38 protein-coding genes and 3 pseudogenes (1 of these 41 cut by a window edge) are annotated in these 53,701 nt (G+C 72.8%); 20 read left to right on the forward strand and 21 right to left on the reverse strand.

Features of this window, described 5'->3' with window-relative positions; all coding sequences use genetic code 11:
• Positions 1–270, forward strand: partial view of a hypothetical protein gene (locus ACWD4A_RS04780; protein ID WP_451189543.1) — the 3' portion only. It extends 120 nt beyond the left edge of the window; only the last 270 of its 390 coding nucleotides appear in the window; the start codon falls outside the window, past its left edge; it ends in the stop codon at positions 268–270.
• A gap of 9 nt (positions 271–279) precedes the next feature.
• Here the strand turns inward: ACWD4A_RS04780 and ACWD4A_RS04785 are convergent.
• Positions 280–798, reverse strand: a pseudogene (locus ACWD4A_RS04785) (class I SAM-dependent methyltransferase); the annotation flags it as partial.
• 59 nt (positions 799–857) lie between these two features.
• Positions 858–1,415, reverse strand: a complete 558-nt coding sequence (locus ACWD4A_RS04790) for a hypothetical protein (RefSeq protein WP_451189545.1) — start codon at positions 1,413–1,415, stop codon at positions 858–860.
• Positions 1,416–1,842: 427 nt separating this feature from the next.
• Here ACWD4A_RS04790 and rox point away from each other — a divergent pair, with 427 nt between their 5' ends.
• Entirely contained in the window at positions 1,843–3,318 is a 1,476-nt protein-coding gene (gene rox, locus ACWD4A_RS04795) for a rifampin monooxygenase (RefSeq protein WP_451189548.1), read from the forward strand.
• A gap of 125 nt (positions 3,319–3,443) precedes the next feature.
• Here the strand turns inward: rox and ACWD4A_RS04800 are convergent, their stop codons facing one another.
• Positions 3,444–4,544, reverse strand: a complete 1,101-nt coding sequence (locus ACWD4A_RS04800; RefSeq protein ID WP_451189549.1) for a calcium:proton antiporter — start codon at positions 4,542–4,544, stop codon at positions 3,444–3,446.
• A 158-nt stretch (positions 4,545–4,702) separates the two neighbouring features.
• Here ACWD4A_RS04800 and ACWD4A_RS04805 point away from each other — a divergent pair, with 158 nt between their 5' ends.
• Positions 4,703–5,611 carry an ATP-grasp domain-containing protein gene (locus ACWD4A_RS04805; protein WP_451189552.1) on the forward strand — a complete coding sequence of 303 codons (909 nt, stop codon included), beginning with the start codon at positions 4,703–4,705 and terminating at the stop codon, positions 5,609–5,611.
• Between the two features lie 8 nt (positions 5,612–5,619).
• Here the strand turns inward: ACWD4A_RS04805 and ACWD4A_RS04810 are convergent, their stop codons facing one another.
• Positions 5,620–6,051, reverse strand: coding sequence for a MerR family transcriptional regulator (locus ACWD4A_RS04810; RefSeq protein WP_451189554.1), 432 nt, complete (start codon positions 6,049–6,051; stop codon positions 5,620–5,622).
• Between the two features lie 52 nt (positions 6,052–6,103).
• Here ACWD4A_RS04810 and ACWD4A_RS04815 point away from each other — a divergent pair, with 52 nt between their 5' ends.
• Complete coding sequence (locus tag ACWD4A_RS04815) at positions 6,104–7,054, forward strand: SDR family NAD(P)-dependent oxidoreductase (RefSeq protein ID WP_451189557.1); 951 nt, start codon at positions 6,104–6,106, stop codon at positions 7,052–7,054.
• 22 nt (positions 7,055–7,076) lie between these two features.
• On the opposite strand, the gene ACWD4A_RS04820 is transcribed toward ACWD4A_RS04815, so the two are convergent.
• From ACWD4A_RS04820 to ACWD4A_RS04860, 9 genes and pseudogenes are all read right to left on the reverse strand, one after another.
• Complete coding sequence (locus tag ACWD4A_RS04820) at positions 7,077–7,754, reverse strand: GntR family transcriptional regulator (RefSeq protein WP_451189559.1); 678 nt, start codon at positions 7,752–7,754, stop codon at positions 7,077–7,079.
• A 73-nt stretch (positions 7,755–7,827) separates the two neighbouring features.
• On the reverse strand, positions 7,828–9,195 hold the full coding sequence (locus ACWD4A_RS04825; RefSeq protein WP_451189561.1) for an aldehyde dehydrogenase family protein: 1,368 nt from the start codon (positions 9,193–9,195) through the stop codon (positions 7,828–7,830).
• The gene (locus ACWD4A_RS04830; protein WP_451189562.1) at positions 9,192–10,196 is read right to left on the reverse strand and encodes a proline racemase family protein; all 1,005 of its coding nucleotides are present in this window, start codon (positions 10,194–10,196) and stop codon (positions 9,192–9,194) included. Before ACWD4A_RS04830 ends, ACWD4A_RS04825 begins: the two co-directional genes overlap by 4 nt.
• A 46-nt stretch (positions 10,197–10,242) precedes the next feature.
• Positions 10,243–11,151 carry a dihydrodipicolinate synthase family protein gene (locus tag ACWD4A_RS04835; protein ID WP_451189564.1) on the reverse strand — a complete coding sequence of 303 codons (909 nt, stop codon included), beginning with the start codon at positions 11,149–11,151 and terminating at the stop codon, positions 10,243–10,245.
• A gap of 30 nt (positions 11,152–11,181) precedes the next feature.
• Positions 11,182–12,633, reverse strand: a complete 1,452-nt coding sequence (locus ACWD4A_RS04840) for an FAD-dependent oxidoreductase (RefSeq protein ID WP_451189566.1) — start codon at positions 12,631–12,633, stop codon at positions 11,182–11,184.
• The gene (locus ACWD4A_RS04845) at positions 12,614–12,928 is read right to left on the reverse strand and encodes a (2Fe-2S)-binding protein (protein WP_451189568.1); all 315 of its coding nucleotides are present in this window, start codon (positions 12,926–12,928) and stop codon (positions 12,614–12,616) included. Before ACWD4A_RS04845 ends, ACWD4A_RS04840 begins: the two co-directional genes overlap by 20 nt.
• Positions 12,929–12,967: 39 nt before the next feature.
• Positions 12,968–14,107 carry an NAD(P)/FAD-dependent oxidoreductase gene (locus tag ACWD4A_RS04850; protein WP_451189571.1) on the reverse strand — a complete coding sequence of 380 codons (1,140 nt, stop codon included), beginning with the start codon at positions 14,105–14,107 and terminating at the stop codon, positions 12,968–12,970.
• Between the two features lie 18 nt (positions 14,108–14,125).
• Positions 14,126–15,554: pseudogene (locus ACWD4A_RS04855) on the reverse strand (aminopeptidase P family protein).
• Between the two features lie 123 nt (positions 15,555–15,677).
• On the reverse strand, positions 15,678–16,133 hold the full coding sequence (locus ACWD4A_RS04860; RefSeq protein WP_451189574.1) for an Lrp/AsnC family transcriptional regulator: 456 nt from the start codon (positions 16,131–16,133) through the stop codon (positions 15,678–15,680).
• Positions 16,134–16,347: 214 nt separating this feature from the next.
• On the opposite strand from ACWD4A_RS04860, the gene ACWD4A_RS04865 reads away from it, so the two are divergent.
• From ACWD4A_RS04865 to ACWD4A_RS04900, 8 genes are all read left to right on the forward strand, one after another.
• Positions 16,348–17,349 carry an asparaginase gene (locus ACWD4A_RS04865; RefSeq protein WP_451189576.1) on the forward strand — a complete coding sequence of 334 codons (1,002 nt, stop codon included), beginning with the start codon at positions 16,348–16,350 and terminating at the stop codon, positions 17,347–17,349.
• Positions 17,350–17,393: 44 nt separating this feature from the next.
• Positions 17,394–18,848: an aspartate ammonia-lyase gene (locus tag ACWD4A_RS04870; protein ID WP_451189578.1), complete on the forward strand. Its 1,455-nt coding sequence runs from the start codon at positions 17,394–17,396 to the stop codon at positions 18,846–18,848.
• Positions 18,849–18,947: 99 nt separating this feature from the next.
• A complete protein-coding gene (locus tag ACWD4A_RS04875; protein WP_451189580.1) occupies positions 18,948–20,633 on the forward strand; it encodes an MFS transporter in 1,686 nt (561 codons plus the stop codon).
• A gap of 270 nt (positions 20,634–20,903) precedes the next feature.
• Positions 20,904–21,374: a pyridoxamine 5'-phosphate oxidase family protein gene (locus tag ACWD4A_RS04880; protein ID WP_451189583.1), complete on the forward strand. Its 471-nt coding sequence runs from the start codon at positions 20,904–20,906 to the stop codon at positions 21,372–21,374.
• 178 nt (positions 21,375–21,552) lie between these two features.
• Positions 21,553–24,606, forward strand: coding sequence for an amino acid adenylation domain-containing protein (locus ACWD4A_RS04885; RefSeq protein WP_451189585.1), 3,054 nt, complete (start codon positions 21,553–21,555; stop codon positions 24,604–24,606).
• Complete coding sequence (locus tag ACWD4A_RS04890) at positions 24,603–25,811, forward strand: cytochrome P450 family protein (protein WP_451189587.1); 1,209 nt, start codon at positions 24,603–24,605, stop codon at positions 25,809–25,811. Before ACWD4A_RS04885 ends, ACWD4A_RS04890 begins: the two co-directional genes overlap by 4 nt.
• Before the next feature lie 44 nt (positions 25,812–25,855).
• Positions 25,856–27,082, forward strand: a complete 1,227-nt coding sequence (locus tag ACWD4A_RS04895; RefSeq protein WP_451189590.1) for a cytochrome P450 — start codon at positions 25,856–25,858, stop codon at positions 27,080–27,082.
• Between the two features lie 134 nt (positions 27,083–27,216).
• On the forward strand, positions 27,217–27,750 hold the full coding sequence (locus tag ACWD4A_RS04900; protein WP_451189592.1) for a GNAT family N-acetyltransferase: 534 nt from the start codon (positions 27,217–27,219) through the stop codon (positions 27,748–27,750).
• Positions 27,751–27,843: 93 nt separating this feature from the next.
• On the opposite strand, the gene ACWD4A_RS04905 is transcribed toward ACWD4A_RS04900, so the two are convergent.
• Positions 27,844–28,872 (reverse strand): 3-oxoacyl-ACP synthase III family protein, encoded by a 1,029-nt coding sequence (locus ACWD4A_RS04905; protein ID WP_451189594.1) that lies wholly within the window; start codon positions 28,870–28,872, stop codon positions 27,844–27,846.
• A 149-nt stretch (positions 28,873–29,021) separates the two neighbouring features.
• On the opposite strand from ACWD4A_RS04905, the gene ACWD4A_RS04910 reads away from it, so the two are divergent.
• The gene (locus ACWD4A_RS04910) at positions 29,022–36,374 is read left to right on the forward strand and encodes an SDR family NAD(P)-dependent oxidoreductase (protein ID WP_451189596.1); all 7,353 of its coding nucleotides are present in this window, start codon (positions 29,022–29,024) and stop codon (positions 36,372–36,374) included.
• Between the two features lie 39 nt (positions 36,375–36,413).
• Here ACWD4A_RS04910 and ACWD4A_RS04915 read toward each other — a convergent pair whose 3' ends face one another.
• The 3 genes from ACWD4A_RS04915 to ACWD4A_RS04925 form a co-directional block, all read right to left on the reverse strand.
• Positions 36,414–38,819, reverse strand: coding sequence for an ATP-binding cassette domain-containing protein (locus ACWD4A_RS04915; protein ID WP_451189598.1), 2,406 nt, complete (start codon positions 38,817–38,819; stop codon positions 36,414–36,416).
• Positions 38,820–39,021: 202 nt separating this feature from the next.
• Positions 39,022–39,438 (reverse strand): VOC family protein, encoded by a 417-nt coding sequence (locus tag ACWD4A_RS04920; RefSeq protein WP_451189599.1) that lies wholly within the window; start codon positions 39,436–39,438, stop codon positions 39,022–39,024.
• A 10-nt stretch (positions 39,439–39,448) separates the two neighbouring features.
• Positions 39,449–39,886: a helix-turn-helix domain-containing protein gene (locus ACWD4A_RS04925; RefSeq protein WP_451189601.1), complete on the reverse strand. Its 438-nt coding sequence runs from the start codon at positions 39,884–39,886 to the stop codon at positions 39,449–39,451.
• 412 nt (positions 39,887–40,298) lie between these two features.
• On the opposite strand from ACWD4A_RS04925, the gene ACWD4A_RS04930 reads away from it, so the two are divergent.
• The 6 genes from ACWD4A_RS04930 to ACWD4A_RS04955 all read left to right on the forward strand — a co-directional run bounded on the left by ACWD4A_RS04930 (position 40,299) and on the right by ACWD4A_RS04955 (position 46,323).
• Positions 40,299–41,090 carry an SDR family NAD(P)-dependent oxidoreductase gene (locus tag ACWD4A_RS04930; RefSeq protein ID WP_451189604.1) on the forward strand — a complete coding sequence of 264 codons (792 nt, stop codon included), beginning with the start codon at positions 40,299–40,301 and terminating at the stop codon, positions 41,088–41,090.
• Between the two features lie 217 nt (positions 41,091–41,307).
• A complete protein-coding gene (locus ACWD4A_RS04935) occupies positions 41,308–42,072 on the forward strand; it encodes an oxygenase MpaB family protein (RefSeq protein ID WP_451189607.1) in 765 nt (254 codons plus the stop codon).
• The gene (locus ACWD4A_RS04940) at positions 42,069–43,103 is read left to right on the forward strand and encodes a polyprenyl synthetase family protein (protein WP_451189609.1); all 1,035 of its coding nucleotides are present in this window, start codon (positions 42,069–42,071) and stop codon (positions 43,101–43,103) included. The genes ACWD4A_RS04935 and ACWD4A_RS04940 overlap by 4 nt, the downstream gene beginning before the upstream one ends.
• Before the next feature lie 126 nt (positions 43,104–43,229).
• Complete coding sequence (locus ACWD4A_RS04945; RefSeq protein ID WP_451189612.1) at positions 43,230–44,831, forward strand: M48 family metalloprotease; 1,602 nt, start codon at positions 43,230–43,232, stop codon at positions 44,829–44,831.
• A 99-nt stretch (positions 44,832–44,930) separates the two neighbouring features.
• Positions 44,931–45,992: a hypothetical protein gene (locus tag ACWD4A_RS04950; protein WP_451189615.1), complete on the forward strand. Its 1,062-nt coding sequence runs from the start codon at positions 44,931–44,933 to the stop codon at positions 45,990–45,992.
• Positions 45,985–46,323, forward strand: coding sequence for a hypothetical protein (locus tag ACWD4A_RS04955; RefSeq protein WP_451189619.1), 339 nt, complete (start codon positions 45,985–45,987; stop codon positions 46,321–46,323). Before ACWD4A_RS04950 ends, ACWD4A_RS04955 begins: the two co-directional genes overlap by 8 nt.
• 12 nt (positions 46,324–46,335) lie before the next feature.
• Here the strand turns inward: ACWD4A_RS04955 and ACWD4A_RS04960 are convergent, their stop codons facing one another.
• From ACWD4A_RS04960 to ACWD4A_RS04970, 3 genes are all read right to left on the reverse strand, one after another.
• Positions 46,336–47,331 carry a terpene synthase family protein gene (locus tag ACWD4A_RS04960; RefSeq protein WP_451189621.1) on the reverse strand — a complete coding sequence of 332 codons (996 nt, stop codon included), beginning with the start codon at positions 47,329–47,331 and terminating at the stop codon, positions 46,336–46,338.
• Entirely contained in the window at positions 47,328–48,887 is a 1,560-nt protein-coding gene (locus tag ACWD4A_RS04965) for a prenyltransferase (RefSeq protein ID WP_451189623.1), read from the reverse strand. The genes ACWD4A_RS04960 and ACWD4A_RS04965 overlap by 4 nt, the downstream gene beginning before the upstream one ends.
• A 208-nt stretch (positions 48,888–49,095) precedes the next feature.
• Positions 49,096–51,846, reverse strand: a complete 2,751-nt coding sequence (locus tag ACWD4A_RS04970) for a BTAD domain-containing putative transcriptional regulator (RefSeq protein ID WP_451189625.1) — start codon at positions 51,844–51,846, stop codon at positions 49,096–49,098.
• Positions 51,847–52,001: 155 nt separating this feature from the next.
• Between ACWD4A_RS04970 and ACWD4A_RS04975 the strand changes: the two genes are divergently transcribed.
• The gene (locus ACWD4A_RS04975) at positions 52,002–52,784 is read left to right on the forward strand and encodes a LuxR C-terminal-related transcriptional regulator (protein ID WP_451189627.1); all 783 of its coding nucleotides are present in this window, start codon (positions 52,002–52,004) and stop codon (positions 52,782–52,784) included.
• Positions 52,785–52,869: 85 nt separating this feature from the next.
• Here the strand turns inward: ACWD4A_RS04975 and ACWD4A_RS04980 are convergent.
• A pseudogene (locus tag ACWD4A_RS04980) lies at positions 52,870–53,610 on the reverse strand (FecCD family ABC transporter permease); the annotation flags it as partial.
• Between the last annotated feature and the right edge of the window lie 91 nt (positions 53,611–53,701).

Genomic DNA, 53,701 nt, shown 5'->3' on the forward strand with positions numbered 1-53,701 from the left:
CTGCGCGATGTGGACGACGCCGTCGTGTCGGGGGCGCTGAGCATCCCACGGACCGTGCTGCCCGCCGTCACCCCGGGCGAGCTCGCCGACTGGGCCCGCGGTGTCACCGCCGCTCTGCCGCGGACCGTCGCCGCCCCACTCGTGGACGACATGGCCGCGATCGCCGCCCGGGTCGCCGGCCCGGACGCCCGGCGGCGGGTCATGGTGCGCGCGCTGCGAGACGACTTCCAGACCTTCCTTGTAGCAGTAATGCCCGAAGAGCTCGCGTGACATAAAACCGCGGCCTGCGGGATTCCTTCGCCAGTCGTGTCCACCCGTGTAGTTGGAATGATGGAAGAAGCCATGTCCTCCGGGCACGAGCACGCGTGACGTGTCTCTCAAGTACGAGCGGATCACATCGCTGTCGAAGTGCACCATCGCGTCGAAGCAGTGGACCAGCGTCACGGAATCCGCGGGAACGGGCCGGATGTCATAGCCGCTGTTCACGAAGAAACTGCACCGATCGCTCCCGGCGAACCGCCGCCTGCACATCTCCACGTTTTCGGGCCGAATGTCGATCATGGTGATGTGCTGTGCGTAGGCCTTCAGTTTCTCGGAGTTGCGGCCGTACCCGGCGGCGAGGTCCACGACGGACGAGAGGTCGAGATCTTTGAGCGCGGGGTATATCAGGCTTTTCCACTGCTGGTCCATATAGGACTCCGCTTCCGCGAAGTACTCACGGAAGCGCGGGTTCCGTGACCCCCAGGGATCACCCGAATATTTCGCGAGCGCCTGCAACCGCGCCTCGTCGGGCAACATCCGTCACCCCGTCCTCCCCGCGCCGGATCCGACACCGGGCACGGCCGGCTCGCGCCGCGTCAGTGCTTGACGAACAGTTCGAGGTCGTTGTGGCCGTCGCAGAAGACATAGTCGAACTGCTCGTTGACCAGCTCGTGCCAGTAGTTGTTCGTGTCCAGTGCCCAGATACCGAATTTATTGACGCTCACGCACTTCTGGCGCCCCGGCGGGGTGTTCGGTGTGATCACGGTCAGCGTCAGGCTCGTGAGATCTTTCCAGTACAGGTGCTGCCCCGGCTTCGGCCCGCCCAGCAGGTTGACCTTGCTCCAGGTGTTCTGGAAGTCGCCGTACTTCTGAAGACGCTCCGGGTCGGTCTCGCAGCCGTTGTTGTTGGTCCGGACGAGCTTGGTCCAGGTGTCGCTGCCGGACGCCGGGTCCCGGTAGCGCGCCGTGACCCATGAGGGAATGCATTCATTGGTGTTGGACAGGCCGGTGACGTCGAACCACATGTTGAAAGCTTTGAATTCCTCGCCGCCGACAGCCGACGCGGGCGCCGCGTCGACCAGGAGAGCGCTCAATGTCATTCCCAGCAGCATCGCGAACGCTCTTCGGTAGGCCCGAGTGGTGCGTCTGCCCATGACGAGATCTTCCTTTCTCAAGGCGATCCTGGGGTTGATCGTTTCGGGGAGGATCTGCTCGTGGGATCCGGCAGGGGTGATCGCGCCCCACTCTCCTGCTCTCCCGGAGTGCCGACAAGCATGCGATCTGGACACCCTGAGGACACGACGGCGCCCCCGGCACCACACGCCGGAACGGCTGCGGACGGCTGCACGGCTGCGGACGTCCGCGAACGGCAAAAGACGATGGCAAGGAGGTCGACCCACTCCTTGCCACTCTCAACATATAGCGCATGGGGGGCCTTGCGGCAAGGCCCAGGTCATGCCGCAGAATGGCCGGCCAAGGCCAGGACCTGCGGAAACGACAGGCACGGAGGTGCGGGTGCGCGCGCCGCCGGACCGCGTGGAGCGGCTGGCCGAAGATCCATATCGTTCCATGGGGGATTTCATGATTGACGTGATCGTGGTCGGCGGCGGACCGACCGGCTTGATGCTGGCCGGCGAGTTGCGGCTGCACGGCGTGCACGTGGTCGTGCTGGAGAAGCTGACCGAGCCGACCGCGCAGTCCCGCGGGCAGGGCCTGCACGCGCGCAGCGTCGAGGTGATGGACCAGCGCGGCCTGCTGGACCGGTTCCTCGCGGTCAGCGAGAAGTTTCAGGTCGGCGGTCTCTTCGGCGGCGTCATGAAGGCATGGCCGGACCGGCTGGACACGGCGCACCCGTACGGCGTCGCCACCCCGCAGCCGGTCACCGAGCGGCTGCTCAACGAGCGTGCGCTCGAACTCGGTACCGAGATCCGGCGCGGCTGTGAAGTGGTCGGGCTGAGCCAGGACGAGGACGGGGTGACGGTCGAGCTGGCGGGTGGGGGCACCCCCGCCGATGAGGGCGTGGCCGCCGGGGGAGAGGGACGCACGTACCTGCGCTCGCGCTATCTCGTCGGGTGCGACGGCGGCCGCAGTGCGGTGCGCAAGCTGCTCGGTGTCGGTTTCCCCGGCGAGCCCGCCAAGGTCGAGACGCTGCTGGGCCAGATGGAGGTGACCGAGGATCCGGCGACGATTGCCACCGCCGTCAAGGAAGTCAACAAGACCCAGCTGCGATTCGGTGTCACCGCCCCCGATGGGGAAGGGGTGTGCCGCGTCATCGTGCCCGCCGACGGGGTGGCCGAGGACCGTGCGACCGAGCCGACCCTCGACGAGTTCAAAAAGCAGCTGCGGGCCTACGCGGGCACCGACTTCGGCGTGCACTCGCCGCGTTGGCTGTCCCGGTTCGGTGATGCCACCCGGCAGGCCGAGCGTTACCGGGTCGGCCGGGTGCTGCTGGCCGGCGACGCGGCGCACATCCACCCGCCGACCGGCGGGCAGGGGCTCAACCTCGGTGTGCAGGACGCGTTCAACCTCGGCTGGAAACTGGCCGCCGCGGTCGACGGCTGGGCACCGGAGGGACTGCTGGACAGCTACCACACCGAACGGCACCCGGTGGCCGCCGCCGTGCTGGACAACACCCGCGCGCAGATCACGCTGTTGGGGGCCGATCCGGGTGCGACCGCGCTGCGGGAGCTGTTCTCGAAGCTGATGGACTTCGAGGAGGTGAACCGGTACGTGACCGGGATGATCACCGCGGTCGACGTCCGCTACGACTTCGGCGAGGGCCACGAACTGCTCGGCAAGCGGCTGCGGGACGTGAAGCTGAAGCAGGGCCGTCTCTACGAGCTGATGCACGGCGGCCGCGGCCTGCTGCTCGACCAGACCGGCCGGCTCTCGGTGGCGGGCTGGGCGGACCGGATCGACCACATCGTCGATGTCAGCGAGGAACTGGACGTGCCCGCGGTGCTGCTGCGGCCGGACGGCCACGTGGCGTGGGCCGGTGAGGACCAGCAGGATCTGCTCGGCCGACTGCCCAAGTGGTTCGGCACCGCCGCCGACTGAGCGCGCAGCGACGGCCCGCAGGGGCGGGCCGTCGCGACGGGGTACGCGACATCGTGGCGACGATCCGGGCCGAGCAGGACGGGGTCGTCCGGCTCCATCACCCCGAGGTGCCACTGATCGAGGACTCAGGGGCTGACGGCGAGGACGACGTAGGCCGCCAGGAGGGAGAGGTGCACGCCGCCCTGGAGCGGGGTGGCCCGGCCCGGGATCACGGTCAGGGTGCCGACGACAAGGGTGAGGGCGAGCAGCACCATATGGGTGGCGCCGAGGCCGAGTACGAGCGGGCCCTCCAGCCAGATCGTGGCCAGCGCGACCGCGGGAATGGTCAGGCCGATGCTGGCCATGGCCGAGCCGAGGCCGAGGTTGAGGCTGGTCTGGACACGGTCCCGGCGGGCGGCGCGTACGGCCGCGATCGTCTCGGGGAGGAGTACCAGCAGCGCGATGACGACGCCGACGACCGAGGCGGGCAGGCCGGCCGCGGCCACCGCGGACTCGATGGCCGGGGAGACTCCCTTGGCCAGGCCGACCACCGAGAGCAGCGCGACGGCGAGCAGCCCGAGGCTGGTCAGGGCGGTCCGGGCGGAGGGCGGGTCGGCGTGGCCGTCGGTGTCGATGACCTCACCGGCGGCGGTGACCGGGAGGAAGTAGTCGCGGTGGCGTACGGTCTGGGTCGCGACGAACAGGCCGTACAGGACGAGCGCGGCGAGGGCGGCGAAGACGAGCTGGGCCGTGGAGAACCGAGGTCCCGGGGTGCTGGTGGTGAACGTGGGCAGGACCAGGCTGAGTCCGGCCAGCGTCGCCACCGTCGCGAAGGCGGCGCCGGTGCCTTCGGCGTTGAACACCGCCACCCGGCGCCTGAGCGCGCACACCAGCAGGGACAGGCCGACGATGCCGTTACAGGTGATCATGACGGCGGCGAAGACGGTGTCGCGGGCCAGTGTGCTGCTCTTGTCACCGCCGTCGGCCATGAGCGTCACGATGAGGGCCACTTCGATGATGGTCACCGCGATGGCCAGGACCAGCGATCCGAACGGCTCGCCGACCCGGTGCGCGATGACCTCCGCGTGGTGCACGGCGGAGAGCACCGCACCGGCCAGGCAGCAGCTCACCAGGGCCACCGCCCCGCCGGACAGCGACCGCCCCCAGGTCAGGGCCAGGACGACGGCGGCCAGAGGTGGCACGAAGACGGGCCAGTGCACGACAGGCAAGCGGAGGCGAGCGTTCACGCCACAAGCTTCGCATATCACCCACATGTGCTGATGGATTCGTCAAGTCGAGGTTGACGGAATGCCTACTTCGCCCTGATGCGATGCCGTCATAGGCTCCCCGGTGGGTTGGGCTGGGAGGGGGCGGCACCGGCATGGGTACACCCGAAGTTGTCCTGATGACCGATCACAGCTCGATGGAGGGCAGTCGCGCCGCTCTGGCCACTGCCGTCGAGCTGCTCACCGGACGGCCGCCGGTACTGATCGACGCACGGCACTTCCTGGCAGGTGGAACCGGCCGGGCGCACAGGACCGGTACGACGGTCCGGCTCGAGGTTCCGGAGGAAGACCTGACGGTCACGCCGTCGGCCGTTCTCATCTACGAGATCCAGCCCGCGGAACGCCGGCGTTTCGCACCGTTCCAGCGACTGTTGCACCGGTTCGGGGCGGTCTCGCTCGGGACGAACGCCGACGCGTGGCGGGCCGCCACCGAGAAGAACATCACCGTGGAACGGTTCGCCCTCCACGGTATCCCGCACATGGAGACCGTCTGTCTGTCCCGGCCGAGCCGCCGGACGGCCGCCATGGCTTTCGAGAGACTCGGCCGGAACGTCTGGGCCCGGCCGACGCTCGGCACCAGCGGCAGGGACGTCTTCCACATCACCACCCTCGAGCAGTTGGACGACGCCGGTGACTACTACGCCGCCCATGCCGGGCAGGACTGGCTGATCTCCCGGGACGCCGCCAATTTCAACTCCCAAGGGCAGCGCCACCAGTACCGCGTATCCGTTCTGAACGGGCGCGCCGTCCAGGCGTGCGAGCACATCCAGGGGGAACCGGACTCGCCGTGCAACGAGGCCCAGGGCGCGGGCTGCACCCCCATGTCCGTCGACGAACTGCCGTCGGAGTTGTGCGAGCTCGCCGTTTCCGCCACGAAGTCCGTGGGGCTGCCCTTCGGCGGCGTCGACCTCGCCGTCGAGAACGGCGGCGTGGTCTTCGAGGTCAACGTGCACCCGATGCTCGGCTCGCAGCATCCCGCGATGTCGGCGGCGGTCCCGTACGTGGAAGCACACCTGGCCATGCTGTGATCCGCCGATCACTCACCGGCCCGCTTCGCCCGCGTCGGGGACCAGAGCCCGGCGGCGGTTCCGTCGTGGAGGTGCTGCTCGTATGTGACGACTTTGCCGTGGATGACGTCGAGGCAGGTGGTGAGGTCGTCGATCTTGGCTCGTACGTTCCGCTCGTGCTCGCGGAGCAGTTCGAGGCGGTCGGCCTCGTTGCCCGCACCGGCACGGACGAGCTCGGCGAACCTCCTGATCGTGGCGATCGGCATGCCCGAAGCGCGGAGCCGGTCGCACAGCAGGAGCCAGTCCACATCGGTCCGCGCATAGATCCGTTGCCCGCCGGCGGAGCGAGGGATCTCCCGCAGGAACAGCCCCTCGCGTTCGAAGAACCGCAGCGCGTGCACGCTCATCCCGGTCGTCTCGGAGACCTTCCCGATGGACAGACCGTTCACGTTCTCGCTCATGCCCGAACCGTATCTTGACCTAGCGTGCACTCCAGGTTCTAGCGTCGTCCGCATGATCACGAAACAGCACGGTCCCGGCTCCGGATCCGGCGCGCACAGCACCGCGGACGACGTTCTCGCCGGGAGCGACCTCACCGGGGTCACGGCCCTGGTCACCGGCGGGTATTCCGGGCTCGGCCTGGAGACCACCCGCGCGCTGGCCCGCGCCGGAGCGCGGGTCGTCGTCCCGGCACGGCGGCCCGCCACCGCCGGGGAAGCCCTGCGGGACACCCCCGGGACGGAGGTCCACCCGCTCGATCTGGCCGACTTGGAGAGCGTGCGGGCCTTCTCCGACCGCTTCCTGGAGACCGGGCGCGCCCTCGACATCGTCATCAACAACGCGGGTGTCATGGCCTGCCCGGAGACCCGCGTCGGGCCGGGCTGGGAAGCGCACTTCGCCATCAACCACCTCGGGCACTTCGCGCTCGTCAACCGCCTCCGTCCGGCCCTCTCCCCCGGCGCCCGGGTGGTGGCCGTGACCTCGGCCGGTCATTTCCTGAGCGGCATCCGCTGGGACGACCTCCACTTCCGCACGGGCTACGACCGCTGGCTCGCCTATGCCCAGTCCAAGACCGCCAACGCCCTGTTCGCCCGGCACCTCGACAGCCTCGGCGCCGAACAGGGTCTGCGCGCCTTCGCCGTGCACCCCGGCAGCATCCTCACCCCGCTGCAGCGCCATGTCCCGCGGGAGCAATGGCTCGCACTGGGGTGGGTGACACCGGACGGCGAGCCGGCCGAAGGCTTCAAGACACCGCGGCAAGGCGCGGCGACAGCCGTCTGGGCCGCGACCTCTCCCCTGCTCGACGCCCATGGCGGTGCCTACTGCCAGGACTGCGGCATCGCCGGGCCGGCCGACACCGATGACATGCTCACGGGCGGGGTCAAGCCCTGGGCCGCCGACCCCCACGCGGCCTCACGCCTCTGGGAGCTCTCCGGCGAACTCACCGGGGTGAGCACGTTCTGAACGCAGTACAGGCGTCACGGGGTCATGACTCCCTTTCGCCGCCCTTCGCCCACAGGGAGCGCACGTGGCCGAGGTGGCGTGCCATGCACTTCTCGGCGCCCTTGGCGTCGCCCGCGAGCATCAGGCCGAGGAGTTCGAGGTGTTCCTCGGCGGAGGGGATGAGCTCGCCGCGCTGGTCGAGGGCGGTCAGCCCGTACAGGCGTGAGCGCTTGCGCAGGTCGCCGACGGTCTCGACGAGGCGCTCGTTGCCGGAGAGTGCCAGCAGGGTGAGGTGGAACCGCCGGTCGGCCTCGAGGTAGCCGATGACGTCGTGGTCACGTGCGGCGCGCACGATCTCCTCGGCGACCGGGCGGAGCGCCTCGAGGTCCTCCCGGGCGGCGGTGCGCGTGACCCGGCCGGTGGTGGGGACCTCGATCAGCGTGCGGATCTCGGTGTACTGGTCCAGGTCGCGCTCGTTGACCTCGGTCACCCTGAATCCCTTGTTGCGGACCGGCTCGACCAGACCCTCGCGGGCGAGGTCGAGCATGGCCTCGCGCACCGGGGTCGCGGAGACGCCGAAGTCCTCCGCGAGCTGGGGCGCGGAGTAGACCTGGCCGGGGCGGAGTTCGCCGGAGATGAGCGCGGCCCGCAGGGCGTGGGCGACCTGGTCGCGCAGCCGCTCGGTGGCGGTGATGAGGTTGCGCTGCCTGAGGTGGCCCATGGTGTCCCGTCCCCTTCGTCCTCGGCCGGCCCGTACCCGCACGGATCAACGAGCGTACAATGTCACACCGTTCTCAGGGGGACAGGGTGTAGGTACGGCTGGAGGTGTAGAAGTCCAGCGCCGCGCGGCCCTGTTCGCGTGGCCCGTGGCCGGACGCCTTGGTGCCGCCGAACGGCAGGTGGAAGTCGACGCCGGTGGAAGGGGCGTTGACGCGGATCATGCCGGTGTCGAGGTGGTCGAGGCCGTGCAGCGCCGCGTCCAGGCCGGTGGTGTGGACCGACGTGACCAGCCCGTAAGGGGTCGAGTTGCTGATCCGTACGGCGTGCGGCAGGTCGTCCGCGGGCAGCAGGGCGGCGACGGGGGCGAAGACCTCCTCGGTGAGGAGCCGGTGGCCGGCCGGCAGCTTTTCGACCACGGTGGGGGCCGCGTACCAGCCGGGGCCCTCCGGGGCGGTGCCGACGGCGAGAACGGAGGTCCCGGACAGGGCCTGGTCGTAACGGTCGCGTGCCCGGCGTGAGATGAGAGGCCCGCACACGGTGGCCGGGTCGGCGGGGTCGCCCACGGGCAGGGCGCGCAGCGCCTCGGCGAGGGCTTCGCGCAGGGGGCCGAGGGCCGCGCCGACGGCGATCACACGGCTGGTGGCGGTGCACTTCTGCCCGGCGTATCCGGCGATGGCCGCGGCGAGGTGGGCGGCGGCCCTCTCGATGTCGGCGTCGGGCAGGACGATCGCCGCGTTCAGCCCGCCGGTCTCGGCCTGGACCGGAATGCCCCGGGCGGTGGCGGTACGGGCGACCGCGGCGCCGACGGCGGTGGAGCCGGTGAAGGAGACGACGTCGGCGGCCGAGACAACGGCGTCGCCCTCGGTCGCGCCGCCGGGCACGACCGTGAACACCGCGTCCGGCACGGCCTGTTGGACGAGTTCGGCGAGGCGCAGAGCGCACGCGGTGGCTTCGGGTGCGGGTTTGAGGACGACTGTGTTGCCGACCGCGAGCGCGGGTGCGGCTTTCCAGGAGGGGATGGCGAAGGGGAAGTTCCAGGGAGTGATCAGGCCGACGGCACCGTGCGGGCGGCGCCGGGTCAGCAGCAGTCCGGGGCCGCCCGCCGTCTCGTGGACGGCGCCGGACCGCTCGTAGGGGGCCTGGGCGTAGTACCGCCAGATCGCGACGGTGCGGGCCACCTCGGCGCGGGCCTCGGTGAGCGGCTTGCCGACCTCGCGTACGGCGAGGGCGGCGAGTTCCTCGGCCGCGGCCTCGACGGCCGTGGCCACGGCGGAGAGCGCCGAGGACCGTGCGGCGGCGCCGGCCTCCAGCCAGCCGGGCCGGGCGGCGCGGGCCCGCTCGACGGACCCGACGGCGGCACGGGCACCGGGCGCGGGCATCTCGACGACGGTGTCGGACGGGTCGGTCGGGCTGGAGGAGACGAGGGTCTGCTCGGCGGTCATAGGAGGAAGCCTCCGGGGAAGGGGTCGTCCGGGTCGAGGAAGTACTGGGCGGTGCCGGTGATCCAGGCGCGTCCGGTGATGGCGGGCACGACCGCCGGCACCCCGCCGACCCGTGTCTCCTCCACCAGGCGGCCGGTGAACCGGGTGCCGATGAAGGACTCGTTGACGAAGTCGCGGTGGAGCGGGAGCACGCCGCGGGCGTGCAGCTGGGCCATGCGGGCGGAGGTTCCGGTGCCGCAGGGGGAACGGTCGAACCAGCCGGGGTGGATGGCCATGGCGTGCCGCGAGTGGTGCGCGTCGGAGCCGGGGGCGGTGAGGTAGACGTGTTTGAGTCCGTTGATCTCGGGGTGTTCGGGGTGGACGGGCCGGTCGGGCGAGGCGTCGACCGCTTCCATGATCGCGAGCCCGGCGGCGAGCAGGTCGTCCTTGCGGGCCCGGTCGAAGGGCAGCCCCAGGGCGTCGAGTTCGACGAAGGCGTAGAAGTTGCCGCCGAAGGCGAGGTCGTACGTCACCGCCCCGAGGCCCGGTACGTGCGCCTTCCGGTCGAGGCCGGCGCAGAAGGCGGGCACGTTGGTGAGAGTGACGGCCTTGGCCGCGCCGCCCTCGACCCGTACGTCGACGGTGACCAGGCCGGCCGGGGTGTCGAGGCGCACGGTGGTGACCGGCTCGGTGACCGGCACCATGCCGGTCTCCACGAGGACGGTCGCGACTCCGATGGTGCCGTGCCCGCACATCGGCAGCAGCCCGGAGACCTCGATGTAGAGGACGCCGTAGTCGGCGTCGGGGCGGGTGGGCGGCTGGAGGATCGCGCCGCTCATGGAGGCGTGGCCGCGCGGCTCGTACATCAGGAGTGTGCGGAGGTGGTCCAGGTGCTCGATGAAGTGGAGCCGGCGCTCGGCCATGGTGGCGCCGGGGATCACACCGACGCCACCGGTGATGACGCGCGTGGGCATGCCCTCGGTGTGCGAGTCGACGGCATGGAAGACATGGCGGGTACGCACGGGAATCCTTTCGGCGGATGTGGTCTCGGCGGATGCCGTCGGGCCGTCAGTGGTGCCCGTGGGCGACGGCCTTCCCGGTGGCGGCGCGCACCGCGGCCTCGGTCCCGCCAGTGAGCGGGAGGCGCGGCGGGCGGGTGGGGCCGCCGTGGTGGCCGGCGATGTCCATGGAGAGCTTGATGGCCTGCACGAACTCGGTCCTGGAGTCCCAGCGCAGCAGGGGGTGCAGCGACCGGTAGAGGGGCAGTGCCGTGGACAGGTCCCCGGCGACGGCGGCCCGGTACAGCTCGGCGCAGGTGGCGGGGAAGGCGTTGGGGTAGCCCGCGACCCAGCCGACGGCGCCGGCGGTGGCGAGCTCCAGGAGGACGTCGTCCGCGCCGGCCAGCAGGTCGAGTCCGGGGGCGAGTTCGGCGGTCTCGTAGGCGCGCCGGACGTCGCCGCTGAACTCCTTGACGGCCACGATGCCGCCGTCGGCGTGCAGCCGGGCCAGCAGGGCGGGGGTCAGGTCGACCTTGGTGTCGAATGGGTTGTTGTAGGCGACGACGGGTATCCCGGCCCGCGCGACCTCCGCGTAGTGGGCGCGGACCGACCGCTCGTCGGCGCGGTAGGTGTTGGGGGGCAGCAGCAGGACGGAGCCGCAGCCGGCCTCGGCGGCCTGCTCGGCCCAGCGGCGGGCCTCGGCACTGCCGTAGGCGGAAACGCCGGGCATCACCCGCGCTCCGTCGCCGGCCGCTTCGACAGCAGTGCGCACCAGCCGGGCGCGTTCCTCCGCCGTGAGGGTCTGGTACTCGCCGAGGGAGCCGTTGGGGACGACTCCGTCGCAGCCGTTGCCGATGAGCCGGCGGACGTGTTCGGCGTAGGCGTCGTAGTCGACGGTGAGGTCCTCGCGCAGCGGGAGCGTCGTGGCGACCATGATGCCGCGCCAGGGCCGGTCGGTGGTCCAGGAGTTGGCGGTCATGCCGGTGGTCCTTTCTGCAGTGAGGGAGAGTCAGGAGGTGCAGTCGTCCTCTTCGGCGGGCTGGTCCGCCAGGGCCCCGAGCGGTACGGGCACGGCGAGCGGCCGGCGTTCGGCGGCGGGCGGTACGGACCCCTGTGCCGTACCGCCCGCCGCGAGGCAGGCCACGGCCGCGCCGCACATCCGGCCCTGGCACCAGCCCATGCCGGCCCGTGTGAGGAGCTTGACGGTCCGGGCATCCCGGGCGCCGAGGTCCGCGACCGCCTCGCGGATGCCGCCCGCGGTCACCTCCTCGCAGCGGCACACGTCGGTGTCGTCGGTGAGCCAGCCGGTCCAGCCGGGGCCGGGCGCGTGGGCGGCGGCCATGGCGTCGGCGAAGGCGCGCAGCCGGTCGCGGCGCCGGGCCAGGTCCCGTACGCGCCGGCTGCCGGTCAGGGCGGGCAGTCCGCGCAGCCGGGCAGCCACCGCGATGCCCGCCAACTCTCCTTCGAGGCACGCCAGTTGCCATCCTCCGATGCCGCCGGTCTCGCCCGCGGCCCACAGGCCGGGCACCGAGGTCTCCTGGAGGTCGTCCAGGGCGAGGGCGTGCGTTCCGTCGGGCGTGTGCCGTGTCGCGCAGCCGAGGCCGGTGGCCAGCTCCGTCTGGGGTACGAGCCCGTGCCCGACGGCGAGGGCGTCGCAGGCGATGCGGCGGCCCGTACCGGGCACCGGCCGCCAGCCGCGGTCGAGCCGGGAGACGGTGACGGCCTCGACGCGGTCGGTGCCGTGCGCTTCGGTGACCGCGCTGCGGGTGCGCACCGGTATGCGGTGGCGCAGCAGCGCGGAGCCGTGGACGGCGGCTTCGAGGAGCTTGTCCGGGTTGGCGGCGAGCGTGCGCGGTCTGCGCGCGTAGCCGAGGTATCCCGACGCCTCGGCCACCGCGGGGACCCGGGCGCCCGCGGCGGCGAGCGAGGAGGCCACGGCGAGCAGGAGCGGCCCGCTGCCCGCGACGACGATCCGCTGTCCGGGCAGGACGAGCCCGGACTTGAGCATGGCCTGGGCGCCGCCCGCTCCGACGACGCCGGGCAGGGTCCAGCCGGGGAAGGGGAGTTGCCGCTCGTACGCGCCGGTGGCGAGGAGGACGGTGCGGGCCCGTATGCGGACCGGGGCGCCCCCGTCGGTGCCGGTGAGGGCGTGCACGGTCCACGGCCCGTCGTCCTGCCGCTGGACGGTCCACACGTGGTGGTGGGCGAGGTGTGTGACGCCGCTCGCCCCAAGGCGGTGGCGCAGTGCGGCGAAGGCGGCCCAGTCGTGGTGCAGGGCCTGTGGCCGGGTGGCGCCCAGGCCGGGGGCGGGGTGGCGGAAGTACTGGCCGCCGGGCTGCCCGGCGGCGTCCAGGAGGGCGACGGACAGGCCGAGTTCGCGGGCGGTGACGGCTCCGGCGAGTCCGGCGGGTCCGGCGCCGATCACCGCGAGGTCGTACGGGTCAGACGGCGAGGTCGGCATGGCCGTGCCCCTCCTGGGTGGTGATCACGTCGCCGGGCCGGGCGGGCACGAGGCAGGCCCGGCAGTTGGGCTCTCCGTTGACGGTGGCGAGGCAGTCGTAGCACTGGCCGATGCCGCAGAACGCGCCGCGCGGGCGGCCGCCGTCGCGGGTGGTGCGCCAGGCGAGGACGCCCGCTCCCCACAGCGCGGCGGCGACGGACTGGCCGGGCAGGGCGCCGACCGTACGGCCGTCGAAGGTGATCTCGAAGGGCGGGCCGGGCTCCGCCCTGACCAGGTCGGCGGGGGTACGGGCCACTGCGGGCCTCCTCTCGGGGAAGGCGTCGGTGAGGGGGTCTCAGGCCGCCGGGGCGAATCGGCCGGGGCTGAACGGGCCGATGTCGAGCGGTGGTTGACTGTTCGTCAGGAGTCGGGCGATGACGAGGCCGGTGGCCGGGGCGAGTCCGATGCCCGCGCCCTCGTGCCCGCAGGCGTGCAGCAGGCCGGGCACGCGGGGGTCGAAGCCGATGGCGGGCAGGTGGTCGGGCAGGTAGGGGCGGAATCCCGTGTACGTCCGCATGGCCCGCACCCCGGCCAGCACCGGGAACAGGGCCGTGGCCCGGGCGGCGAGGCGGCGCAGCGCCTCCACCGACAGGGTGCGGTCGAAGCCGACCCGTTCGCGGCTGGCGCCGATCAGCACCGGGCCCGCCGGGGTGCCCTCGACCACCGCGGAGGTCTGCAGCGCCGCCGAGCCGCTGGCGACGTCGGAGACGTAGTCCGCGGCATAGACCTTGTGCCGCACGAGGCGCGGCAGCGGTTCGGTGACGAGCACGAAGCCGCGGCGGGGCCTGACGGGCAGGTGGGTGCCGGCGAGCCGGGCCACCTCGCCGCCCCAGGGGCCGGACGCGTTGACCACGTACGGGGCGTGCAGGTCCCCGGCCGTGGTGCGGACGCCCCGCACCTGTCCGTGCGGGCCGGTGAGGACGGCGGTGGCCTCCTCGCCGGTGTGCACCCGGGCGCCCGAGGCGCGCAGCAGGTGGGCGGCGGCGAGGGCGGGCTGGACCTGGGCGTCCTGCGGGTAGCGCATGCCGCCGCCGAGGCCGGGCGCGAGGTGCGGTTCGAGGTCGTGCAGTTGGTCGGCCGGTATCTCCTCGGCCGTGACGCCCGCCTCGGCCTGGGCGGCCGCGAACTTCCGCAGCGCGGCCGTTCCGGTGGCGTCGGCGGCCACGACGAGGCCGCCTTTGGCCTCGTACTCGATCCGCGGCGGGAGCTCCTGGGCCAGATCCCGCCACAAGCTCGCGGAGAGCAGGGCGAGTTCGAGCTCGGGGCCGGGCTCCTTGTCGGAGACCAGGAGGTTTCCTTCTCCGGCGCCGGTGGTCCCGCCGGCGACGGGGCCACGGTCGATCACGGTGACGGAGAGGCCGGAGCGGGCGGCGTAGTGGGCACAGGCGGCGCCGACCACGCCCGCCCCGACGACGATGACGTCCGGTGGGCTCATGGGCACATCAGTAATATTTCACATTGCACTGTGCCTGCCAAGGGCTGGTACGGACTTGGACTCCCCCATCTCCCCCTGTCCGCCGATGAGTTCGCCCATCCACGCCTCGATCGCGTCGGGCGTGCGCGGCAGCGCCCCCGACAACAGGCGTGCCCCGTCGGCGGTGACGACCAGGTCGTCCTCGATCCGCACGCCGATGCCGCGGAGCCCGGCCGGCAGCGTCTCGTCGTCGGACTGGAGGTAGAGGCCGGGCTCGACCGTGAGCACCTGCCCCTCCTCCAGCACCCCGTCGAGGTAGACGTCCGCCCGTGCCTGCGCGCAGTCGTGGACGTCGAGACCGAGCATGTGGCCGCTGCTGCACAGGGTGTACCTGCGGTGGAAGTCGCCCTCGGTGCTGCCCAGGATGCCCCATTCGGCGAGCCCCTCGGCGATGACCCGCATGGCGGCCCGGTGGAAATCGCGGAAGCTCGCCCCCCGGTTCGAGCGCGGCCATGCCCGCGTCCTGGGCGGCGAGGACGAGTTCGTAGACCTGCCGCTGGACGGGCGAGAAGCGGCCCGACAGCGGGAGGGTGCGGGTGATGTCGGCGGTGTAGAGGGTGTCCGTCTCCACCCCGGCGTCCAGCAGGAGGAGTTCACGGGGGTCCAGGCGGCCGTCGTTGCGTATCCAGTGCAGGACGCACGCGTGCGCCCCGGAGGCGGCGATGGTCTCGTAGCCGGTTCCGTTGCCCTCCGCGCGGGCGCGCAGGCCGAAGACGCCCTCGATCCACCGCTCGCCGCGCGGGTGGGCCAGGGCGCGCGGCAGTGCCCGTACGACGTCCTCGAAACCCGCGGTGGTGTGATCCACGGCCAGTTGCAGCTGCCCGACCTCCCAGGCGTCCTTGACCAGCCGCAACTCGCTCAGGACAGTGGCCAGTCCGGCGTCGCGGGAAGCGTCGCGGCCGGGCGGCAGCCGGCCGTGGACATCGAGGTGCGCGCAGCGGATGCCGGTCATGCGCTCGGCCTCGGCGAGGTCGGGGCGTCGGCCGACCCAGAACTCGCCGTAGCGGCGGTCCCGGTAGAACTCCCCGCCGGCGCGCGGTGAGCGTGGCCGGACGTACAGCACCGCCTCGTGCCGGTGCGGCCCGTCGGGCTCCAGGACCAGCAGGTGACCGGCCTGCTCCTCGCCGGTCAGCCCGGTGAGCCAGGCGTACGCGCTGTGCGGGCGGAAGCGGTGGTCGCAGTCGTTGGAGCGGACCTTGAGCTCGCCCGCGGGCACGATCAGCCGTTCACCGGGGAAGCGCGCCGAAAGCCTCGCCCGGCGCGCGGCGGCGAGGCCGGCCACCGGCAGTCCGATGTCGCCGGGCAGTGGCGTCGTGGCCCAGCCGTCCGCCATGAACGTCTCGAACTCCGCCGAAACCGGCAGGTCGTGACTTACCGTTCGGATCGCCGCAACTGCGTTTTCCTGCACGGGATTCCTCCTCGGGCACGGGTGGGGCAGCGCAACAACTGACGTCTTGTCAGTGCAATTTCACATTACTATGCCGTGGGTCACACCGACGCGGCCGGCCGGTTCTTCCCGGGCTCCGCACCCTCAGCGGTCGACCGGCAGGCCCCGCGGCTCCTTGATCCGTTTCATGATGATCTGCGAGTTGACCTCGGTGACACCGGACAGCGTGGTGAGGCGCTCGATCCACAGCCGCTCGTAGGCGGTGATGTCGGCAACCGCGATCCGCAGCAGACAGCCGGGACTGCCGAAGAGGCGGTACGCCTCGACGACGTCGGGGATGTCCTGGAGCGCCGCCTCGAACGCCTCGACCGCGGCCCGGTCGCGTCTGACCTCGACGGAGACGAGGACCTCGAAGCTCCTCCCGACGGCTTCGGGGTCGATGACCGCCCGGTAGCCCTGGATGACGCCGTCCTGTTCGAGCTGACGGACGCGGCGCATGCACGGGGAGGACGTGAGGCCGACCCGCTGGGCCAGCTCCTGGATGGTCAGCCGGCCGTCTTCCTGGAGCTCACGCAAGATACTCCTGTCAATCTGGTCCACGGCGCAATTATCCACCACACCTTCCGCTCGAGCACGCCTGATGTGGCCATCCGATTGCGTGCGATTCGTCCTATGGTTGCTCCCGCCCCGGGCGCCGCACAGCAACCGGCGTACAGGGGCATGCCCCAGGCCGCTGCGGACAGCGGACCCACGGCACCCGCATGCGGCACGTCGCCGCACGCGGCAACGATCATCGGCGGAGGAGCGGGCGGACATGGGACAGATCGTCGTCATCAGCACGGGCGGGACGATCGCCAGCCGCTGGCAGGGCTCCGGGTTCGCCGCCGAGGCCCGGGGCGGTGACGTGCTGGCCACGGCCGTCGTGCCCGAGGGCGTGTCCGTGCGGGTCGTCGACCTGATGAGCGTGAACAGTGCCCGGCTCACCACCGCGCACCAGCTGGCGCTCCTGCGCACCGTGCACGAGGTACTGGCCGATCCCGGCGTGGACGGCATCGTCGTCACGCACGGCACGGACACCCTGGAGGAGTCCGCCTTCCTGCTCGACCTCCATCACGACGATCCCCGGCCGGTGGTCCTCACCGGCGCCCAGCGTCCGCTCGAAGCACCGGACGGCGACGGGCCGCGCAACCTCCACGACGCGCTGCTGACGGCGGCGTCGGTTCGCGGGCTCGGCGTCCTGGTGGTCTTCGACGGGCAGGTGCACGCCGCCCGCGGCACGGTGAAGGTGCGGACGCTCGCCGCCGACGCGTTCGCCGACCCCTCCGGCGGCCGGGTCGCGGACGTGGGAGCCGACGGGGTCGTCGTCCACCGCCGCCCCGGGCGCCCGGCGCCGCTCCCCCTGCCGTCGGCCGCCGGGCCGCTGCCCCGGGTCGACATCGTCATGCATCACTGCGACGCGGACCCGCTGTTCCTCGACGCCGCCGTCGAGGCGGGCGCCCAGGGCATCGTCCTGGTGGCGACGGGGGCGGGCAACGCCACCCCCGAGATCAGCGCCGCCGTCGGGACAGCGGTCTCCCGCGGTGTGCTCGTCGCCCTCACCACACGCGTGCCCACCGGACCGGTCGCGGAGATCTACACCCACGGCGGTGCCGTGGACCTCGCCGCCGCCGGAGCGGTACTGACCGGCACCCTGCGCGCCGGGCAGGCGCGGATCGCCGTGCTCGCCGCGGTCCTCTCCGCCACGGACCCGGCCGGACGCACCCGCACACTGCGCCACGCACTCGACATCCCCGCAGCGGCTGCCGCGGCCGCCTGACGTCCCCTCCCCCACGTTCTCCCGCACCTGATCGGATCCCCCCCATGCCGGTACCCGCTCCCACCTCGCCCCACGACCACCCGCAGGTCCGCACCGAGCACGACCTGCTCGGCGACAGGGACGTCCCCGCGGCCGCGTACTACGGTGTCCACACCCTGCGGGCCGTGGAGAACTTCCCCGTCACCGGCATCCCGATCGCCGCCCACCCCGACCTCGTCATCGCCCTGGCCTCCGTCAAACAGGCCGCCGCCCAGGCCAATCGCGACCTGGGGCTGCTGGACGGCCGCAAGGCGGACGCCATCGTGCGGGCCTGCGAGGAGATCCGTGCCGGGCGGCTCCACGAGCAGTTCGTCGTCGACGTCATCCAGGGCGGCGCCGGCACCTCCACCAACATGAACGCCAATGAGGTCGTCGCCAACCGGGCGCTGGAACTCCTCGGCCACGACAAGGGCGAGTACCGGCACCTCCACCCGCTGGAGGACGTCAACGCCGGGCAGAGCACCAACGACGTCTACCCCACCGCCGTCGGTCTCTCCCTGCAACTCGCCGCCGGACGCCTGCTGGAGGCCATGGAGACACTGCGCCAGGCGTTCGCGGCCAAGGCGGAGGAATTCGCGGACGTCCTCAAGATGGGGCGCACGCAGCTCCAGGACGCGGTACCCATGACGCTCGGCCAGGAGTTCGCCGCGTACGCCGTCATGCTGGCCGAGGACCGGGCGCGCCTGACGGAGACCTGTGTACTGCTGCGCGAGATCAACCTCGGCGGCACCGCCATCGGCACCGGACTCAACGCCCACCCGAGGTATGCCGAGGTGGCCTGCGCCCACCTGAGCGGTATCACCGGCATACCGCTCACCGTCGCCGGTGACCTCGTCGAGGCCACTCAGGACGTGGGTGCGTTCGTCCAGCTCTCCGGCGTGCTCAAGCGGATCGCCGTCAAGCTCTCCAAGACCTGCAACGACCTGCGCCTGCTCTCGTGCGGCCCCCGCGCCGGCCTCGCCGAGATCAACCTGCCGCCCGTGCAGGCGGGTTCGAGCATCATGCCCGGCAAGGTGAACCCGGTGATCCCCGAGGTGGTCAACCAGATCGCCTTCGAGGTCATCGGCAACGACGTGACCGTCACCTTCGCCGCCGAGTCCGGCCAGCTCCAGCTCAACGCCTTCGAACCGGTCATCGCGCACAGCCTGCTCAAGAGCCTCACCCACCTGCGGGCCGGCTGCCTGACCCTCGCCGAGCGGTGCGTCGGCGGCATCACCGCCAACCGTGAACACCTGGCCCGCCTCGTCGGACAGTCCATCGGCCTCGCCACCGCGCTCAACCCGCACATCGGCTACGAACAGGCCACCGCCGTCGCCCAGGAGGCACTGACCACCGGTGCGTCGGTGCAGGACCTCGTCCTGGCCAAGGGCCTGCTCACCCCGGAGCGGCTCCGGCAGATCCTCCACCCGGACAGCCTCGCCCGCCCCCACACCCGGACGACCGCGACCACCGGCTCCTGACCCCCTCCCCTCGCTCACCTCCCACACTGTTGGCGCGCTTTCCCGCCAACAGTGTGGGAGTTCGCCTCTTCGCCGGTGCTCTCGGGAAAGATCTTTCCCATGTCCGACTCCTGTGCCGACGATGTCGCCGTCTCCGCCCCCGGGAAACCCTCCGAGCGGCCCGGACCGCCGCCGTACGCATGGCGCTGGGTGGCGCTGTGGGTGATCCTCGCCGGTGAGGCGATGGACATGCTCGACGCGCTGGTGGCCAATGTCGCGGCGCCGTCGATCCGCGCGGAGCTGGGCAGCGGGGCGAGCGTGACGCAGTGGCTCGGTGCCGCGTATGCGCTGGCGATGGCGGTCGGGCTGATCACGGGCGGGCGGCTGGGGGACGTCGTGGGGCGCCGGCGGATGTTCCTGACCGGAACGTTCGGGTTCACCGTCGCCTCGCTGCTGTGCGCGGCGGCCCCGTCGCCGGAGGTGCTGATCGGCTCGCGCGGGGTGCAGGGGCTGTTCGGCGCGGTGATGATCCCGCAGGGGCTCGGCCTCATCAAGGAGATGTTCCACGGCAAGGAGGCGGGCAAGGCGTTCGGGATGTACGGGCCGGTGATGGGGCTGTCGTACGTGGGCGGCCCGGTGCTGGCCGGATGGCTGGTGAGTGCCGACTTCTTCGGGGCCGGCTGGCGCATGGTCTTCCTGATCAACCTGCCGTTCGGGCTGCTCGCGCTGCTCGGCGGATGGCGGTTCCTGCCCGAGCCGGGCCGTACGGCCACGGCGCGACTCGACCTCGTCGGGGTCGTGCTCGCCTCGGCCGCCGCGCTGCCGGTCGTCTTCCCGCTCGTGCAGGGACGTGAGCTGGGCTGGCCGGTATGGGCGTTCGTCTCCATGGCGGCCGGGGTGGCCCTGTTCGGGCTCTTCGGCTGGTACGAGGCGCGCACGGCGCGGGCCGGCGGCGACCCGCTGGTGGTGCCGGGGCTGTTCCGCAAGAGGGCCTTCTCGGCCGGATTGGTGACGGGGGCGGTGCTGTTCGCCGCGGTGGCGGGCTTCTCGCTGGTGCTCAGCCTCTATCTGCAGTCGGGGCTGGGGGCCTCGCCTCTCGAGGCGGGTCTGGCCGTACTGCCCTGGTCGGCGGGGACCGTCGTCGGCTTCGCCGTCGTACAGGTACTGGACGGCTCGGGGGCGCTCGACCGGCTCGGCCGCGGGCTCGTCCGGACCGGCGTGGTGGTGATGGCCCTGGGCACCGGCGCGTTCGCGCTCACGCTCCAGCTCGCCGGCGCGCGGGTCACGGTGTGGCAGGGCGCGCCGGCGCTGGCCGTCGTCGGGCTGGGCATGGGGCTGGTGATGGGCCCGTTCTTCCATACGGTGCTGGCCGCGGTGGAGCCGCACGAAATGGGCTCGGCGGCCGGGACGCTGACCGCGGTGCAGCAGTTCGGCAGCGCGCTGGGGGTCGCGGTGCTGGGCACGGTGTTCTTCTCCGCGCTCGGCGGCCAGGTCGCCGGTGCCACGGACACGGTCGCCCCCGGGGTGCTCGGTTCGGCCGGGGTGACCGGCGCGGACCGGTCCGCTCTCGTGGTGGCCCTGCGCGAGTGCGGGCGGGAGGCCGCCGGGTCCAGGGACCCCGGGGCGCCGCCCGACTCCTGCCGCCGGCTGACGGGCCGCCCCGCCGCCGAGGCGGGCCGGGCGGCCGTCAGGCTCGGCTACGCCCGGACCATGAAGATCACCCTGGGCGCGGAGGCCGGCCTGCTCGCGGTCACGCTCGTGGCCTCCTTCCTGCTCCCCCGGCCCGGCCGGACGCCGGGCCACTGACCCCGACGAGGGCATCGGCTCGTTCCCAGGTCACCGCCTCCAGGTCACCACCTCCAGGACGTCGGCTGGCCGGGTCGTGATGTCGCTGGTTGACAGACGGAGCACAAACGTCCACTCTCATCAGCTGAACTAGCCGTCATAGCCTGACTGTTAGCGATAAGTCCCTCAAAAACGTTGGTTTACAGGCCATTTGACCCGGGCAATCGATCAGATCATGGTCATGCCACACAGGCCGGGCCCCGGGTACCGCCAAGACAGGGAGACCGACTCATGCTGCCCGCGATGCCGCACGACGAACGTGAACACTTCCTCGCCGACCTGCATGTCGGCGTTCTGGGCGTCACCGACCCCCGGGGCAGCCGCGCACCGCTGCTCGTACCGGTCTGGTACCACTACGAGCCCGGAGGGGAGGTCGTCGTGCAGACCGGCCGGGAGACGATCAAGGCCCGGCTCCTGCGCGAGGCCGGCCGGTTCAGCCTGTGCGCGCAGGACGAGAACCGGCCGTACCGGTACGTCAGTGTGGAAGGTCCCGTCACCTCGGTCTCCGACCCGGTGGACCCGGCCCTGCGCGAGGCCATGGCCTGCCGCTATCTGGACCCCGAGGAAGCACGGTCGTACCTGACGGCGACATCGGACCAGCTCAGGGACGACATCACCTTCCACATGCGCCCACAGCACTGGCGCACCGCGAACTTCGCCGCTTTCGCCGCCGAATTCGCCGAGGACGGCAAGGACGGCTGACGCCCCGCATAACCGCACGACCCGCACAACGCACGTCAGGCAATGGAGACATGACACCCCCCGCACCTCGAACGAGCAGGAATTCATGGCAGATATCGACGTTTTCGCCCGATCGGTTACCGTTGCCTCACCCGCCCCGACCGCTCCGCACAGCCCGGCCGGCGCGTACGGCCCCCATATGCGCGACTACCCACGGGACCACCGCATACCGGAGCTTTTCGAGGCGCAGGCCACGGCCCGGCCGCAGGCCCTCGCGGCTCGGCACGGGGGCCGCACCCTGACCTACGGGCAGCTCGACGCCCACTCCGACGCCCTCGCGGCGCGCCTGCTGGCGCAGGGCGTCGAGCCGGGTTCGCCGGTGGGCGTGTGCGGCAGCCGTTCGCTGGAGGCGCTGGTCGCCCTGCTGGGCATCCTCAAGGCCGGCTGCGCGTACGTACCGCTCGACGAGGACCTTCCGCCCGGCCGGCTGCGGGCCATGGCCGAGGACACCGGGCTGCGCGCGGCCGTCGTACTGCCGGGCAGCGCGGGCCGTGTGCGCGGGCTGCGCGTCCGCGTCGAGCTCGACGCCGTCGACGGCACCGCTCCCGCGGGCCCGGCCCCCACCAGGGTCACGACCGCCTCGTCTGCCTCGTCCGCCGCCGACTGCGCCTATGTGGTGTTCACTTCCGGCTCGTCCGGCCGCCCCAAACCGGTGGCGATCCCCCACCGCGGCGTGGCCCGCCTGGTGCTTTCCGACCGCGAGCTGCCCCCGCCCGGCCCCGGCGACGGCGTGCTGCACGCCTACGGCCTGTCCTCCGACGCCTCCACGATCGAGATCTGGGGCGCGCTGCTCACCGGCGCCTGCCTGGTCCTCGCGGACCGCGAGGAACTGCTCTCGCCCCTCGCGCTGGAGGAGCTGTTCCGGACCCGGGGGGTGACCGTCGCCTACCTCACGACCAGCGTCTTCCACCTCGTGGCGCGGACCCGCCCCGAGGCCCTGTCCCGGCTGCGCTTCGTCTCGGCCGGCGGGGAGGCGATGGACCCCCGCCTCACGAACGCCGTCCTGGCGGCCTGCCCCGGCACCACGGTGGTCAACTTCTACGGTCCGACGGAGAATTCGGTGGTCTCCACCGCGCATGTGGTGCGCGCGCTGCCCGCCGACGCCGCACACGTCCCCATAGGCCGCCCCTTCGGCGCCTCCACCTGCCATGTCCTGCGCTCCGACGGATCGGCCGCGGCACCGGGCGAGGAAGGGGAGCTGTACGTCGGCGGGGACGGCCTGGCCCTGGGCTACCTCGGCGACCCGCGGCTGACCGCCGAACGGTTCGTCAGCCTGCCCGCGATCGAGCCGCACGGTCCGCTGTACCGGACCGGCGACCGGGTCGTACGGGACGCCGACGGCCTGCTGGAGTACCGGGGGCGGCTGGACCACCAGGTGAAGCTGCGCGGCGCGCGCATCGAACTCGAAGAGGTCGAGGCCCGGCTGCGGGCCCATCCCGAGGTCGGCGAGGCCGTCGTCCAGGTCGAGTCGGGGGCACTGACCGCCTACGTCACCGCCGCCGTCCCCGGCAGCACCCTGCCGCTGCCCGACCTGCGCCGGTACTGCGCGGACTGGCTGCCGCCCCAGGCCGTCCCGGCGCTCGTGGCGATGGAGCACTTCCCGGTGACCAGCGGCGGCAAGGTCGACCGCGCCCGGCTGAGAACCGCCGCCCCGCTCCCCGGAGAAACGGACGAGGCGAAGGTCGAGGGCCTGCTCGACGTGCTCACCGAGGTGTGGCAGAGGGTGCTGCGCGTACGCCCCGCCCCGCAGGACGACTTCTTCCTCCTCGGCGGCGACTCCCTGCTCGCCTCCGAGGCCGTCACCCGCACCCTCGCGGTGCTGGACCTCGACGCCGCGCTGGGCTCCACCCTGATCAGGACCCTGCTGGCCGCACCCACCCTGGAAGGTTTCACCGCGGCCGTACGGGAGCTGCGCGGCGGATCCGGCGGTACGGCGCGGCCGGAGCCGGCCGTCGACTTCGAGCGCGAGAGCGCACTCGGTTTCGAGCTCCAGCCCGCCGAGGGCCCGGCCCCGCGTCCGCACGATCCGGCGGACGTGCTGCTCACGGGCGCCTCGGGCTTCGTCGGCGCGTTCCTCCTGGACCGCCTCCTGCGCTCGACGGGCGCGCGCGTCCACTGCCCCGTACGGGCGTCGAGCCGCGCGCATGCCGGGCAGCGGGTGCGCAACGCGCTCGCCCGCTACGGCCTGAGCCCGGACGAGGCCGCGTGGCGGCGGGTGGAGTGCTTCCCCGCGGACCTGGCGGAGCCCGGACTCGGGCTGTCCGCCGAGCACGCCGCCGAGCTGTCCGGCCGTCTGGACCTGGTGGTGCACAACGCCGCCCGCGTCAACTTCCTCTACCCCTACGAGGAGTTGCGGTCGGCGAACGTCGACGGCACCCGGGAGGTCGTCCGGCTCGCGGCGCCCCGGCGGGTGCCCGTGCACTTCATCTCCACCGTCGCCGTCGTCGCCGGCTTCGGCACGGCCGGTGTGCGCGAGGTCGACGAGGACACTCCGCTGGCCCACGCGGACGGGCTCACCATGGGCTACGCGGAGAGCAAGTGGGTCGCCGAAGGGGTGCTGCGCCAGGCCGCGGAACAGGGGCTGCCGGTCGCCGTGTACCGGCCGTACGAGGTGACGGGCGACCGGGTGCGCGGTGCGTGCAACACCGAGACGGCGATCTGCTCGCTGTTCAAGACGATCGCCGAGACGGGCCTCGCCCCCGACATAGAGCTGCCGATGGACTTCGTGCCCGTCGACCACCTCGCCGAGTCCGTGGTCCACATCGCCACGCACCGCCCGGCCACCGGGCAGGTCTACCACCTCACCAACCCGCGCCCGGCGATGCTGACGGACGTCCTCGACCGGATGCGCGCGGTGGGCTTCGAACTGCGGACGCTGCCCTACGCGCAGTGGGTGGGCGAACTGGTGCGCCACGTCAGCCGGAATCCGACCAGCCCGACGGCACCGTTCGTGTCCCTGTGCGTGGACCGCAGCCGCAAGGCCGACATGTCGGTCAAGGAGATGTACATGAAGGGCACGTTCCCGGTGCTGGGACGGCGCAATGCCGAGAAGGCGCTGGCCGACAGCGGGCTGCACTGCCCGCCGGTCGATTCCGCCCTGCTGGACCGGTACCTGGAGTACTTCTTCTCCTCCGGCTACATCGGCCGGCCGGTGCGAGAACACCCCTCGTCCGGAACGGAGCACGGCGCATGAGCGGCACCGAAGCACTCGTCCCGGTTCCGGCCGTCGAACCGGGCACCGCCGGACCGCCGTGCGCGTACGCCCGGCTGCGCGAGGAACAGCCGGTCGTCAAGGCACAGCTGCCCAACGGCGAGACGGGCTGGCTGATCAGCCGCTACGAGGACGCGCGGGCCGCCTTCGCCGACCCCCGGCTCATCCGGCCGCTGCTCTCGGCCTGGCCGCCCCGCGAGGGGGAGGACGCCCCGCCGCCGTGCCTGCCGACGTTCCTGGAGATGACCGGCGCACACCACGAGCGCGTGCGCCGTACCGTCCTGCCGCTCTTCGGCCGGCGTCGGCTGGAGTTCATGGAGCCGCGGATCCGGACGATGGCGGAGGAGCTGATCGACGAGATGACGGCCTCGGCCGGCGGCGGCACGGCGGACCTGATCGCCTCGTACGTCGAGCCGCTGCCGCTGCGGGTGCTGTGCGAGACGGTCGGGCTGCCGCACGAGGACCGGGGCACGTATCTGCCGCACACCCTCACCCTCCTCGGCGCCGCCGGACTGTCGATGGACGAGGTCCTCGCCGCCCTGTACGCGCTCCAGGACTACGCGTCCGAGCTGATCGGCCGCAAGGAGGGCGAGGAGGGCGACGACTACATCCACCTCCTGCTGGCCGAGAGCCGCCGCGCGGGCAGCGAGCTGACCCGTGACGACGTCGTCAGCTTCGTCGTCACCATGCTCATGGCCGGTTACAAGACCAATATGCAGCACACCGGCAACGCGCTGCTCGCGCTGCTCACCCACCCCGAGCAGCTGCGGAAGCTGCGCGACGATCCCGAGGGGATCGGCACGGCGGTGGAGGAGCTGCTGCGGTACGTCCCGCTGATGAACGCCATCAACATCCTCGTCGCGAAGGAGGACTTCACCCTGCACGGGCAGCGGATCCGCGCCGGTGACGCGGTCGTGCCGGTCCCCGCCTCCGCCAACCGCGACCCGGCGGCCTTCGCCGACCCCGACCGTCTCGACCTGACCCGGACGCCCAACGCGCACATCGCGTTCGGGCACGGGCCGCACGCCTGCACCGGGGGCCATCTGACCCGGCTGCAACTCGGCACGGCCGTACAGGTGTTGCTGGAGCGGCTGCCCGGCATCGAGCTCGCCGTCCCCGCGGAGTCGATCCCCTGGGACGAGTCCACCCCGTTGCGCGCGCCGGCGCGGCTTCCGGTGCGCTGGTGACCCGCCCCGCCGACCCACGACCCCATCGAGAGAGGCCCGAAACCGTGACCGCACCGGAAGTACGCGCACCCGAGGAAGCCGCGCCCGAAGAGGTCCTGCCGCACTACCCCTTCAGCTCCCGGGGCGACCGGCTCGCCCCCGAGCTCGGTGATCTCCAGGGCCGCTGCCCCGTGGCCAGGGTCAGCACCAACTCCGGCGGCGAGGCATGGCTGGTCACCGGCTACGAGCTGGCCCAGCACGTGCTGCGGGAGCGGAAGTTCGCCCGGTCCGTGCTCGCCGACCCCGACAGCCCGGGGCAGGACGCCCCGATCCTGGCGCCCGAGCTGCTGGACGCCATGAACCACCTCCAGCAGGCCGGGCTGCGCGACGAGGTGCTGAAGGCGCTCGGCCGCAACCAGCCGGACCTGCCCGCCCACTGGGTCGCCGAGGTCACCCGCGAGGGCCTGGACGCGATGGTCCGGGAGGGCGGCCCGGGTGATCTGCAGCGCCACTTCGCGGAGTGGGTCGCCGCCCAGTGCATGTGCCGGCTGCTCGGCCTGCCCTTCGAGGACCACGAGTGGCTCGCCGTACGGGCCGACCTCGACCTGACCATGGTGACACCCACGCACGAGGAGCTCGCCCGCAACTGGGAGGAGATCCGTGTGTACATGCACGAGCACATGTCCGCCCGCCGCCCCGGGGAGCCGCGCGGCCTGCTGGACCGCCTCGCGGACCTCAACGACCAGCGGCGCGGCCTCGACGACAAGCAGTTGTCGAACATCGCGTCGGTCCTCTTCGTCAGCGGCTACGAGGACTTCGCCAGCTTCCTGGGGGTCGCCGCGTTCAATCTCCTCCAGCACCCCGAGGTGATGAGCGCGGTGCGCGCCCGGCCGGAGACGATGCCGGCCTGCGTGGAGGAGCTGCTGCGGTGCGGTGTCGTCCTGGGCAACGCGATTCCGCGCTTCGTCACCCAGGACGAGAAGCTCGGCACCACGGCCGTCAAGGAGGGCGACCTGATCCTGCTCGCCCTGGACGCGGCCAACTACGACCCCGCCGCGTTCACCGACCCCGACACCTTCGACCCCACCCGCTCCCCCAACCCCCATCTGCGCTTCGGCTACGGCCGCCACCACTGCCCCGGCGCCCACCTGGTGCGCGGCCACTCCGACACCGCCTTCCGCGTCCTGCTCGACCACCTGCCGGACATCCGCCTCGCGGTACCGGCGGACGAGGTGCCCTGGCACCCCAACCGCATGGCGATCATGGCGGCCGGAATTCCGGTGACCTGGTAGGAGCCTGCCGGCACACGGGCCCGTTCCTCACCGGCCGGAAGACCGGAAGAGGGGCGGGCCCACCTGACCCGGGGGTGGCAGCGCGGCGAGTGCCGATTACCGGTAAAGCCCCAGGTTTCGGCAGGATGGGTGCCATGACCGAGATTCGCACCCCCCGCCTCATCCTTCGTCGCTGGCATGACGACGACCTCGCACCCATGGCGGACATCAACGCGGACCCGCAGGTCATGCGCTGGGTGGACGACGGCTCGGTGTGTGACCTGGAGCACACGGCGGAGGCCATCGAGCAGTGGGAGGAGGAATGGGACGAGGAAGGCTTCGGTCTCTTCGCCGTCGAGCTGCTGGCCTCGGGCGAACTGGCCGGCTTCACGGGTCTGTACGTTCCCGAGTTCCTGCCGGAGGTGCTGCCCGCTGTGGCGATCGGCTGGCGGCTCGGCTCGCAGTTCTGGGGCCAGGGATACGCTTCCGAAGCCGCTCACGCCACACTGGAGTTCGCGCTTCAGGACCGTGGCCTCGACCGCGTCATCAGCATCAACCGGGCCGGTGACGAAGCCTCCGAGAACGTGATCCGCAAGCTCGGCATGGTGCCGGAGCGCGAGACGGTACACCCGGTGTACGACCTTCCGCTGAACGTCCACAGCATCGACCTGACCGAATTCCAGGCGTGAGCCGGGGCGCGGCTCCAGGGCCGGGGTAGCCGGGCAGCAGCCGGGGCGGTGCGAAGGGCGCGGGCCGTACGGCGGCGGCGCCGGTCGTCCGTGTCACAGTCGCACCTGGACGACGCCGAAGCAGGCCCCGCTGGCCAGGCCGATCAGTCCCACCAGGTCCCCGCGCTCCACCCGGTCGGATTCCTGGGCCGCGGCCAGTTGCAGGGGCAGGGAGGCGGCGCCGCAGTTGCCGTGCTCGGCCACGGTGGCCAGGCATCGGTCGACGGGCAGGCCGAGTTTGGCCGACGTGTCGAGGAACTGGGGCATGGAGATCTGGTGGAAGGCGATGAACGCGCTCCGGCGGACCGCCTCCATCTCGCGGCGCGCAAAGACCTCCAGTGCGAGAGGCAGGACGTCGAACGCATCGTGCAGCAGGCTGCCGTTGAGGCGGACGGTGGTGTGCTCGTCGTCGATGGAGCGGCCGTGCAGCGAGCCGCCCCCGGCCACGGTGCAGGCCTCCCAGGCCGTGGAGTCACCGCCGAAGACCAGGGAGAGCACGCCGGGGTCGTGTTCTCCGGCGGGCCCGGCGGTCAGGACGAGGGCGGCGCCGGCGTCGGAGACGGTGTAGCCGGGCATGGCCCGCAGGAGCGCCTCATGGTCGGGCAGGCGCCAGCGGGTGGTTTCCGTGAGCGTCTCACCGCAGGCGATCAGCACGGTGCGGTACCGGCCCACGGCGATGAGGGCGCATGCCGTCTCCACCGCGTTGAGCACGCTGTTGCAGGCGTTCTTGATGTCGAACACCGGGCAGGTGGCGCCGAGTTTCGCGGCCACGATGTGCGCGGTCGCCGGTTCGAGGAGGTCGTGGCTGGTGGCGGCGAACAGCAGCAGGTCGACCTCGCCGATGTCGGCACCCGCCGCTCGCAGCGCCTTGGTGGCGGCCGCGACCGCGAGGTCGGACGCCTGGACGCCCTCGTCGCGCACGTGGACCCCGCGCACCCCGGTGAGGTCTTCCAGGAGGCCGGCCGGGGGGACGTAGACCCCGCCCGAGGCCGCGATCCGCTCCCGGATGCCGCCCATGGTCCGATAGCGGGACGGCAGGTGAACCGCCGTCGCCGCCAGACGGGCACGCCGGGCATCGGGCACGGCATCACCATAACCCCCTCAAAGGTCAATTCGAGCAATACTCATGTCAGTTCACCTGATGGAGTCACATTTCGCTTGATCAGCAAGCTTGTTGGGTATCCCTCCCCATACCACATAGGACCGGTTCCTGCTGGGGAACGGAGCATGTCATGGGGCAGCGTGACCGCGCGGTGGCGGTGGCCGTGGTGGGTGCCGGCCTGCGGCTGCCCGGCGGGATCACCGACCTGGCCGGGCTGTGGACGGCCCTGGCCGAGGGCCGTGACCTGGTGGGCGAGATCCCGGCGGACCGCTTCGACAAGGCCCGCTTCGTGGACCCCGGGGCCGTGCGCGCCGGGCGGAGCCGCACCGCGGCCGGTGGGTTCCTCGACGACGTGGCCCGCTTCGACGCGGGCTACTTCGGCATCGCCCCCAAAGAGGCCCCCTTCGTCGACCCGCAGCAGCGGCTGCTGCTGGAGATGACGGCCGAGGCGCTGGACGACGCCGGGATCCCCGCCGAGTCGCTCGCCGGCTCGGACACCTGCGTGTACATCGGCGTCTCCGACCCGGCCTACGGCCAGTTCGTCATGATGCAGGAGAACCACACCAGCCCCTACGCCATGAGCGGCAGCACCCTGTCGATCGCCGCGAACCGCCTGTCGTACTGCTTCGACCTGCGCGGGCCGAGCATGGCGGTCGACACCGCCTGTTCCTCGGCCCTGGTGGCCCTCGACCGTGCCTGCCGGACGCTGCTGGACGGCACCAGCCGCATCGCCCTGGCCGGCGGTGTCAACGTGCTGATCGGGCCCTTCGCCTTCGCCGGTTTCTCCCATGCGGGCATGCTGTCGCGGCGCGGCCGGTGCGCCGCCTTCTCCGCCGACGCCGACGGCTTCGTGCGGTCCGAGGGCGGGGGCGTCGTCGTCCTCAAGCCGCTCGCCGACGCGCTGTCCGACGGAGACCGGATCCACGCGGTGATCGCCGGCACGGGCGCCAACTGCGACGGCCGCACCCCGGGCATGGCCCTGCCCAGTTCCCACGCCCAGGAAGCGCTGCTGCGCACGGTGTACGAGCGGTCGGGGGTGGCGCCGGACGACCTGGTGTACTTCGAGGCGCACGGCACCGGCACCCCGGCCGGCGACCCGGCGGAGGCGGCCGCCGTCGGGCGGGCCCTGGGGCGGCGCCGGACGCGGGGGCCGCTGCCGATCGGCTCGGTCAAGTCCAACGTGGGCCACCTGGAACCGGCCGCCGGGATGCCGGGCCTGTTCAAGGCGCTGCTGGTGCTGCGGCACGGCACGGCCCCGGCCACGCTGCACGCCCACCCGCTCAACCCTGCCATCGACTTCGCGGGCCTGGGCCTCGCCCCCACCGTCGAACCCGTCGGGCTGCGCCTGGGCGAGCGGGCCGCGGTGGGAGTCAACTCCTTCGGCTTCGGCGGGGCCAACGCCCACGCCGTCCTCACCCCGCCACCCGCCCCGCCGGACCGCCGACCGCGCACCGGGGGCACCCTGCCGGTCGTGGTCTCGGCCCGTTCGGCCGCGGCGCTGCGGGAGCTGGCCGCGCGGGTCTCGGCCCGGCTGCGCGAGGCCGCGCCCGAGGAGTTCTACGATCTGGCCCGCACCACCACCCTGCGGCGCAGCGCGCACTCGCACCGCGCGGCCGTCCTCGCCGACGGGCCGGAGCGGGCGGCGGAGGAGTTCGACCGGCTTCTCGCCGGGACGCCCGCCACCGGAGCGCTGGCCCGTACGGCCGACCGGCGCACGGTGGCGTACGTCTTCTCCGGCAACGCCTCGCAATGGCCGGGCATGGCCGCGGACCTGCTGGCCGCCGACGTTGTCTTCCGGGCCGCCGTCGAGGAGGCGGATGCCGCCCTGGCCCCGTATCTGGGCTGGTCGGTGGCGCGGGAGCTGGCCGGGCCCGACGCGGCGGCCTGGCGGCGTACCGAGGTCGCCCAGCCCGTCCTGTTCGCCGTGCAGATCGGTTCGGCCGCGCTGTTCGCCTCGCGCGGGCTGCGCCCCTCGGCGGTGATCGGGCACAGCGTCGGCGAGGTGGCCGCCGCCCACGTGGCCGGGGCGCTGACTCTGGACGACGCGGCCCGGGTGATCGCCGAACGCAGCCGCGCCCAGGGGGCGACGGCGGGGTCCGGCCGGATGGCGGCCGTCGGGCTGTCCGAGGCGGAGGCTCTCGGTGCGCTGGCCCGCTACGAGGGTGCCCTGGAGCTGGCCGGGATCAACAGCGACCGGGACGTCACCGTGGCGGGCGACCCGCAGGCCCTGGCGGACCTGGGCGCCGAACTGGGCGCCCAGGGTGTCTTCTTCCGTGAGCTGGACCTCGACTACGCCTTCCACAGCCGGGCCATGGACCCGATCGCGGATCCGCTGCGGGCCGCGCTGGCCGGACTGGCCCCGGTGGCGGCCCGGGTCCCGTTCGTCTCCGCCGTCACCGGCGCCCCGCTGCCGGGGGAGGCGCTGACGGCCGACTACTGGTGGCGCAACGTGCGCGAACCGGTCCGCTTCGCCGCGGCCGTCGCCCACGTCGTCGCGGAACACGCGGGCATCCTCGTGGAGATCGGCCCGCACCCGGTGCTCCGCCCCTATCTGCGTCGCACTGACGCCGTCTACGTTCCCACCCTGCGCCGTGCCGGCGACGGGCCGCGGGAGGCGGCCGCGGCCGTCGCCGAGGTGATCGCGGCGGGTGCGGCCATGGACTGGCCGGTGTACTTTCCCGCCCCCGGCCGGGTGGCCGACCTGCCGGCCTACCCGTGGCAGCGCGAGCGGTTCTGGCACGGAGCCCCGCAGGACATGGTCATGCGCACCAGTGGCACCGGTCTGCTCGACCATCCGCTGCTGGGCGAGCGGCTCCCGGCGCCCCACGCGCTGTGGGAGGGCACCGTCGAACCGCAGTCGGTGCCCTGGCTGGGGGACCACCGGATCGCGCGGACGGTGCTGATGCCGGCCGCCGGATATCTGGAGATGGCCCTGTCGGCCGGGCGGCTGGCGCTGGGGCGGCCCGTGGAGGTGCGGCATCTGCAGATCGTCCGGCCACTGGCCCTGGGCTGGCCCGACCCGGAGGGCGTACGCCTCCAGACCTCCGTGACCCCGGACGACGGCGCGCTGACCATCAGCAGCAGCCAGGGCCGCGGCGGCGCGTGCGAGGCGGTGGTGCGTGCCGAGGTCCGCACCCTGCTCGGGGCGGCCCCCGCCCCGCTGGACCCGGTGGCGCTGCTCGCGCGGTGTCCCCGTACGGTCGCCGCCCCGGACTTCTACCGCACCTGCCACCGCGTCGGCCTGGGCGTCGGACCGGCCTTCCAGTTGCTGGGCGAGGTGCACGTGGGCGAGGGCGAGCTGCTGGCCTCCTACCGGCACGAGGAGCCCGGCGCCCCGTACACGGTCCACCCCGTGGTGCTGGACGGCCCGCTCCAGGCCACCGTCGCGCTGGTCGAGGAGTGGATGGACAGCGGCCGGGCCTACCTGCCGTCGGTGTTCGGCGCGGTACGGGTCTGGCGCACCCCCGCGCCGGCGGGCTTCGTGCACCTGCGCCAACGTGCCCGCACCGAGAACGAGTTCTGCTGGGACATCGTCTACGCCGACGAGGACGGCACCGTCACGGCACAGATCGAGGGCTGCCGCACCCGCCGGATGGACAACACCGACCACACGCCGGTGACCGTCCAGCGCACCGTCCTGCGCGCCGCACCGCTCCCCCTGTCCCCGGCCGCCCCTTCCCCGCTGCCGCCGCCCGCCGCCCTGCTGGCGGCCGTCGAGGACCGCGTCGCCGCGGCGCGTGCGGCGCTGCGCGAGAGCGGCCACGACCGCTGCGCCACCGCGGCCGAGGAGGCCGGGGCCCACTGCTGGGCGGCCGCCCTCGCCGGGCTGCTCACCGACCCGGCCGCCGCCTTCTCCCCGGGCGACCTCATGGCCGGTGGCCTGCGACCCCAGCACCGGCGCCTGGTCCGGCTGATGCTCCCGCTCGTGGTGCGCCACGGGCTGGCCGAGCCCGTGGACGACGACCGGTGGCGGCTCGTCCGCACCGCGCCGCGCACTGGTGAGCTGCTGCGGAACCTGGTGCAGGACCACCCGGCCTGCGCCGCCGAAACCGTCCTGGTCAACCGGCAGTTGCGCCACCTGCCCGATGTGCTGCGCGGCACCACCGAGGCGGCGGAGCTCCTGCCACCCGGGGACCCCACGCTCGAGCAGTTCCACGCGACCGCGCCCGCCCGCCGCTTCACCCATCGCGTCGTCATGGCGCTCGTCGCCGAGGTCGTCCGGCGGTGGCCCGGGGACCGCCCGCTGCGGGTGCTGGAGACCGGCGCCGGCACCCACGCCCTCACCGCGGCCCTGCTGCCCCTGCTACCGGCCGACCGCACCCGCTTCACCTGCACCGACGCCACGGCCACCGGCTTCGCGCGGGCCGAACACCGCTTCGCCGACCACGACTTCGTCGAGTACCGCGTCCTCGCCCTGGACCGGGACCCGCTCTCCCAGGGTTTCCCCGACGGCGGCTTCGACCTGGTCGTCGCCGGGGACGCGCTGCACACCGCCGCCGACCTGACGGCCGCGCTGGGGCACGTCCGCGCCCTCCTCTCCCCCGGCGGTCTGCTGCTGGCCACGGAGCCGCACGACGCCTGGCGTACGGCCCTGCTCCTCGGGGCGACCGAGGCGTTCTGGCAGCGCGGCGACCACGGGCTGCGCCCGGAGACCCGGCTGCTCGCCCGGGAGAAGTGGCCGCCGCTGCTGGCCGCGTGCGGCTTCACCGGCGCGGTGCGCACGGGCACCGAGGACCGCTCCGTCCTGCTGGCGGCCGCCGACCGTCCGCCCGCGGACGGGCCCGCACCGCCCTCACCGGAACCGGGCGCCGCCTGGCTCGTCGTGACCGAGACCTCCGACGAGATCCCCCTCGCCCGTGCGCTGTCCGAGCTGCTGGGCCGGGCCACCGTCGTCGCCGCTCCCGTGGACCCGGCCGCCTGGGACGCCGCCCTGCCCTCCGGGGGCGCCACGCCCGGCGTCGTCCTGCTGCTCGCCGCGGACGCCTCCGCGGAGGTCGTCGCCCTGACGACCCGTCGCGCCGCGGTCCTGCGCTCGCTGAGTGCCGCCCGTTCCGGGGCGATCGGCGGAGTGTGGCTGGTCGCCCGCCCCAGCGGGCTGTTCCCCGCGCCCGAGCGCCCCGCCCACCCCGCCGACGCCGCGGTGTGGGGAGCCGCCCGCGTCCTGGCCAACGAGCACCCCGGCCTGCGCCTGCGCCGGATCTCCCTCGACCGCTCCGACGCCCCGGCCGCGGACGCCCGTCGGCTGGCCCACGAACTCCTCGTGCCCGGCGACGAGGACGAGATCGTCCTCACCCGGGGCGGACGCTTCGTCCCCCGGCAGCTCCAGCGCCCGGCCGACCGCCCCGACGCCGCCCCCGACCGCGCCCCGTACGTCCTGGAGGTCCGCGATCCCGGGCTCTCCCGCCGACTCGTCTGGCGCCGGACCGGACCACCGCGTCCGGGCCCCGGTGAGATCCTCGTCGAGGTCCGCGCCGTCGGCCTCAACTACCGCGATCCGATGCGGGCCAACGGGCTGCTGCCGCCCGAGGCCGTCGAAGGCACCCCCCTCAGCCGCGGGCTGGGCACCGACTGCGCGGGCGTCGTCCGCGCCGCAGGCCCCGGAGTCACGACGTTCGCACCGGGCGACCGGGTGTTCGGCCCGATGGTCGCGTCGCTGGCCTCGCACGCCGTCACACCGGCCGCCGCGTCGCTGCGCGTCCCGGACGGGATGAGCTGCGCCGAGGCCGCGACCTTCCCGGTGGCGTTCCTGACCGTCCACCACACCCTCGTCGAGCAGGCCCGGCCCCTCCCCGGCGAGACGGTCCTGGTGCACGGCGGCGCCGGGGCGGTCGGCCTGGCCGTCCTCCAGAGCGCCCGGCACCTGGGCCTCCACGTCATCGCCACGGCGGGCACCGAGACCAAGCGTGACCTGCTGCGCACCCTCGGTGCGGCCCACGTCCTGGACTCGCGCAGCCTGGACTTCGTCCCGCGCGTACGGGAACTGACCGGTGGCCGGGGTGTCGACATCGTCGTCAACTCCCTCAGCGGGGAGGCCATCGCCCATGGACTCGACCTGTTGCGGCCCAACGGCCGCTTCATCGAACTCGGCAAACGCGACATCTTCCTCAACAATCCGATCCTGCTGCGCCCCTTCCACCACAGCCTCACCTTCCTCGGCTTCAACCTCGACAGTGTCGTGTTCGACCCTCTGCGGTGCCCGCCCCTGCTGCGGGAGGCCGAGGAACGGATCGTCCGCGGCGCCTACCGTCCGCTTCCCCACACCGTCCACCCCGCCGCCCGCGTGGACGAGGCGTTCCGACTGCTCCAGCATTCCCAGCACACCGGCAAGGTGGTCGTCTCCTTCGACCCGCTGGACGAGCCCGTGCCCGTCGAACCCGCCCCCGCCGTCCCCGTCCTGGATCCGGACGGCACCTACCTCGTCACCGGCGGGCTCGGCGGCTTCGGCGCCGCCACGGCAGCATGGCTCGCCGACCGGGGTGCCCGGCATCTGGCGCTGCTCTCCCGGCGCGGCGCGGACGCGCCGGAGGCGGCCGAGGTCCTCGCCCGGCTGACCGGGCGCGGTGCCGACGCCACCGCCTACGCCGCCGACGTCACCGACGAGGCTGCCGTGCGGAGCGTCATCGCGGCAGTCGACGCCACCGGGCACCGCCTGCGCGGGATCGTCCACTGCGCCATGCACCTGGACGACGCCCTGCTGGCCGACCTGACCGACGAGCGGTTCGCCGCGGTCCTCGCCCCGAAGATCACCGGGGCCGATGTCCTGGAGCGCCTCACCGCCGACCGCGATCCGGACCTCGGCCTGTTCCTGCTGTACTCCTCGGTCGCCGCGAGCATCGGAAACCCCGGGCAGGCGCCCTACGCCGCCGCGAACGCCTACCTGGAGGCCCGCGCCCGCGCCCGCCGCCGCACCGGCCGCGCCGGCACCGCGATCGCCTGGGGGCCGATCTCCGGAACGGGGTACGTCGCCCGCAACGACCTGGGCGCCGCCATGGCCGGTCTCGGCTTCGAACCCGTCGCTCCCGCCGAGGCGTTCGCGGCCGCCGACCACCTCGTCGCCACGGGCACCGGCGTCTCCGGCGTCGGCCGCTACCACTGGGGCCGCGCCCGCCGTGTCCTCCCGGCCCTGGCGGCGCCGCGCCACGCCGCCCTGATCCCGGCCGGTGCCGCGGAATCGGACGACACCCACGAGGAGTTCCTGCGTCACCTGGCCGCGATGTCCCCCGACGAGGCCGTAGGCGCCGTCACCGAGACCCTGACCCGGCTCCTCGCCACCGTCCTGCGCGCCGACCCGGCCGAACTGGACGCGGACCGCCGACTGGAGGAATTCGGTCTGGACTCCCTGATGAGCACCGAGTTCCTGCTGCGCACCCGCGAGCATTTCGGCGTCCAGCTCTCCCCCACCGAACTCATCGGCGGCCCCCGCACGTTGACGCAATTCTCGCGGCTGGTCCACGAGCGGCTGGGAACCCGTACGGCAGGCTGACTCGTCCCACGGTGCCCGTGGTGTCCGCGTGGCCCCCGGTCAGGCGCCGACGTAGGCCGCGAGGTGCTCGCCGGTGAGGGTGGAGCGGGCGGCGACGAGGTCGGCGGGGGTGCCCTCGAAGACGATCGTGCCGCCGTCGTGGCCCGCGCCGGGGCCGAGGTCGATGATCCAGTCGGCGTGTGCCATGACCGCCTGGTGGTGCTCGACGACGATGACCGACTTGCCGGAGTCGACGAGCCGGTCGAGCAGGCCGAGCAGTTGCTCGACGTCGGCGAGGTGCAGGCCGGCGGTCGGCTCGTCGAGGATGTAGACGCCGCCCTTCTCCGCCATGTGGGTGGCCAGCTTGAGCCGCTGCCGTTCGCCGCCGGACAGCGTGGTGAGCGTCTGGCCGAGGCTGAGGTAGCCGAGCCCTACGTCGGCGAGCCGGCCGAGGATGCGGTGCGCGGCCGGCGTGCGCGCCTCACCGGAACCGAAGAACTCCTCGGCCTCGGTCACCGACATCGCCAGCACCTCGCTGATGTCGCGGCCGCCGAGGTGGTGGTCCAGCACCGATGCCTGGAACCGCTTCCCCTCGCACTCCTCGCAGGTGGTGGCGACGCCGGCCATCATCGCCAGGTCGGTGTAGACGACGCCTGCGCCGTTGCAGTTGGGGCAGGCGCCCTCGGAGTTGGCGCTGAACAGCGCCGGCTTCACGCCGTTGGCCTTCGCAAACGCCTTGCGGATCGGGTCGAGGAGTCCGGTGTACGTCGCCGGGTTGCTCCGTCGCGAGCCGCGGATCGCGCCCTGGTCGACCGACACCACACCCTCGCCGGCCGCCTCCGACCGGTGTGGCAGTGATCCGTGCACGAGCGAGCTCTTGCCGGAGCCGGCGACGCCGGTGACGACGGCGAGGACCCCGAGCGGGATGTCGACATCGACGTCGCGCAGGTTGTGCGTCGTCGCGCCGCGGATCTCCAGCGTGCCGGTGGGTTTGCGCACCGTCTCCTTGAGGGTGGCCCGGTCGTCGAAATGACGGCCGGTGACGGTGCCGCCGGCCCGCAGTCCCTCGACGGTGCCCTCGAAGCAGACGGTGCCGCCCGCCGTACCGGCACCGGGGCCGAGGTCGACGATGTGGTCGGCGATCGCGATCGTCTCCGGCTTGTGCTCCACGACGAGCACCGTGTTGCCCTTGTCCCGCAGCCGCAGCAGCAGGTCGTTCATCCGCTGGATGTCATGGGGGTGCAGGCCGATGGTGGGCTCGTCGAAGACGTAGGTGGTGTCGGTGAGCGAGGAGCCGAGGTGGCGGATCATCTTGACGCGCTGTGCCTCGCCGCCCGACAGCGTGCCCGACGGCCGGTCGAGCGAGAGATAGCCGAGGCCGATCTTCACGAACGAGTCGAGGGTCTGCCGCAGCGTGGCGAGCAGCGGCGCCACCGACGGCTCGTCGAGGCCGCGGACCCATTCGGCCAGGTCGCTGATCTGCATCGCGCAGGCGTCGGCGATGCTGATCCGCTTGATCTTCGACGACCGGGCCCCTTCGCCGAGCCGGGTTCCGTCGCACTCGGGACAGGTGGTGAAGGTGACCGCCCGGTCCACGAACTCCCGGATGTGCGGCTGCATCGCCTCCCGGTCCTTGGAGAGCATCGACTTCCGGATCCGCGGGATCAGCCCCTCGTAGGTCATGTTGATGCCCGCGATCTTCATCCTGGTCGGCTCGCGGTGGAGGAAGTCGTGCAGTTCCTTCTTGGTGTACTTGCGGATCGGCTTGTCCGGGGCGAAGAGGCCCGACTCGCTGTAGAGCCGGTGGTTCCAGCCGCCCGCCTTGTAGCCGGGGACGGTCATCGCGCCCTCGGCGAGCGACTTGGAGTCGTCGTAGAGCTGGGTGAGGTCGAGATCGGTGACCGTGCCCCGGCCTTCGCAGCGCGGGCACATGCCGCCGGTGATGCTGAAACTGCGACGCTCCTTCACGGTCTGCCCGGCGCGCTCCAGGGTGACCGCGCCCGCTCCGCTGATCGAGGCGACGTTGAAGGAGAACGCCTGGGGTGAGCCGATGTGCGGCTTCCCGAGCCGGCTGAAGAGGATGCGCAGCATCGCGTTGGCGTCGGTGGCGGTGCCGACCGTGGAGCGGGGGTCGGCGCCCATCCGCTGCTGGTCGACGATGATCGCGGTCGTCAGCCCTTCGAGTACGTCGACCTCAGGCCGGGCGAGCGTCGGCATGAAGCCCTGCACGAAGGCGCTGTAGGTCTCGTTGATCAGCCGCTGCGACTCCGCGGCGATCGTGTCGAACACCAGCGAGCTCTTGCCCGAGCCGGAGACGCCGGTGAACACCGTCAGCCGGCGCTTCGGGATCTCGATGCTGACGTCCTTGAGGTTGTTCTCGCGCGCGCCGTGCACGCGGATCAGATCGTGGCTGTCGGCGACGTGCGGCGCGGGCGACTGCGCGTCCGTCCTCTTGGCCTTGCCCATCGTGTCTCCATCTGTCGGGCGGCCGCCTTCGCGGCCTCCGTCGGCGTCGCCCGGCCCGATCCGACCGGCTTCGGGCAGTGCATACGGTTCCGCTTCGTCGGCCGGTGCCGTGCCCGGCGCGAGAGCAAGGTATCCGGGCCGCTCCGGCCCGTGGATCCCCCGGGCCCCGGCCCGCGCGGGGCGGCCACGGGCCGCGGTTGTCCTACCGTTTGCGGGGCTGGTTGAAGCGGAGCATGTTGCCGGCCGGGTCGCGGAAGGAGCAGTCGCGGACGCCGTACGGCTGGTCCATCGGCTCCTGCAGCACCTCCCCGCCGGCGGCCCGGATGCGTTCGAAGGTGGCGTCGCAGTCGTCGGTGGAGAAGATCACGCCGCGCAGCATGCCCTTGGCCAGCAGTTCCGCCATCGCCTGCCTGTCGGCCGGCGAGGCATTGGGGTCGGCGAGAGGCGGTTCGAGGACGATCTCCACGTCCGGCTGCGCGGGTGAGCCGACGGTCACCCAGCGCATTCCCTCGAACCCGACGTCGTTGCGCACCTCCAGGCCGAGGATGTCGCGGTAGAAGGCGAGCGCCTTGTCATGGTCGTCGACTGCGATGAAGCACTGTGAAAGCTTGATGTCCATGCCTCCGACGCTACGAGGCGGCGGTGGATTCCGCTTCTCCGATCCTGACCGATGCGCTGTTCCTGACCGGTCGCGTGAGGATCTTGGCGATGCACGCCGGGATCGCGGCGCCGGCCTCGTGGCGGCGGGCACGGTAGGCGCTGGGGCTCTCGCCGACCAGCTCGGTGAAGCGCGAGCTGAACGACCCCAGCGAGGTGCATCCGACCGCGAGGCAGACCTCCGTGACGCTCATGTCGCCCCGCCGCAGCAGCGCCTTCGCCCGCTCGACACGGCGGGTCATCAGATAGCTGTAGGGCGTCTCCCCGAAGGCGGCGCGGAAGCTGCGGGAGAAGTGCCCAGGGGACATGAGGGCGATGTTCGCCAGCGCCGGAACGTCCAGCGGCCGCGCGTAGTCGCGGTCCATCACGTCCCGCGCGCGCCGCAGCCGTACCAGGTCCTCCAGGGTCATACCCACCAGCATCGCACGACGGCGGTGGCCCGCCTCCGCGGTCAGTGCTCCTGGGCCGGCTGTCCCCCGTGGTCACGCGCGCCGTGCCGGACGCCGGCCGGTGTCCCGGGGGCCGACCGTGGGCAGCATCGCATGGGCGAGCCCCGGAACATTCGCACGAGACCGGCGGCCGTAACGTGCGCGAGGACGGGGGCATGCGTGGTCACGGTCCCCTCTCCATCGCCGGGGTTCCCCTGCCGTTCGGCGTCCGGGAGTTCACGCCGTTCCTCGGCTCGCGCTCCACGTGTGCTACGGCGCCCGGCCCGAAGTCCCGGACCAGGAGCACCACTCGGAGACCGGCCGCGTCTCCCCATCCGCTCCGGCGGATGTGTGACGTCCGCATCCAGACGTACCCAGGACAGGAGTATCCGACATGGATCTGCTCGGCGCGAAGGTGTTGTTGACGGGGGCCTCCGGCGGGATCGGGCGGGCGCTGGCGGTGGGCCTGGCCGCCCGCGGCGGTGAGGTGGTGCTCACCGGGCGCCGCGCGGACCTGCTCGAACCATTGGCCGAGAAGCTGGGCGGCCGGGCCATACCCGCCGATCTGACCGACCGGGACGCGGTCGAGGAACTCCTGGACGCGGCGGGCGAGATCGACGTACTCGTGGCCAACGCCGCGCTGCCGGCGAGCGGTCTGCTGGCCGACTACTCCGTCGGCGAGATCGACCGCGCGCTCGACGTCAACCTCCGCGCGCCCATCGTGATGGCGAAGCTGGCCGGGGAACGCATGGCCGCCCGCCGCCGCGGTCACCTGGTCTTCGTCTCCTCGCTCTCCGGCAAGACCGCGTCCGGGCGGGCCTCCCTCTACAACGCCACCAAGTTCGGGATGCGCGGCTTCGCCCTCGCGCTCCGAGAGGACATGCGGCCCCACAGCGTCGGTGTCTCGACGGTGTTCCCCGGCTTCATCAGGGACGCGGGCATGTTCGCCGACTCCGGTGCGACCCTGCCGCGCGGGATCGGCACCCGTTCACCGGAGGACGTGGCCCGCGCGACCGTACGGGCCGTCGAGAACAACCTCGCCGAGGTGGACGTGGCCCCGCTGAACCTGCGCCTGGCCGCCCTGATCGGCGGCATCGCCCCCAGCCTGTCCGCGGCCGTCCAACGCCGCATCGGCGCCGACAGGACCACCGAACAAATCGCCCGAGGCCAGCGCGACAAACGCTGACATCGACGGGAGACCTTCGCGGTACGAAGCCTTTTTCCCCGGAACACACCGAGGTCCCGGGGAGCCGCGGATCGCCGTCGCCATCGTGTCATCATGTTTTCCGCCCGGACCTCCAGGACGGCCCACCGCTAAAGAATTCCACTGATGTCGGGAGGTGGCCACGGTGCTACGGGACGACGAGGCCTTGTTCCCTCCGGAGAGCGTCATTCGCCGGGTCATGGTCAAGCCCATCGTGGGCCTGGGCGGCCTGCGTTCCCTGCTGCTGCAGGCACTGCACCCGCGGGCGGCGGCGGCCGAGGCGCAGATCGCCGGGTACAAGGGGGATCCGGTCGAGCGGCTGATGACCATCGTCCAGTACGTCTGGGCCACCACGCACGGCAGCCGGGAGACGGCACAGGCGGCGGGGGCGCGGTTGCGTGCCGTGCACGGGCGGCTGAAGGGGCGCGATCCGCGGACAGGGGAAGAGTTTCCCGTGGACGGGCCCGACCTGCTGTTGTGGGTGCACATGGCGGAAGTCGAGTCGTACCTGCACGTCGCCACCCGTTCGGGCGCCGTGTCCCTCTCGGGCGCGGAGAAGGACCGCTTCTACCAGGAGCAGCGGGTACGTGCCGAACTCGTGGGCCTCCGGGCCGCGGAAGTGCCGGGCAGCGTGAGCGAGGTGGAGGACTACTTCACGGGGATGATGCCGCACCTGCGGATGACGCCGGAGGCACGCGAGGCCGCGTCGTTCGTCGCGTTTCCCCGTACGGAACACGCGCCCGGTCTGAACGTAGCCCATCCGCCGTGGATGGCGACGGCCGCCGCGGCCTATGCGCTGTTGCCCGCCTGGGCCCGTCGGATGTACGGGTTCGCGGGGCCGGCGGGTACCGACGCGGCGGTGACGGTGGGTGTCACGCTGTTGCAGTCGGCGCTCGACACGGTTCCCGCCAGGGTGTGGAGCCAGGTGATGAGCCGACTGGGTTCCGGCTACGTCGGCCCATGACGGTCGAGCCTGCCGAGGCCGGGTCGCGGGCCGCCATGTGGTTGCTCGCATCGGCCCGTGGGCTGCTGGAGCTGCCGCTCCGGGACGCCTTGGCCACACTCCCGCCGTCGGTGGCGGCGGTAGCGGCATATCAGTGCGGGCTGGCCGACGAGCCCGGCGGTGCTGCCCGCGGTGCGGGGAAAGCGGTGCGTCCCGCACTGGTCCTGGCGGCTGCCGCGGCGGTCGGCGGGCAGGCGCGGCACAGTCTTCCCGCGGCGGTGGCGGTGGAGCTGGTGCACAACTCCTCGCTCCTGCACGACGACATCATCGATCGCGACGTCCGGCGCAGGCACCGTCCGGCCGCCTGGACCAGGTTCGGCACCGGTCGGTCCTTGCTGACCGGTGACGTCCTGCTGGCACTGGCCTGGGACGTGCTCCTGCGCTCCCCGCACCGCCGCGGCCCGGCCTCCCTCCGGCTGGCGCACACCTTGCGCGAGCTGGCGTACGGGCAGGCCTGGGATGTCGACTTCGAGGACCGTGCGACGGTCTCGGTGCGGGAATACCTGGCGATGGCGGGGGCGAAGACCGCCGCCCTGTTGGAGTGCTCCTGCGCTCTGGGCGCGTTGCTGGGCGGTGGGGACGCGGGGGCCGTGGACGCTCTGGCGGGGTACGGGCGTCATGTCGGCATGGTGTTGCAACTGACCGACGACGTGCTCGGTGTGTGGGGTGACCCGGCCGTCACCGGAAAGCCGGTCGGCTCCGACATCCGGACGCGCAAGAAGTCTCTGCCCGTCGTCCTGGCGCTGGCGGCCCGTGGGCGGCACGCCGAACGCCTCGCGGGCCTCTACGCCCTGCCGGGTCGGCTGACGGATGAGCAGGTGCGCACGGCCATGGAGCTGATCGACCGGACCGGGGCGAGGGCCCGTACGGACGATGTCGTCGCCGCCCAGCTCGCCCGCGCCCGGGAACGGCTGAGGCATGTGGACCTGGCCGGCCCGGGGCTGGAGCTGCTGGAGGCGCTGGGCCGGTATGTGGCCCACCGCCGCTGTTGACTCCGTGGTGCCATTCGGCGGTCGGCGAAAATGATCCGGTCCGCGTGCGATTCGCACATATGATCCTCCCGCTCTGATTTTTCTGAATGTGGGGGACTCTGCTCCGTGGGTGCGTCTCCGCGCGCAGTGCGCGCGCTCGTACTGTTGGCCGGCTTCTATCTGGTTGCCCTCGCCGTGCTCGGCGTGCTCGCCGGGGCCGATGCGGCGGCCTGGATCTGGGCGCCGGCCCCTGCCGCGATCAAGGTGACCGTGATCTCCGCCCTCCTGGGATTCCCGGTCCTGCGCGGCGTCTTCACGCTGGGCACGGGTGCCGGGGACGAACAGGAGGCGCTGCCGGTCACCGAGACCGGGCAACCCGAACTGTGGCGCACCGTACGCTCGTTGGCCGACCGGTCCGGGACCCGTGCGCCCGACGAGATCCTCCTCACCGGGGAGGTGAACGCGGCGGTCTCCGAGGACGCCCGGCTGCTGGGCCTGTTGCCCGGCCGACGCCGCCTGTACCTCGGCGTGCCGCTGCTGACCGGCCTGACCGAGCCTCAGCTGCACTCCGTCATCGCCCATGAGCTGGGCCACTACGGCAACGCGGACACCCGCCTCGCGGGCATCACCCGGCGGGGCCGCGACTGCGTGATACGGACCGTGGCGGCCTTCCGGGAGCAGGAACAGAAGCGGATCGGCAAGGAGCGGTCCCGGCAGGAGAAGGCGGCCGCCAGGCGTCTGCGCAGGGGCAGGAAGGCCAAGGACGTGGACACCCGGGGCGCCGGGTTCGGGTACCGGATGACGGCCAAGCCGTTCCAGGCGTACGCACGGTTCTACCTGCGGTCCACCAGCAGCGTGGGCCGGCAGCAGGAACTCGCCGCCGACCGGATGGCGGTCCGGGTCGCGGGCCGGGACGCCACGGCCTCGGCGCTGCGCGAGATCGGGGCCCTGGACGCCGCCCACGACTTCTACCAGAGCCGGTACGCCCTGCTGGGCGTCGAGGCGGGCCTCCTTCCGCCGCGCGGCGAGGTCTTCGGTGGCCTGCGCCATCTGCTCGCCGACCCGCGGCGCCGGTCCGATCTGGCGGAGCTGCGCGGTGAACTGCCGCCCGGCGAGGAGTCCCCGTACGACTCGCATCCTCCGGTGGCCGAGCGGGTGCGGCTGATCGAGGCGATGCCCGACAGCGGTCCGGCGGCGGCCCCGGCGCGGCCCGCGCTGGCACTGCTGCGCGATGTCCGGCGGGTGCTGGTGGAACTGGAGGACGTCCTCCTCGCACCGGAGGCGCTGGCCATGGAGCGGGCGGACTGGCCGGAGCTGGCGCACCGGGGGATGCACGCGCTGGCGGTGGCGGAGACCGAGCCGCTGCGGACGGCACTGGCCACGGCGGGGGTGGCCTCGGGCAGCGCATCGGGGGATCTCGCGGCGCTGCTGGACTCCGCCGACGCGGGACAACTGTGGCTGATCGCGGGCCACTTGCCCAAGTCGACGGAGGCGGCACGGGCGACCGGCCGGGCGGCACGGGAGTTCCTGCGGCCGGCGCTGGAGGCCGGGATGTGCCGGCTGGCGGAGCTGGCCCTGGTGGAGAAGGCCGGGGCGTACTGGGAGCTGTCCTGGTCCGAGCGGGCGCGGCTCCGGCTGCCGGGGTCCGCGCACTCCGGTGGGACGGAGGAGGCGGTGGCCGTCGCGGTACGGGCGGCCGTCGCGGACGCTCCGGACACCATGCCGCTGCGGACTCTCCTCGCTCGCTGAGCCACGAACCACAAACCACAAACCCACGAACCGCACGAACTCAAGAACTCAAGAACTCAAGAACTCAAGAACTCACAAGCGATCGGACCGCATAAATCCATGCCCGGGATCTTCCCGCTCATCGTCGTCGCAGCCATGCTCTTCTTCTGGCTGCGATCCAGGAAGCGCACCAAGCGCACGGAAAGGATCGCCGCCGAAATCGGTGCGGGCCTGCTGCCGCCGGAGCGGCAGAACACGGACCGGGCAGGCCCGGACCCCGAGGCGGAAACCGTGCTGGCGGCCCTCTCCCGGGGCGAGTGGCAGCCCGCCGCGCAGGCGCTCGCCGCCGCGGGCACCGACTGGGAACGCCGTTCCTACCTCGTCGGCATCATCGCGCGGCGGGCGGCCGAGGACGACACCTGGCTGCGGGCCTGGCAGGCCGCGCGCCCCGACGACCCCGACGCGGCCGTGGTCCACGCGGACGCGAAGGTGTCGCTGGCCTGGCAGATCCGCGGCTCGGGCTGGGCCGAGAACACCACCGCCGAGCAGGCCGCCGGCTTCCACCGGGTACTGCGGGAGGCCAGGGAGGACTTCGCCCGTGCCGCGTCCCTCGCCCTGCCCGGCGACCCCACCCCGTACCTCCTGCAGATCCCGCTGTACAAGGGCCTGGGCGCCCCGCACGAGGCGCTGCGCCAGTTGTGGGCCGAAGTCACCGCCCGCGCCCCGTACCACTACGAGGCACACTGGCACGCGCTCCAGTACTGGAGCGCGAAGTGGCACGGCTCCGCCGAACTCGCCCGCGACTTCGCCGCGCAGGCCGCGGCGACGGCCCCGCGCGGCAGCTTGCTGACGGTGTTCCCGCTGATCGGCTGGTACGAGCACAACGACGGCGAGGCGCCGGACGAGGCCTACGGCTGGCCGGAGATGACGGCGTTGACCGATGCCGCCCTGGCGGATGTCGCCGCGGCACGGCCGGACCACCCCAGGACCGCGGAGGTCCGGCACCTGCTGGCCTACTGCCTGACCAAGCAGGGCCGTCATGAGGCGGCCCTGGGACACTTCCGGCTGGTGGACGGCTATGTCGGTGCCCTGCCGTGGCGCTACTACAGCGACCCGGCGGAGTTCTGCTGTCACGTCCGGGACAGGGCGCTCAAGGGTGCGGCGGCGAGGGCCGATGGCTGAGCCCCTCTCGCCGGGCGCGGTGGCGACGTTGAACGCGCTGCTGAGCGGCTCGGATCCGGCGCGCGAAGCGCTGCGCGCGCAGATTCCGCACGCACGGGTGACGGACGGGTGCGGATGCGGCTGTGTGACGGTCGGTCTGACGGTGGACCGCGCGTCCGTGCCCCCGGCGCCGGGGGCACAGCATCCGGCCGCGGACGCCTGGTACACCGACCCGGCCGACGCCGGGGTGATGGTGTTCGCCAAGGACGGCTATCTGTCGCTCCTGGAGATCTACTCGGCGTCCAGCGAACCGATCACCGCATGGCCGGAACCCCGCTTCCAGAAGCGCTGACCGGAGCGCCGGTCAGTGTGCCGAGGGGGCGTGCGCGAGGGGTCCGAAGTCGCGCACGTCCTGCACGGCGTAGAAGGAGCAGGCGAAGAGGGCCGTTTCGGTGAGGAGAGCCTCAGGGGCGCCGGTGGCGGTGGCGACCAACGGGCGCAGAGCGGCGCAGCGGTCCAGCTCCGCGCGCATCTCCCGCAGCACGTTCGCGCGCGCTGTGGACAGAGCCCGGTCGTGCCCCTGGCCGGTGCGGCGGGCGGCGGCGTAGTGCAGGGTGACGGCGTTGATGTCGCCCTGTGCCGCCTCCCGTTCGTGAGTACGGAGGTCGTTGGCGAGCCGTATGGCAAGGCACGCGGCCCGTTCCAGTCGGCGCAGCGGGCCGAGGCGGTGCGGCACGCTGGGATCGCCGAGCATCGCTATCACGGTCCACAGGCATATGGGCCCGCCGATGCTGCGCATGCCGTTCACACGGTAGGCCCGCAGGGACGGCAGTGTGCCGGTGGACCGGTGCCGGTCGCGCCAGCGGTGTTCGCGCAGCATGCCGGTGAGGACCTCAGTGAGCGCTTCGGCCCACACGGCGCGCAGGGCGGGGAAGAGCGGATAGCGGCGCAGCTCGCGGACGATGCCGAGCAGGACGGCGGACAGGGGTGTGTCGTCCGGTGGACCGAGGTGGTCGTGGCGGGCCAGTATCTGCCAGGCGTGGCAACGCTGTTGGAGTTCCTCGAAGGTCAGTCGCCCTTCGTCGAAAAGGTCGTCGACGGCGAAGGTCCACAGACAGATCTGGGCCGCGAGAAGCCGCTCGTGGTCGCCCGCGTCACGCGCGGTGGCGGCGGTGACCAGGCTGACCCCTGGGATGAGCGTGGTACGGACCGGTGGTACGGCCCAGCTCCGCAGGGCGGTCGCGGTGACATCGGCGCGGTCGATGACCTGGGTGAGCGTGGCGGGCGGCAGTCCTGCCAGGAAGGCGTTGCCGAAGGTGCTGTCGGTCTGCGGGAACCACCTGCGCGGCGCTCCGGTCATGACACGGTGCCGGCGTCCGGGCCGGCCGGTCGGGCCGTGCGACGGGCGAGTGCGAGGGCCGCGGCGATGGCGGCGTCGACGACGAGGGTGGGGGCGTACAGGTCCTTGTCGTGCCACAGCGGCGGGTGCCCCGACCGGGGCCGGGTGGTGTCGGCGGCCCGGCGGTGCAGGAAGGCGGCGCCGCTGTCGATGGCCGGGCTCGTCCCGAAGAGTGCGAGGGTGGCGACCGCGTAGGCGGTCTCCTCGGATGTCTGCTGCCAGCGGCCCCAGCCGCCGTCCTCCCCTCGGGTGCGGGTCACCCACCGGGCCGCCCGGTACGCCGCCGCCCGGCCGGAGGGACCGCCGTGACGGGCCAGTGCCGTGGCGCAGCACCAAGTGGCGTAGTACGCGGAGGAGTGCCACTTGTCGGTCCAACAGCCTTGCGGCGTCTGCGTGTGGACCAGCCAGCGGACCGTTTCGTCGAGGACCGGTCCGTAGCGGGCGGCCGCGGACGGACGGTGGTGGAGGTAGGCGCCCAGTGCCTGGATCGCGTGGGCGTTGGCCGTCGGCGAGGGGGTCCGTTCCCCGGTCCAGCAGTGGAAGTACCGGCCGTTGTGGAACTCGTCGAGGACCCCAGGGGCACGGACGCGCCCCGCGTGGGCCAGGACGGTCAGGACGACGCCCGAGGTGTCGGCGTCGGGCGGCAGGCCCGGAGCGCCCGGCGCCGGGCCGTCGGCGATCACGTCCTCCAGCTCGTCCAGGAGATCGGGAGCCAGGGACACGAGGTCGGCCCCGGCCTCCTGAAGGGCGGCCAGGACCCATGCGCGCTCGAAGACGGTGATCGGTGTGACGCTCGGCACCGGGCCGCCGTACCGCGCGTCGAGGTCGGCGAAGTAGCGGGCGGGATCCGGACCGGCCGACGTCGCCGTTCCGGAGCCGAGCCATGCGGCCGTGGCAGCCGGTGAGCAACCCACGCACCCGCCGGTGACCCGTACGGTCGTCGGCCGGTGACCGTCCAGGATCTCCAGGGTGTGCAGCAGCTTGGCCGGGTGTGTGTTCTTCCCGCCCACCCCGGCGCGCGGTCGCTCGGCGGCGCCGGTCCCGGCGGACACCGGCAGCGGTGCGATGTCCAGCCGGGGGAACGCGGTCCTGAGCGCTGTGACACGCTCGTTGATACGTGCCACCAGTCCGGGAACGATCACTTCGGCGGCCACCGTGTCCGGCAAGGCCGCCCCGGAAACCGTTTCCAGCACGGGCCGTAGGGCGTTGAGACCGTCGACGGCGGCCGGGACGGTGCGCGTGTGGCCGGGAGCGTGCGGACCGTCCCGCGCGACGCACGCCAACAGGGCTTCCACGGCGCTGAGTCCGGGCACCAGGGCGTATCCGTCACGGCACTCCCACAGTCCGTCCGGGCGCAGGGCGCGCGACACGAATTGCAGACGCCGGTCGTGTCCGGGCAGCCAAGGAGCGAGGGAGACCAGGCGCGCGGTCTCGTACACCGACGGCGTCATCTGCCCTGCCGGCTCGGACCGCATCAGGTCCACCATCACCGACGCGTCCCGCGGAGTGCCTGGCACGCCCATCAGTATGGTCGACGGAATGCCGCGGCGGAACAGGGCGAAGAGGGGTCAGGAGTCGTAGGGCTTGGCGGTGTTCCAGTTGCAGGCCTTGCCGCCGGGCTGGTGACCCAGCGCGGCTGTGAGCACCGGTCCGGGCAGGCCCGCCGGCGTTCCGCTCACGCCCGGCCGACGTCCCGCCGACGTACCGGCGTACGACGGCGCGTGCTCAGGTCCGTGCCATGAGTCGTGCCAGCGCCGCGTCGTGCCGCACCCGGAACCCCTCGTCCTCCGACACCCGCAGCAGCGCGCCGAGTGCCCGTACCGCGCCGTCGTCGTAGCCGGACGACTCCGCCTCACGCGCCGCGAGGTCGAGCTGCCGGATGCCTCCGTCCTGGTCACCGAGCCCCAGCAGCGCCTCTCCCACCGTCGTGAGCAGCAACACCCCGGACGAGGACTGCGCACCCGAGGCATCGCCGAGGTCGATGGCCGCGGTCGCCGTGTCGAGGGCCGACTGCCATTCCCCGGTGTTCAGCCGATGCCGCGCGAGGTGGTGCAGAGCCAGCCGCTCCGTGTGCCGGTCGCCGGCCGTACGCGCCAGTTCCGCTGCCCGGACGCACCCTTCGGCCGCCTCGTCCGGGCCGCCCAGCGCCGCCTGCGCCAAGGACAGGTTGACCAGCGCGGTCGCTTCACCCTGCAGATCACCGACCCGGGCGGCGAGCGCGGGGGCGGCCTCCAGATACGACAGCGCCTCGGCGGTGCGGCCCTCCTCGGTCAGCACCCAGCCGAGCAGGGCCAGCACCCGGGACTCGGCGGAAAGGTCGGCGGCGGCCCTCGCCGCCTCCAGCGCGGTCTCCAGAAGAGGGGTCCAGCCACCACGCACCTGCCACACCATCAGCGGCCACAGCCCCAGGACGATCCGCCAGGTCCTGCTGTGCAGCCCGGCGGCGCGGGCCGCGGCCGCCGCCAGGGCGAGGTCTTCGCGCTCGGCCGCGTACCAGGCCATGGCACGGGACCGGTCCGCGAACTCCCGCACGCCGTAGGGGTGGTGGAAATCGGCGGGCAGCGCGAAGCACGCCTCGTCGCCGGGTGCCGCCGCGGCCGCCGCCGCGAGGACGGTGGCGATGCAGTGGTCGAGTACGCGCGTGAGGGCATCGGGCCCGGCGTCCAGGCCGCGCGCGTAGAGCCGTACGAGGTCATGGAGCGTCCACCGCCCCGGCGCGGTCTCCGTGACGAGGTGCGCGGCGGTCAGCCGCTCCAGCGCGGCCTCGGCCGTGGCCGGATCCGTGCCCGCCAGAGCCGCCATCGCGTACCGGTCGAAGTGCGCGCCGGGATGCCGTCCCAGATGGGCGAAGTGGCGGGCGACGGGCTCGGGGAGCTGCCCCACCGTGAGGCGCAGCGCCGCGCGTACGCCCGTGTCCTCCACGTCCAGCAGGTGCAGCCGGCGGGTCTCGTCGGACAGTTCGGTGTTCATCGCGTCCAACGGCCAGTGGGGCCGGTCCGCCAGCCTGGCGGCCGCGACCCGCAGCGCGAGCGGCAGCCCGCCGCACAGTTCGGCCGTCCGCCGCGCGGCCGCCGGTTCCGCGAGTACCCGTTCGCTGCCGAGCACCCCGGCGAGCAGGGCCGCGCTGTCCTCCGGCCCGAGTACGTCCACGGGGACGGGACGGGCGGCGTCGGAGGCGATCAGCCCGCGCAGCCGGTACCGGCTGGTCACGATGGTGACGGAGTGGGGGCCGCCCGGCAGGAGCGGTCTGACCTGCCCCGAGTCGGACACGTTGTCGAGTACGACGAGGAGCCGGCGGTCGGCGGCGAGCGACCGGAAGAGGGCACCCGAACCGTTCGCCGACTCCGGTATCCGGCGCGGCGCGACACCCAGCGCCAGCAGGAACTCGCGCAGCACCTCGGTGAGGGCGGGCTCGCCCGTATCGCCGAAACCACGCAGGTCGGCGTAGAGGCGGCCGTCGGGGAACCCGGCACGGTTGCGGTGCGCCCACTGCACCACGAGCGCGGTCTTCCCCACTCCGGCGGGCCCGGTGACCAGGCAGACGGGTGCCTCGCCCGTGGCGGCCCGGGACAGGGCGGCGAGTTCGGCCGTGCGCCCGTGGAAGCCGCGGGGTGCGCGCGGCAGCAGGTCGGCCGTGCCGGTGTGGAGGGCGGCCGGTGCCACGGGCGCGGGGGGCGAGGCGGGCGCCGTGGCGGGTACGGGCGGGGCCGGAGCCGCCGCCTCCGGTGCGTTGTCGTCCTCTCCGCGCAGGACCACCGCGTAGGCGTCCGTCAGCTCCCGGCCCGGGTCGACCCCCAGTTCGTCGGCGAGCAGCCGCCGGGTCCGGTGGAACCAGTCGAGTGCCTCCGAGCGGCGCCCCGCCCGCTGGAGCGCCCTCATGAGGGCGGCGGACAGCGATTCGCGCAGCGGTTGGGCGAACGCCTCCGCGCGCAGTACCGCCGCAGCCCGCGCGTGCTCGCCCAACCGCGTGTAGCCGACGGCCAGCTGCTCCGCCGAGGCCAGCCGGAGCTCCTCCAGCTCATGCGCGGCGGCCTGGAGCGGCGGGCTCAGATACACGTCGGCCAATGCGGGCCCCTGCCACAGCGACAGCGCCTCCTGGTACATCGCCACGGCATCGGCCGGAGCGCGCTGGCTGCGCGCCAGCCCCACCAGTTCCTCGAAGCGGTGGGCGTCCAACAGGGTTTCCGGCATCCGGAGGACGTACGCGGTGCCCTGAGTGGCCAGCTCGACGCCGTACATCCCGGCACCGGCCGCGATCAGCAGGGTCCGCAGCCGCGACACATGTCCCTGGATGACACCGCGGGCACGCGGCGGCGGCTCGTGGTCCCACAGAGCCGCCATCAGCTGTTCGACCGAAACCGGGTAATTGGGTCTCAGCAGCAGGGAGGCGAGCAGGCTGCGCCGCTTGGCGGGGCCGAGCGGAAGATCACCGGCCTCGGTGGCGACTGACACCGCTCCGAGCAGCCGGAATTCCATCGACTCCCTACCTCCCCCACGAAAAGTCCCAGGATACCGGGGGTGCGAGGGCCCGCCGACGGGTCGGCGGCGCGGGTCGGGCGGTCGTTGATCCAGCATTGAACGCGACCCTGCAAACTGCCCCGTACGAGGAACCGGTCTCGAAAGGGGAATCCATGTTCACAACACTCGGCCTGGAGGCGGCGGACGCGGAGGCCTGCCGGGAGATGCTGGAGTCTCCCGGCCGGAGGGCCGACGGGATCGCCGGCAGCCACGGATCGTTCGTCCACGCGCTCGCCGGGACGGGCCGCCGCCCTTCCGCGAGCGGGAGCGTCGAGCGGCTGGAGGGCATGGACGCGGTCCGGCGCCGACTGCGGGAGCTGGCCCGCGGCACTGTCCGCGAAACCCTGACGATCATGCCCGGTGGACCCCGGTCCGCGGCCGCCCACGACGCGGCCCGGCACGCCCACGCCCTGGAGCGCGGCGTCACTATCCGCACGATCGCGCCGGACGGGGCACGCGAGGACGCCGCGACCCGGGACTACGCACGCCGACTGGCCGACCGGGGCGGTGAGTTCCGCACCGCGGCCGCCCTCCCACCGGGGATGATCCTGGCCGATCGCGCCCTCGCCCTGGTGCCCGTCGACGCGGCCGACACCCGCAAGGGAGCGCTGTGCCTGTCCGACCCCGGCCTGATCGCCCTGCTGGTCGCCCTGTTCGAGCAGACCTGGTCCCTGTCCACTCCCCTGGACACCGGCCGGAAGGCCACCGGCGAGCCCTTGGCCGAACCCGAACGTGCCCTGCTCTCCCTCATGGCCCGCGGCCACACCGACGAGTCCGCCGCCGGCAAGCTCCATGTCTCACCCCGCACGGCCCGCCGGATGATGGCCTCGATCATGGAACGCCTGGGCGCCCGCAGCCGCTTCGAAGCCGGTATCAAGGCCGCGCGGCTCGGGTGAATCTGACCTCGTCCGAGGCTCGCTCCTCGACCACGCACCCGGGCCGCCTGCTGGACGAGCGGCAGGCGCGGCCGGGGGCTCCGGGTCAGCTCCCGGCGCCCGTTCGTCCCGAGCGGCCGAGCAGCCAGAGCAGATAGGGGCCGCCGACCAGCGCGGTCAGGGCTCCGACCGGGATTTCCAGTGGGGTGAGCAGCGTGCGGGCCGCGAGGTCGGCCGCGACCACGACGACCGATCCCGTCAGCGCCGAGCACATCAGGGGCAGTTGGGTGGTGCGCGCGGCGCGTCTGGCCAGTTGGGGGCTGGTGAGTGCGACGAAGCCGATCGGGCCCGCGGCGCCGGTGGCGCTCGCCGCGAGGACCACGCCGAGTACGGTCAGGCCCAGCTGGGTCCGTCGCACGCGGACGCCGAGCGCGGCGGCGGTGTCCGGGTCCAGGCCGAGCGGCCGCAGTACGCGGTTGGCCCACAGCAGGGCGGGCAGGCACAGCAGCAGGACGCAGCCGAGCGGTCCCGCCTGGGCCCAGCCGCGTCCGTTGAGGCTTCCGGTCAGCCACAGCTTGAGCTGCTCGGCGGCGTCCAGCTCGGATTCGGTGAGGTAGAGGTGGACAACGGCGGAGAGCGCGACACCGATGCCCACCCCGGCCAGCACGAAGCGGCTCGGCTGCATACCGCGCCGCCAGGCCAGCGCGTACACCAGGCCCGCGGCGGCCAGCCCGCCCGCCACCGACACGGCCGGCAGCGCGCCCGGTGACGCGACCGTCCCGGTGGCCAGGGCGAGCACGGTCGCGGCCGCCGCACCGTGCCCGACGCCGATCACATCGGGGCCTGCCGTGGTGGCTGAACCGCGTCGCCCGCGGCGGCCCGGTCCTGGCACCCGGCCCGCGCGGCCTGGAGCTGCAGTTCATCGACGTCCGCGACCT

The sequence above is a fragment of the Streptomyces sp. NPDC002537 genome (assembly GCF_053594975.1).

Excerpts from the sequence above, each read along its gene's own strand:
- ACWD4A_RS04910 (WP_451189596.1), top strand. The coding sequence starts at position 29,022 with ATGGGGCAGCGTGACCGCGCGGTGGCGGTGGCCGTGGTGGGTGCCGGC.
- ACWD4A_RS04915 (WP_451189598.1), bottom strand. The coding sequence starts at position 38,819 with ATGGGCAAGGCCAAGAGGACGGACGCGCAGTCGCCCGCGCCGCACGTC.
- ACWD4A_RS04810 (WP_451189554.1), bottom strand. The coding sequence starts at position 6,051 with ATGAGCGAGAACGTGAACGGTCTGTCCATCGGGAAGGTCTCCGAGACG.
- ACWD4A_RS04970 (WP_451189625.1), bottom strand. The coding sequence starts at position 51,846 with ATGGAATTCCGGCTGCTCGGAGCGGTGTCAGTCGCCACCGAGGCCGGT.
- ACWD4A_RS04850 (WP_451189571.1), bottom strand. The coding sequence starts at position 14,107 with ATGAGCCCACCGGACGTCATCGTCGTCGGGGCGGGCGTGGTCGGCGCC.
- ACWD4A_RS04805 (WP_451189552.1), top strand. The coding sequence starts at position 4,703 with ATGACCGATCACAGCTCGATGGAGGGCAGTCGCGCCGCTCTGGCCACT.
- ACWD4A_RS04975 (WP_451189627.1), top strand. The coding sequence starts at position 52,002 with ATGTTCACAACACTCGGCCTGGAGGCGGCGGACGCGGAGGCCTGCCGG.
- ACWD4A_RS04865 (WP_451189576.1), top strand. The coding sequence starts at position 16,348 with ATGGGACAGATCGTCGTCATCAGCACGGGCGGGACGATCGCCAGCCGC.
- ACWD4A_RS04925 (WP_451189601.1), bottom strand. The coding sequence starts at position 39,886 with ATGACCCTGGAGGACCTGGTACGGCTGCGGCGCGCGCGGGACGTGATG.
- ACWD4A_RS04815 (WP_451189557.1), top strand. The coding sequence starts at position 6,104 with ATGATCACGAAACAGCACGGTCCCGGCTCCGGATCCGGCGCGCACAGC.
- rox (WP_451189548.1), top strand. The coding sequence starts at position 1,843 with ATGATTGACGTGATCGTGGTCGGCGGCGGACCGACCGGCTTGATGCTG.
- ACWD4A_RS04960 (WP_451189621.1), bottom strand. The coding sequence starts at position 47,331 with ATGACCGGAGCGCCGCGCAGGTGGTTCCCGCAGACCGACAGCACCTTC.
- ACWD4A_RS04825 (WP_451189561.1), bottom strand. The coding sequence starts at position 9,195 with ATGACCGCCGAGCAGACCCTCGTCTCCTCCAGCCCGACCGACCCGTCC.
- ACWD4A_RS04900 (WP_451189592.1), top strand. The coding sequence starts at position 27,217 with ATGACCGAGATTCGCACCCCCCGCCTCATCCTTCGTCGCTGGCATGAC.
- ACWD4A_RS04885 (WP_451189585.1), top strand. The coding sequence starts at position 21,553 with ATGCGCGACTACCCACGGGACCACCGCATACCGGAGCTTTTCGAGGCG.
- ACWD4A_RS04835 (WP_451189564.1), bottom strand. The coding sequence starts at position 11,151 with ATGACCGCCAACTCCTGGACCACCGACCGGCCCTGGCGCGGCATCATG.
- ACWD4A_RS04955 (WP_451189619.1), top strand. The coding sequence starts at position 45,985 with ATGGCTGAGCCCCTCTCGCCGGGCGCGGTGGCGACGTTGAACGCGCTG.
- ACWD4A_RS04820 (WP_451189559.1), bottom strand. The coding sequence starts at position 7,754 with ATGGGCCACCTCAGGCAGCGCAACCTCATCACCGCCACCGAGCGGCTG.
- ACWD4A_RS04840 (WP_451189566.1), bottom strand. The coding sequence starts at position 12,633 with ATGCCGACCTCGCCGTCTGACCCGTACGACCTCGCGGTGATCGGCGCC.
- ACWD4A_RS04875 (WP_451189580.1), top strand. The coding sequence starts at position 18,948 with ATGTCCGACTCCTGTGCCGACGATGTCGCCGTCTCCGCCCCCGGGAAA.
- ACWD4A_RS04940 (WP_451189609.1), top strand. The coding sequence starts at position 42,069 with ATGACGGTCGAGCCTGCCGAGGCCGGGTCGCGGGCCGCCATGTGGTTG.
- ACWD4A_RS04890 (WP_451189587.1), top strand. The coding sequence starts at position 24,603 with ATGAGCGGCACCGAAGCACTCGTCCCGGTTCCGGCCGTCGAACCGGGC.
- ACWD4A_RS04935 (WP_451189607.1), top strand. The coding sequence starts at position 41,308 with ATGGTCAAGCCCATCGTGGGCCTGGGCGGCCTGCGTTCCCTGCTGCTG.
- ACWD4A_RS04790 (WP_451189545.1), bottom strand. The coding sequence starts at position 1,415 with ATGGGCAGACGCACCACTCGGGCCTACCGAAGAGCGTTCGCGATGCTG.
- ACWD4A_RS04930 (WP_451189604.1), top strand. The coding sequence starts at position 40,299 with ATGGATCTGCTCGGCGCGAAGGTGTTGTTGACGGGGGCCTCCGGCGGG.
- ACWD4A_RS04950 (WP_451189615.1), top strand. The coding sequence starts at position 44,931 with ATGCCCGGGATCTTCCCGCTCATCGTCGTCGCAGCCATGCTCTTCTTC.
- ACWD4A_RS04880 (WP_451189583.1), top strand. The coding sequence starts at position 20,904 with ATGCTGCCCGCGATGCCGCACGACGAACGTGAACACTTCCTCGCCGAC.
- ACWD4A_RS04870 (WP_451189578.1), top strand. The coding sequence starts at position 17,394 with ATGCCGGTACCCGCTCCCACCTCGCCCCACGACCACCCGCAGGTCCGC.
- ACWD4A_RS04920 (WP_451189599.1), bottom strand. The coding sequence starts at position 39,438 with ATGGACATCAAGCTTTCACAGTGCTTCATCGCAGTCGACGACCATGAC.